At 57.7% G+C, this 57671-nt stretch carries 49 protein-coding genes and 2 pseudogenes (2 of these 51 running past the window's edge); 39 read left to right on the forward strand and 12 right to left on the reverse strand.

The genetic code is table 11. The annotated features are described in order from the left end of the window. The 3 genes from ACA046_RS11080 to ACA046_RS11090 all read right to left on the reverse strand — a co-directional run. On the reverse strand, positions 1-1255 hold the 5' portion of the coding sequence (locus ACA046_RS11080) for an outer membrane beta-barrel protein (RefSeq protein ID WP_497676473.1). 92 nt of this gene lie to the left of the window's left edge; 1255 of the gene's 1347 nt are visible here — the first part of the coding sequence; its start codon is at positions 1253-1255; its stop codon lies off the left edge, out of view. Positions 1256-1313: 58 nt separating this feature from the next. After that, a complete protein-coding gene (locus tag ACA046_RS11085; protein WP_497676474.1) occupies positions 1314-2648 on the reverse strand; it encodes an MFS transporter in 1335 nt (444 codons plus the stop codon). Between the two features lie 116 nt (positions 2649-2764). Next, a complete protein-coding gene (locus ACA046_RS11090) occupies positions 2765-3340 on the reverse strand; it encodes a nuclear transport factor 2 family protein (RefSeq protein ID WP_497676475.1) in 576 nt (191 codons plus the stop codon). A 112-nt stretch (positions 3341-3452) separates the two neighbouring features. On the opposite strand from ACA046_RS11090, the gene ACA046_RS11095 reads away from it, so the two are divergent. Continuing rightward, entirely contained in the window at positions 3453-4367 is a 915-nt protein-coding gene (locus tag ACA046_RS11095) for a LysR substrate-binding domain-containing protein (RefSeq protein WP_497676476.1), read from the forward strand. Between the two features lie 2 nt (positions 4368-4369). Then, complete coding sequence (locus ACA046_RS11100; RefSeq protein WP_497676477.1) at positions 4370-4570, forward strand: hypothetical protein; 201 nt, start codon at positions 4370-4372, stop codon at positions 4568-4570. A gap of 19 nt (positions 4571-4589) precedes the next feature. Here ACA046_RS11100 and ACA046_RS11105 read toward each other — a convergent pair whose 3' ends face one another. Beyond that, positions 4590-5621, reverse strand: a complete 1032-nt coding sequence (locus ACA046_RS11105) for an amidohydrolase family protein (RefSeq protein ID WP_497676478.1) — start codon at positions 5619-5621, stop codon at positions 4590-4592. Positions 5622-5646: 25 nt separating this feature from the next. Next, positions 5647-6462: an alpha/beta fold hydrolase gene (locus ACA046_RS11110; RefSeq protein ID WP_497676479.1), complete on the reverse strand. Its 816-nt coding sequence runs from the start codon at positions 6460-6462 to the stop codon at positions 5647-5649. A gap of 294 nt (positions 6463-6756) precedes the next feature. Here ACA046_RS11110 and ACA046_RS11115 point away from each other — a divergent pair, with 294 nt between their 5' ends. After that, positions 6757-7437 (forward strand): TetR/AcrR family transcriptional regulator, encoded by a 681-nt coding sequence (locus ACA046_RS11115; protein WP_497676480.1) that lies wholly within the window; start codon positions 6757-6759, stop codon positions 7435-7437. 4 nt (positions 7438-7441) lie between these two features. On the opposite strand, the gene ACA046_RS11120 is transcribed toward ACA046_RS11115, so the two are convergent. From ACA046_RS11120 to ACA046_RS11140, 5 genes are all read right to left on the reverse strand, one after another. Beyond that, positions 7442-8215 (reverse strand): ABC transporter ATP-binding protein, encoded by a 774-nt coding sequence (locus ACA046_RS11120; protein ID WP_497676481.1) that lies wholly within the window; start codon positions 8213-8215, stop codon positions 7442-7444. Between the two features lie 140 nt (positions 8216-8355). Beyond that, a complete protein-coding gene (locus ACA046_RS11125) occupies positions 8356-8529 on the reverse strand; it encodes a hypothetical protein (protein WP_497676482.1) in 174 nt (57 codons plus the stop codon). A 66-nt stretch (positions 8530-8595) separates the two neighbouring features. Then, on the reverse strand, positions 8596-10212 hold the full coding sequence (mhpA, locus tag ACA046_RS11130; RefSeq protein ID WP_497676483.1) for a bifunctional 3-(3-hydroxy-phenyl)propionate/3-hydroxycinnamic acid hydroxylase MhpA: 1617 nt from the start codon (positions 10210-10212) through the stop codon (positions 8596-8598). Between the two features lie 118 nt (positions 10213-10330). Next, positions 10331-11251: a VOC family protein gene (locus tag ACA046_RS11135; protein ID WP_497676484.1), complete on the reverse strand. Its 921-nt coding sequence runs from the start codon at positions 11249-11251 to the stop codon at positions 10331-10333. 80 nt (positions 11252-11331) lie between these two features. Next, positions 11332-12165: a fumarylacetoacetate hydrolase family protein gene (locus ACA046_RS11140; RefSeq protein WP_497676485.1), complete on the reverse strand. Its 834-nt coding sequence runs from the start codon at positions 12163-12165 to the stop codon at positions 11332-11334. Positions 12166-12339: 174 nt separating this feature from the next. Between ACA046_RS11140 and ACA046_RS11145 the strand changes: the two genes are divergently transcribed. Continuing rightward, positions 12340-13044, forward strand: coding sequence for a GntR family transcriptional regulator (locus ACA046_RS11145; protein ID WP_497676486.1), 705 nt, complete (start codon positions 12340-12342; stop codon positions 13042-13044). Positions 13045-13341: 297 nt separating this feature from the next. Here the strand turns inward: ACA046_RS11145 and ACA046_RS11150 are convergent, their stop codons facing one another. After that, on the reverse strand, positions 13342-14118 hold the full coding sequence (locus tag ACA046_RS11150; protein WP_497676487.1) for an IclR family transcriptional regulator: 777 nt from the start codon (positions 14116-14118) through the stop codon (positions 13342-13344). Between the two features lie 233 nt (positions 14119-14351). Here ACA046_RS11150 and ACA046_RS11155 point away from each other — a divergent pair, with 233 nt between their 5' ends. After that, on the forward strand, positions 14352-15482 hold the full coding sequence (locus tag ACA046_RS11155; RefSeq protein ID WP_497676488.1) for an efflux RND transporter periplasmic adaptor subunit: 1131 nt from the start codon (positions 14352-14354) through the stop codon (positions 15480-15482). 33 nt (positions 15483-15515) lie between these two features. Continuing rightward, positions 15516-18335: an efflux RND transporter permease subunit gene (locus ACA046_RS11160; protein WP_497676489.1), complete on the forward strand. Its 2820-nt coding sequence runs from the start codon at positions 15516-15518 to the stop codon at positions 18333-18335. A 15-nt stretch (positions 18336-18350) separates the two neighbouring features. Here ACA046_RS11160 and ACA046_RS11165 read toward each other — a convergent pair. After that, positions 18351-19501 (reverse strand): IS3 family transposase gene (locus tag ACA046_RS11165; protein ID WP_497675450.1). Its coding sequence is split into 2 segments (ribosomal slippage): positions 18351-19267 and positions 19267-19501, totalling 1152 coding nucleotides; the frame shifts between segments, so codons are not numbered across the junction. Positions 19502-20278: 777 nt separating this feature from the next. On the opposite strand from ACA046_RS11165, the gene ACA046_RS11170 reads away from it, so the two are divergent. From ACA046_RS11170 to ACA046_RS11330, 33 genes and pseudogenes are all read left to right on the forward strand, one after another. After that, complete coding sequence (locus ACA046_RS11170; protein ID WP_497677066.1) at positions 20279-21457, forward strand: MFS transporter; 1179 nt, start codon at positions 20279-20281, stop codon at positions 21455-21457. A 102-nt stretch (positions 21458-21559) separates the two neighbouring features. After that, positions 21560-22705: a carbohydrate porin gene (locus ACA046_RS11175; protein WP_497676490.1), complete on the forward strand. Its 1146-nt coding sequence runs from the start codon at positions 21560-21562 to the stop codon at positions 22703-22705. Continuing rightward, positions 22706-22927, forward strand: a complete 222-nt coding sequence (locus ACA046_RS11180; RefSeq protein WP_497676491.1) for a hypothetical protein — start codon at positions 22706-22708, stop codon at positions 22925-22927. It begins immediately after the preceding gene. A 67-nt stretch (positions 22928-22994) separates the two neighbouring features. Next, complete coding sequence (locus ACA046_RS11185) at positions 22995-24734, forward strand: CocE/NonD family hydrolase (RefSeq protein WP_497676492.1); 1740 nt, start codon at positions 22995-22997, stop codon at positions 24732-24734. 96 nt (positions 24735-24830) lie between these two features. After that, a complete protein-coding gene (locus ACA046_RS11190; RefSeq protein ID WP_497676493.1) occupies positions 24831-25730 on the forward strand; it encodes an SDR family oxidoreductase in 900 nt (299 codons plus the stop codon). Positions 25731-26854: 1124 nt separating this feature from the next. Then, a pseudogene (locus ACA046_RS11195) lies at positions 26855-27076 on the forward strand (HAMP domain-containing protein); the annotation flags it as partial. Then, positions 27071-27940 (forward strand): methyl-accepting chemotaxis protein, encoded by an 870-nt coding sequence (locus ACA046_RS11200; protein WP_497677067.1) that lies wholly within the window; start codon positions 27071-27073, stop codon positions 27938-27940. The pseudogene ACA046_RS11195 and the gene ACA046_RS11200, both read left to right, overlap by 6 nt. A 90-nt stretch (positions 27941-28030) precedes the next feature. After that, positions 28031-30721: an alpha-ketoglutarate dehydrogenase gene (gene mdeB / locus ACA046_RS11205; RefSeq protein ID WP_497676494.1), complete on the forward strand. Its 2691-nt coding sequence runs from the start codon at positions 28031-28033 to the stop codon at positions 30719-30721. Positions 30722-30807: 86 nt separating this feature from the next. After that, the gene (locus ACA046_RS11210; RefSeq protein WP_497676495.1) at positions 30808-32094 is read left to right on the forward strand and encodes a dihydrolipoyllysine-residue acetyltransferase; all 1287 of its coding nucleotides are present in this window, start codon (positions 30808-30810) and stop codon (positions 32092-32094) included. A 10-nt stretch (positions 32095-32104) separates the two neighbouring features. After that, entirely contained in the window at positions 32105-33883 is a 1779-nt protein-coding gene (lpdA, locus tag ACA046_RS11215; RefSeq protein ID WP_497676496.1) for a dihydrolipoyl dehydrogenase, read from the forward strand. A 14-nt stretch (positions 33884-33897) separates the two neighbouring features. After that, on the forward strand, positions 33898-34755 hold the full coding sequence (locus tag ACA046_RS11220; protein WP_497676497.1) for an HTD2 family dehydratase: 858 nt from the start codon (positions 33898-33900) through the stop codon (positions 34753-34755). Positions 34756-34851: 96 nt separating this feature from the next. Then, positions 34852-36012 (forward strand): acyl-CoA dehydrogenase family protein, encoded by a 1161-nt coding sequence (locus ACA046_RS11225; RefSeq protein ID WP_497677068.1) that lies wholly within the window; start codon positions 34852-34854, stop codon positions 36010-36012. A 10-nt stretch (positions 36013-36022) separates the two neighbouring features. After that, positions 36023-37216, forward strand: coding sequence for a CaiB/BaiF CoA transferase family protein (locus ACA046_RS11230; RefSeq protein ID WP_497676498.1), 1194 nt, complete (start codon positions 36023-36025; stop codon positions 37214-37216). Beyond that, positions 37216-38070 carry an HpcH/HpaI aldolase/citrate lyase family protein gene (locus ACA046_RS11235; protein ID WP_497676499.1) on the forward strand — a complete coding sequence of 285 codons (855 nt, stop codon included), beginning with the start codon at positions 37216-37218 and terminating at the stop codon, positions 38068-38070. Before ACA046_RS11230 ends, ACA046_RS11235 begins: the two co-directional genes overlap by 1 nt. A gap of 162 nt (positions 38071-38232) precedes the next feature. Next, positions 38233-39753 carry a 4-hydroxyphenylacetate 3-hydroxylase family protein gene (locus tag ACA046_RS11240; protein WP_497676500.1) on the forward strand — a complete coding sequence of 507 codons (1521 nt, stop codon included), beginning with the start codon at positions 38233-38235 and terminating at the stop codon, positions 39751-39753. Positions 39754-39824: 71 nt separating this feature from the next. Next, positions 39825-40361, forward strand: a complete 537-nt coding sequence (locus tag ACA046_RS11245; protein ID WP_497676501.1) for a carboxymuconolactone decarboxylase family protein — start codon at positions 39825-39827, stop codon at positions 40359-40361. Positions 40362-40382: 21 nt separating this feature from the next. Then, positions 40383-41402 carry a VOC family protein gene (locus tag ACA046_RS11250; protein ID WP_497676502.1) on the forward strand — a complete coding sequence of 340 codons (1020 nt, stop codon included), beginning with the start codon at positions 40383-40385 and terminating at the stop codon, positions 41400-41402. Positions 41403-41442: 40 nt separating this feature from the next. After that, positions 41443-42405, forward strand: coding sequence for a flavin reductase (locus tag ACA046_RS11255; protein ID WP_497676503.1), 963 nt, complete (start codon positions 41443-41445; stop codon positions 42403-42405). Beyond that, positions 42402-43334, forward strand: a complete 933-nt coding sequence (locus tag ACA046_RS11260) for a fumarylacetoacetate hydrolase family protein (RefSeq protein WP_497676504.1) — start codon at positions 42402-42404, stop codon at positions 43332-43334. Before ACA046_RS11255 ends, ACA046_RS11260 begins: the two co-directional genes overlap by 4 nt. Positions 43335-43364: 30 nt before the next feature. Continuing rightward, positions 43365-43985, forward strand: coding sequence for a glutathione S-transferase family protein (locus tag ACA046_RS11265; RefSeq protein WP_497676505.1), 621 nt, complete (start codon positions 43365-43367; stop codon positions 43983-43985). Between the two features lie 10 nt (positions 43986-43995). Next, on the forward strand, positions 43996-44892 hold the full coding sequence (locus ACA046_RS11270; protein ID WP_497676506.1) for a LysR family transcriptional regulator: 897 nt from the start codon (positions 43996-43998) through the stop codon (positions 44890-44892). A 314-nt stretch (positions 44893-45206) separates the two neighbouring features. Next, entirely contained in the window at positions 45207-46916 is a 1710-nt protein-coding gene (locus ACA046_RS11275) for a DUF1302 domain-containing protein (RefSeq protein ID WP_497676507.1), read from the forward strand. Positions 46917-46926: 10 nt separating this feature from the next. After that, positions 46927-48294, forward strand: coding sequence for a DUF1329 domain-containing protein (locus tag ACA046_RS11280; RefSeq protein ID WP_497676508.1), 1368 nt, complete (start codon positions 46927-46929; stop codon positions 48292-48294). A 43-nt stretch (positions 48295-48337) separates the two neighbouring features. Further along, positions 48338-49447: a WD40/YVTN/BNR-like repeat-containing protein gene (locus tag ACA046_RS11285; RefSeq protein WP_497676509.1), complete on the forward strand. Its 1110-nt coding sequence runs from the start codon at positions 48338-48340 to the stop codon at positions 49445-49447. A 51-nt stretch (positions 49448-49498) separates the two neighbouring features. Next, positions 49499-51982 (forward strand): efflux RND transporter permease subunit, encoded by a 2484-nt coding sequence (locus ACA046_RS11290; RefSeq protein WP_497676510.1) that lies wholly within the window; start codon positions 49499-49501, stop codon positions 51980-51982. A gap of 32 nt (positions 51983-52014) precedes the next feature. After that, positions 52015-52488: a VOC family protein gene (locus ACA046_RS11295; RefSeq protein ID WP_497676511.1), complete on the forward strand. Its 474-nt coding sequence runs from the start codon at positions 52015-52017 to the stop codon at positions 52486-52488. A gap of 58 nt (positions 52489-52546) precedes the next feature. Further along, positions 52547-53071 carry a nuclear transport factor 2 family protein gene (locus tag ACA046_RS11300; RefSeq protein WP_497676512.1) on the forward strand — a complete coding sequence of 175 codons (525 nt, stop codon included), beginning with the start codon at positions 52547-52549 and terminating at the stop codon, positions 53069-53071. A gap of 123 nt (positions 53072-53194) precedes the next feature. Beyond that, positions 53195-53551, forward strand: a complete 357-nt coding sequence (locus tag ACA046_RS11305; protein ID WP_497676513.1) for a DUF4286 family protein — start codon at positions 53195-53197, stop codon at positions 53549-53551. Positions 53552-53570: 19 nt separating this feature from the next. Continuing rightward, positions 53571-54062, forward strand: a complete 492-nt coding sequence (locus ACA046_RS11310; protein WP_497676514.1) for a VOC family protein — start codon at positions 53571-53573, stop codon at positions 54060-54062. Positions 54063-54137: 75 nt separating this feature from the next. Beyond that, positions 54138-55013, forward strand: a complete 876-nt coding sequence (locus ACA046_RS11315) for an SMP-30/gluconolactonase/LRE family protein (RefSeq protein WP_497676515.1) — start codon at positions 54138-54140, stop codon at positions 55011-55013. A gap of 75 nt (positions 55014-55088) precedes the next feature. Continuing rightward, positions 55089-55694 (forward strand): annotated as a pseudogene (locus ACA046_RS11320) (SDR family NAD(P)-dependent oxidoreductase). 177 nt (positions 55695-55871) lie between these two features. After that, the gene (locus ACA046_RS11325) at positions 55872-56852 is read left to right on the forward strand and encodes a LysR family transcriptional regulator (RefSeq protein ID WP_497676516.1); all 981 of its coding nucleotides are present in this window, start codon (positions 55872-55874) and stop codon (positions 56850-56852) included. Next, on the forward strand, positions 56845-57671 hold the 5' portion of the coding sequence (locus ACA046_RS11330; RefSeq protein WP_497676517.1) for a LysR family transcriptional regulator. 148 nt of this gene lie beyond the right edge of the window; only the first 827 of its 975 coding nucleotides appear in the window; it begins with the start codon at positions 56845-56847; the stop codon falls past the right edge of the window. The genes ACA046_RS11325 and ACA046_RS11330 overlap by 8 nt, the downstream gene beginning before the upstream one ends.

Genomic DNA, 57671 nt, shown 5'->3' on the forward strand with positions numbered 1-57671 from the left:
AGTCGTAGCGCAGCTCCGGACGCAATGAAAGGTATTTGTTGAAGTCGTAGCGCAAGCCCGCTGTCAGGGCATTGAACGCGCCTCGGGACGTGGACGAGGGGAACAATACGAAACCGTCTGGGTCATCGAAATGCTCCGCCCGCACAGAGAACGACAAGTCCTTACGTTGCTGATAAGTCAATACAGCGTTGGCTCCCCACCAATGTGCACCCTCAAAACCGGGCCCACTGATAACGTCGACCGTCGATTTTTTTCCGTCACCCGCCTGATGGCCGTAAACCACTTCTGCACCCATCGACCACTTCTCATCAAACTGATGCCAGCCATTGAGCGAGTGCTGCTGCTTGAACTGGCTATTTTCAGAGATCACCCGGCCACGCGGTGTTTGCACATCATTGCTGTCGCTCTGCGAGTCACCGACCAAAAACTCATAGTCGATCCAGGTTTTCATATCTGGCGTACGCCAACGCAACGCTCCCAGTATTGCCTTGGTGTCGTTGTTATCGCGCAAGTTGCCTTGACCCTGGATCACTCCTAGCTCAACACCGAGCAACATGCTTTGGTTGTTGACCAGGCGCTTGCCGAGCAGAAAGCCCGATACGGGGCCAGACTGGGTCATGAAGGCATAGGAACGACTGGCAAACGGGTTGCGCGCGGCACGCACGTTAGGCGGGACTTCATACCCAAGTCCTGAGCCGAAAATGCCGGCGATTGCGGTGAAGCCCCCGGCGTACGGCAGGTAGGCCGTCGCGGCTATGTTGGGTACCGCAAGAAAGTTCTGTTTATCGCGTCGAGCCTTGTCCGCATCGTCATCGCCCGGGGAGTTGATGCCCCAATGCATGTCCCATCCATATGTGCGGGCCTGTTGCGCGTTGCGTCCATAGGCTGCTTCAAGGGTGAAACCGAAAGATGCTTCGGTGGGAGCTGGTCCCGGAAGCGGCGTTACGCGCGGAATAAAGTTTGCCTTCAGGGCCTTGTCTGCAAACAGGTGAAGGGTGGCGAGTTCGAAGCCCTCATCGGACAGACCGCCAATAGGGGTGTTGGTTTGCCCTGACTTGCGATCATCTTGGGATGAGTTGTTGTTGTGCGAGTAACCGGCGTCCAGCAGTCCAGATATCTTGATGCCGTAATCGCGTTCCAGCGAGTCGCCGAAAATGCTACGAAACACGGTGCCTTCGCCGACGTCGGCAAGACAGTGGCTTGTTGAAAATGCGAGCAGAACCGCACCAAACGATTTGATGTTGATGTTCTTCATGAGTTTTCTCTTATTTTTATTGGGGAGGCGGCCATCCACTAGCCGCTAGTTGCGACCGTCAGTTGGTGGCGGGTATTCCCACTACACGGTTCAAGCGCCAGAAGCTGAGGATTCCCAGCGCCGCGATGCCAGCGGGAATGGCGGCTGACACCAGCAGATCACTCGTTGACCACTGTAAGTGCAGCAATGTGGCTCCGATGAAAGGTCCACAGATGCCGCCCAGGCGACCGATACCAAGCGTCCAGCCAGTACCGGTGGCGCGCAACGCGGTCGGATAAAAAGTGGCGGTCATGGCGTTCAACGCCGCCTGACCGCCGAGGATGCCAAAGCCTGCGACAGCGATTGTCAGGTAAGCAAGATTGATCGAAGCGTAGAAATGACTGAACAAAAGGATGGCGATGACAGACACGATAAACGTGGGCACCAGCACGACGCCGAAACCACGACGGTCGACAAACCAGCCCAGCAACCAGCCGCCCGCCAAGCCGCCCACCCACATAGATGTACCGGCAAGCACCGCTTGCGACGGGGTATGGCCTGCGCCGCTCATCAGTACCGGCGTCCATGAGGCTAGAAAGTAAACGCAGAGCATGTTCATAAAGTTGATCAGCCACAACAACAGCGTGCCCGGCAGCCGACCATCGGTGAACAACAGAGAGAACGACAGGCCTTTCTTGCGCGGTTCACCGATCACCAGGACAGTCTGTGGGTCGATCTGCAGGCTAGGCTCGATGCGTTTGAGGATGGTCCTGACACGGTCAAGCTGGCGTGCACGCAGTACGCACCATTGCAGTGATTCGGGTAGGGCGAAAAACATCAGCACACCCAAGCAGAGTGGTGCGATGGCACCCATGTAGAACACCGCTTGCCAGCCATACTGTGGAATCAGCGCGGCCGCTATAGCGCCGCCGACCAGGCCACCGAATACCATGCCCGATGACACCAGCGTCAACAGCATTACACGGTTGTGCCGTGGTGCAAATTCCGTTACCAGAGTGGCGACGTTCGGCACAATGGCACCCATTGCGATACCAGTGAAAAACCGCAGCGTCATAAGGCTATCCACTGTCGTCGCGTGGGCGGTGAAAAACATCAAAACCGCCATGACCAGCGAGGCCGCGACCAGCACTGGCCGTCGACCCACTCGGTCAGCCACCGAGCCCAGCGCAAGCGATCCGATCAACATGCCGAGCATACTGATGCTGAACACCGGACCCAGGCTGGCTTTGGGAATGCCCCAGTCTGCGATGAGGCTGGGCGCGGTATAGGCCATGGCTTGGATATCGAAGCCATCGACGACCATACACAGGAAGCATTGAACGAGCACAAGTAGCTGAAAGACGCCCAAACGGCTTCTATCGACGATCGTGCAGATGTCGAGTTGATTGTTCACAAGCGAATACCTCTGTTGTAATTATTTTCGGTAATAGCAGTGTTCGGTTTGCAATGTCAGAACAAGTAAACGGTGAGGATAAGATCCCGGTTGTAAAGGTTGGCGATGGTGAAATCTCAGTCAGCGAGCCATGCGCAAGCCTCGGCACGCATGCCTTGTTCAAGCTCGCTGCCACGGGTGGCAAATAGACGATTCAATGGAAAGCCGCTCTTATCCAAAAGATAGGCCAGCGGTGCGTATTCACGCGGATAACGCGTAACGATGTCACGATCAATCTCGACCAGGCCCTGTGGAAAAGTGAAGCTACCCATGTCATAGATGCTTTGGCGCTTGACCAGCTTCCACTGACCTTCGCGTTTTTCGGCCAGGTCATAAAAGCGGTTGTGCACGCTGCACCCCAGACCCAGCTTGATGTTGTCGGCAACGATCACCGCATTGGTTTCCACAATGGCTTTATCGCCTTTGAAAGTAACTACCGGTGTGCCGATCAGGTGTTTGGTGCGCAAGTCTGACTTGCTCATGCGCTTGGAGCCTTCGACAAACTCGGCGAAGGGCCCTTCAAACCAAGTGATTTCAATGATCCCATCAGGATGAGCGAGCTTGGCCAATTCATCCCATTGGCCCAAGTCGCGATGAATCCAGCCGGTGATCAGGTCGGTTATTTGAAAACGGTCTTCCAGGTAAGACTGCATGAGGTGTCCTTGGCAGATGACGGAATGTCGAAGTCAGCATCGTCCCCTGGACAGATAACTTCAAATAGATTGATATGAACAATCGATCATTAAATCTGATGAGGTGTACTGCATGGATCTGCGGCATTTACGTTATTTTTTAGCCGTTGCCGAGGAAGGCCATTTTGGACGTGCAGCCCAGCGCTTAAACATTGTCCAGTCCGCTCTGAGCATGCAAATCCGCTCTCTTGAGGACGAGCTCGGCGGGCCACTGTTCTTGCGTACAAGCCGTCGCGTAGAGCTTACAGAGGCTGGTGTCCTATTGCGTGCCGAAGCGCAACGCACCCTCGACCAGGCGGCGCACGCCCAACAAGTAGTGCAGCGCTCTCTGCGCGGGGAAATGGGCACAGTTCGGATTGGCTTTGCAGGCAATGCCGTATTTAGTGGAAGGTTAATGTCGGACGTTCGCGCATTTCGTACCGCGTACCCTGACGCGGAAGTCGTCCTCCGCGAGTTGGCGCCGCACCTGCAGGTCGAAGCCATTCAGAACGGGCAGCTTGATTTGGGTTATGCCCCGAGTCATGGCGGACAGGCCCTGGACAACGCACTGCTGTTTGAGTTGATTGGAACGTGGCCCTTGGTCGTTGCGATGCCCGAGGACCATCCGTTGGCGAATCAGCAGCCTTTGCACGTGCCGATGCTGGGGGCCGAGTCGTTGATCGTCTATGCCGCCCACGGCGCGGATGAACATATGCTTGCTGCGCTTCGTAAGGCGTTGGGGCGTGAGCCCAAGGTTCAGCGCACCACTAGCACCTTGAGTGTGCTGGCGTTGGTGGCTGCGGGAATGGGCGTAGCATTGGTGCCCGCGCCTTTGATACAAGTCATGATTCCAGGCTTGATCTATCGAACATTCGATGACGTCGAACCGCAAGCCGACCTGTTGCTCATCAGCCGCGTGAATGAAACTGCGGGTACGGCGAACGCGTTCCTGAAGGTTGCACGCCTAGGAGGAATGGCCACTGCGACCCATAGAAACGGGAACCGGTGACCATGTCCACGGTCGACGCTTTTCCGTCGCCGACATGGCCGCCGTCGCAGCGACCAGGTCATTCTCGACGCTTGAATTCCTGGCGGACATGGGATGCTGCTGTTTATCTGTACATGATCGGGATGCTGGTTTTTACGCAGGCGCTGGCGTCAGTGAGTATTTTTCAAGGGCAGTTGAACGCAAGCGCGTTCAACGAGCATTGATCCAGTGTTGTCAATCGACTCAAAGTCGGAAGAGTGCTTCTGCGTTTCCATGAGCAATCTTCTCGCGGTCAGCCTGGCTGATCGGAAGACTCTGCAAAAACTCACGTGCCCCGGTATTGGTGAGATAGGGGTAGTCGACGGCATAAATGATGCGATCGGCGCCCATCACTTTGTGGATGAATTCAAAGTGCGGCAAGTTGAGCATGCCGCTTGGCGTCACATACACATGCTCTTTGTAGGTTTGCGAAATGATGCGCGACAACCCCGTAGCCTCCTGAGGTATCGTGTCATCCATGCGCTGTAGATAGAAAGGCACCATCTCGCCCCAATGGCCGCTGATCACCTGCAGCTTGGGGAATCTGTCGAACACGCCTGCCAGGATCATGCGAATAACCTGGATGCCAGCCTCGTGGTGCCAGCCCCAGCCGAAGAGCGACAGACGTGCGCTGACTTCCTTTTTCAACCCACCGTAGTAGGGCTGCTGCACTTGGGGAAGGACAAATCCCGGATGTGCATAGAGGGGCACTTCGAGTTGATTGAGCATCTTCAGGACGGGTTCGTAGCGCGGGTCATCAAGAAAAGTTTGCCCTGGACGGCCGGTCAGCAACGTGCCGACCATGCCCAGTTGAGTGACCGCACGCTCAAGCTCAAGCGCAGCGGCCTCCGGGTCCTGCCAAGGTAAAATGGCGAAGCCGCCGAAACGATTTGGATTTGCCCGAACTGCCTCGGCGAGCCGGTCGTTGGCGGCTCGCGTAAGCTCGATGGCTTGCGGGCCCTCGATGAGCTGCGGCGCATTGCTGTACGACACGACCTGCATGTCGATGCCGTTTTTATCCATCTCCGCCAACCGTGCGGCACCGAGGTCCGCGGCCAGCGTCATCGACGTCTTGGCGGCTTGCAGATGTGGCCTGTTGTCTTCAAAGTCGTTCGGCTTGTCAACCACGCCCGTCATCCAGTCAGCCATGTAGCCTGCTTCAATCGTTTGAGCTGAATGGCTGGCTTTGGCGATTGCGGGGTCGGTGGTGTGTTCCTCGATACAGATGATCTTCATGTGTGCGTTCCTGATAGTGGGCGCCTTAAACAGGCGCGCGAGCGGAAAGTTCTTGAATGATCTGGTGCAACTGATCTGCAAACGCCTGCGGATGGACACGGTATCCCAAATGGTTGCCCACGATTTCCACGCAGCGGCAGGGCAGCTGTCTGGCCAGTTCGCGCGCCGTTTGAGCGTAGAAGGCATCACCACTGTCCAGACCTACCGCGGTTACCATGGGGACGCCATTGTTGCGTAGCGCCTGAAGGTCGGGAACGAAGTTATTGATGTGGCGAAACTCGTGCGCCAAAAACCGATCATGGGTTGTACCCGCCTGGTCGCCGGGCGCGGCCGTGCTGGGACCGAAACCCACAAACGACGAAGCAAACAGTTTCATCGCAGGTCCGCTGCCCTCGGCAATGTAGGTGTCATAAACCTTGTCGAAGAACGTACGCCATTCGCCTGCCCCGGGTTCGGGCAAAAAGTTGGTGATAGGCGGTTCGTGGTCTACCAACCCACGCACAAGTTGGGGATGGTCTTCGGTCAGCTTGAGTGCGATGTTGGCGCCGGCACTGCTACCAAACACATAGGCTGGTCCAAGCCCCACCGCGTTCAGCACCGCTGCCGCGTCGCGCCCGGCCTGGGCCATATCCATTTCACCCAGGTGATCACCTGTGCTTCGCCCATCGGCGCGACGGTCGTATTTCACCACCGTGTAGCGGTCAGCGAGCTGTTTTGATAGCGGCGCAAACAGTTCGCTGTCGCCATTGCCGCCGGCCACCAGCAAAAGAATAGGGCCAGAGCCTTCGACATCGTAGGCAAGATCAGCGTCTTCACTGTGTACGACTTTCGATATGCTCATGCATTACTCCTGGTTAGGGTGATCAAAGAGTCAGGCTGCCAGCCAGCCGAAGCATCCCCCCGGCCGATTTCGTCGCTGAAAAATCGCTACTATTTACGTGTGCGTCGACAGTGGCGTTGGGGAGGATGGAGTTCATGGCTTTTTCTGTTATTGGGATTACTGGATGAGCTTCTGACAGAATAGTGACAAAGTCGTCAGGATGACGAAATCGATACTAATAGAAATATATTTTTTATCAAAGATATAAATTTAGTTCATCGCAGACGCGATTGGATGCGAAAAGGCATAACGCAGATGGAAACTATGGCAAAACAGATCAATGACCTGGGCATATCGCTGGATCACCGGAGCGTGACCGCTCAGCGCAAGCGCGATGCGATGCGCGCGCGGATATTGTCGGCGACCATGGATTTGCTGGAGGACCCTTCCAAGGTTTCCGTCACCATCGAAGACGTCGCGCGGGTGGCGAACATTTCCCGGGGCGCGTTCTACAAGCACTTTGCTTCGCTGGAGGAGGCTGTGGCTGCCATAGGCCAAGAAGCCACCGATGGCATGACGTTGCACATTCTGCCCGTGTACGACGTGCTGACCCACCCTGTGGAACGTATCAGCACGGCGATGCGTCTGTTTTTGCTTCGCGCACACACTGACCGTCGTTGGGCGGCGTTTTTCATCCGGGCGGATCTGGTGCAGGACCAATCGATCCTGCTGAAGTACGTATTGGCCGACCTGCAGGCGGGTCGCGACGCAGGGCTACTTGACCTGCCGTCGATGCAGGCCGGTGTAGACGCTTTGATTGGCGCGACCCTGGAAGGGGTGCGGAGCATGAACCAACATAAGGTCGACGACCCGCAGGCTTACATCGACGCCGTCATCCTGATGGTGCTGCGCGGGTTCGGCGTGGAGAACATGCCGGCGTATGAGGCCGTGGCGTTTTCCCGGGCCTACCTGCAAGCACGAGCTCAGGCAGACTGAATCCTCAATCGTGCCAGCAGCGATACCAGCCGTTTTTCTCGCTGATGTGCAACGGGGTCTGGTAGAGGTTCGAAAGGTGTGCGCTGGTCAATAGTTCGGTTTTGGGACCGTCGGCCACAATCCGCCCCTGCTTGATCAACACCACGCGCTCGATTTCCGGAATGATCTCGTCAACGTGGTGGGTGGTGATGAGCAACGACCGACCCTCACCGCAAAAACTTCGCAGCAGCGTTAACATGGCCAGGCTCGCGCCCATGTCGAGGCCGTTGGCCGGCTCATCGAAGATCAGCGCCTGGGGCTGATGCACCAGTGCTCGGGCCAGCAACAGGCGCCTTTTCTGCCCGGTGGAAAGACGCTGGAACATGCAGGATTCATCTTGCGAAATCCCGAGGCTAGCCATCATTACACGTGCCTGCTCGAGCTGGAGCTCGGTCGGTTGCAGGTGTTCATGACTGCCAATGGCACCGAAAAAGCCTGAAACCACAACGTCCAGTGCGCGGGTGTAGGGCGTATAGTCCTCCTGTAGGTCCTGGGACACGAAGCCGATCCTGTTGCGCAGTTGCCATAGGTTCAGAGTCTCGCTGCCGAACAGCTTCAGGTAGCTGCCGTCCTGAGCGACGGGATAGAGTTCCCTGTTGATCAGTTTCAGCAGAGTGCTTTTACCCGCGCCGTTGGGGCCCAGGATTGCCACGCGCTCGTGCTGCTCAATCTTCAACGACAATCGATTGAGCACTCGTGTCTGTTGCTGGTACGCGGTGACTTGGTGGAATTCGATCATGTATAAACCTCGCGCAAAGAATGCTGAGCACCTGAGCTAGCGGCGAAACCTGTTGATGTGTTTGCGCAGTCCCGTGGCCAGGAACGACAGTTCTTCGCTGGTCATCTGCTGTTCGTTTTCAGCGGCCTGGTAATAATGCTTCAGATACAAATCCAGCGGTTGACCTGAATCCCGTAATCCTTTTCCTGTGTGTCTCCAAACAGGTTTCGAAATAGTGTGCCTTCACTCGTTTCAGGGGGCTCGGCTGCGTGCGTGTTGAGCCTTGAGAACGCGGCCAGAACCGCACCAAGCGTTTTCACCTTGATGTTGATCAATATCTATCTCTTGTTTTTTTGTCAGAGTTTTAGAGAGAGGGGCGTCCATGCCACCGGAAAATCCTGTCAGGCGTGGCGGGCCTTTCCACCCGTAACGGCGTGGGGTTGGCTGCTTTGTTGCAATTGCTCTCGCAGGGAGTTGAGCAATTTGGGTAACGCTGACAGCTCTGCAACGCCGCCATAGCAGTAGTAGTCGGGGCGCACGATAAGAGCTATGAGTCCGGCCTCGGCCATGAAACGCAAGTATTTGCCAGAGACGTCGCGATAGATGCCTTTGCTGCTGTCAGCCGTTTCCGCGAGTCGAACGACTTTCAGATCGTAGTCATGGATGAAGCTCTGCTGTTCAGGCGTGAGCGATGCCAGAGGATCCTGGTCACCTCGGACGAGCAGGTGGAAACCACGGCCAATGACATCATCGTAACGTCCGACCTTACCGCCGATTTCAATCGAGCCGTGTACCCCGAGAATGCCGCGCAATTGTCCACCTTCCTGTAAAAGCCCATCGGTCAAACCGGGGAAAGGCGGCAATGGTGCGACATTGCCGCTCAAATACGCAGCGTCACGCTCGGCGGCTTTCACCGGGTCTGACACGCACACCACTTTGCCCATGGCCATCGAGGCTTCGATCACCGCACGGATCTGCGGTTTGCGTTCCAGTGTGTAGCTGTCCAGCAGGACGTTGTCGGCCAGGCCGCGCAGCAGCAGGTCCAAGCGCCAGGACAGATTCCATGCGTCGCGAATGCCCGAGCACATGCCTTGGCCCATGAACGGCGGCATCACGTGGGCCGCGTCGCCGGCCAGCAGCACCCGGCCGCTGTGCCAGTTCGAGGCAATGCGTGAACGGAACTGATAGACCGCGTGGCGCACCAGGTCAGCGGTGTCCGGCGTCACCCAGCGCGCCAGCAACGACCAGACCTTGTCGGTGTCTTGCAAGTCTTCGATGGTTTCATGGGCCAGGCGCATGAACTCCCAGCGGCGATAACCGGGGCCGCCAGGGACCATGGTGGTTGGTCGTTCAGGGTTGCACCATTGGCCGATGTCCGGCACATCCAGTTGCACACCGGGCTTGGGTTGCAAGTCGACCACCAGCCAGTCTTCCTGGAAGCCCAAATCCTGCCATTCAATGCCCAGCGACTGGCGCACGAAGCTGTTAGCGCCGTCGGCACCGATCGCGTAACGAGCGCGGACGCTTTGCTGCTCTTCGCCCAGTGAGAATTTGCCGTCTTGGCGAATCACTCGATTGAGCACCATGTCGCAGCCATCGGCGTCCTGCTTGAGCGCAGTTGCTTCCCAGCCCTGATGGACCTGCACCTTGCCGATGCTCTTGGCCTTGCGGTCCAGCGCGGCTTCCAGCGATGGCTGGTTGAACAGGTAGCCGAACGGTCCGTCGCTGATGGATTCGGCCGACCAGTCGATTTCGACCAACACTTTCCAGTCGGCATTGAACCACTGGTAGCGTGCCGACGGCTGGGAGATTTTTTCCAGCTCTTCTCCCAACCCCATGGAAAGGAAAATGCGGCGGATTTCATGATCGTAAAACACGGCGCGCGGCAGTGGATAAAGCGCGGGCCAGCGTTCGAATACGGCGACTGAATAACCCATTTGGCCCAATAGAATGGCAAGGGTCTGGCCCACGGGGCCGTAACCGGCAATCGCGACATCGACTGTAGTGTGCTGGTTCATGATCTGTGCCTCGGGTACTTCACAATGATTTCCGGACATGGCCGGGCCTGTTGTGCGAATCAGGGAGGCTCGCGCAATTCAGGAATTCCAGTTTTTTTGCCAATAAGCGGCAGACGACTCAGGCAGGCGCCGGGGTATCCGCTTCAGTGTTGAAAATGAAGTTGTCCGGCACTTCCGGGCCCCAGAGGTACAGTGAGTTTTCCGGGGCATAATCGCCGGCAGGCCATTCGCTGCCTTCGCAGATGTAGTCCATGTCTGCCGAGTACTCGCAGAACGAACCCCACGGATCCTGCACGTAATGAAAGTAGTTGGAACCCAGGCAATGACGGCCCGTGCCCCAGCCTTTCACGTGTCCCGCCGCCGCCATCTGCGAAGCGCCCGCGCCGACTTCATCAATGCTGTCGACTTCCCACGCAGCGTGGTGCCAGCCCTTGGCGCTGCTCTTGGCGAACGCCACCAGATGATGGTCGCAACCGTGGGCGGCATGACTGAAGGCGATAATGTCCATCGACTTGTCGGAGAGCTTCAAACCCAGGGCTTGTTGGTAAAAGTGCAGCGCGCGAAGTACATCGGGGGTAAACAACAGGACATGGGACAAGCGACGAGGGCGGACCTGCGCCATGGCGTCTCGTGTCGTCGCTCCGCGGCTGTTGGACGGGGTGATGCTGCTGTGGTGGTCGGACTTTTGGTCTGGCATGGTCTTTTCGCCGACCTTCACCTGCAACAGGTTGCCATCCGGGTCGCGAAACCAGATTCCGGCTTCGGGACGATCTTCGAAAAGCCCTCCCGCGGTTTTAATCTGCTGGCGCAAGGCAGCGTAATCCTGCTCGTAGCAGTTGAAGCTCAGATAGGCGAGGGCCTTTGAGGCTGCAGGGAAAATTTTCGCCCAGACATGGCCGTCAGCTGCTCGCAGGAAAAGCTGGTTCTGTTCACGGAGAACGTCGAGGCCAAAGCTTTCGAAGAACTGGCAGGCTTCGTCCAGTGAAGGGACGTTCAACGCGTAATGATCGATTGAATGCACACCATGGGACACGCTCATGATTGCCTCCATTTAATTATTTTTGTAGTGGGGCGCAGGGCATGGTCGGCCCCGCGCCAAGTGTGCAGCTGTGTCTATGATCAGACTTCGTCGACGACAGGGTTGACCAGTTTGCCAATGCCCTCGATCGATACTTCGACCACATCGCCTGCTTTCAGATAAACCTTGGGATTCATGCCAAAACCAACGCCAGCCGGGGTGCCACTGACAATCACGTCGCCAGCTTCGAGAGTAACCGCTTCACTCAGCGTAGAAATGATGGTGGCTACATCGAACAGCATGTCGTTGGTATTGGCAGACTGTACGACTTTGCCGTTGACACGCGTTTCCAGCAACAAGCCTTTGCCACCCGCAGGCAACTCATCTGCGGTCACTAAAACCGGCCCGAATGCACCCGTGTCATCGAAGTTTTTACCGACGGTCCACTGCGGTGAGATGAACTGGTAATCGCGTACCGAACCTTCGTTGAACAGCGCATAACCGGCGACGTGATCGAGTGCGTCTTCCTTGCGGATATGGCGGCCGCCGCTTTTGAGAACTACAGCCATTTCACCTTCGTAGTCGAGGGTGTCGGAGATGCGCGGACGGATCAGCGGTTTGTTATGGGCTGTCAGGCTGGAGTTCCAGCGAGGGAACAGGGTGGGGTAGGTCGGTTGAGCGTAAGGTGACTCTTTGGTGTGGTCGGCGTAGTTCAGGCCGACGCAAACGATTTTGGTTGGACGCTCCATCAATGGCAGGTAAGCGTCTTCGGCGATTTCGACGATAGCGCCATCGGCACCTTGGGCATGAGTGGTCAGATCGACACCTCGCGCCAACAACGACTCAAGCGTTTCGGTTCCTAATACGCGTACGCCATCGGCAGTGACGACACCTAGAACAGGTTGACCTTGATTGAGGAATCGAACGTAGCGCATGACGGTTTCTCTTGTTGGAGTGGAAAGGGCCGGTGGATTGGGCAGCCGACCGCGTAGCCATCAAGCTAGGGCTTATAAAATATACCGTCAATAAAAAAATATATATTTTATAAAATATGAGAAATTTTTAAGCCCGTGTATGATCCATGCAGACAGCCTAAAAAGGAGTCGAGCGTGAATTCCCCACAGATTAACTGGCAATCCGCGGAGCCCGAAAAGCGCACGATGGCCTCGCAACTCGAAGCCAGGATTCGCCAGGACATCATCAATGGCCAATTGGTCCCGGGCAGTCGCCTGCGCCTTAAGGATCTGGCCGAGGCTTACGACGTTGGCGTAATTCCGCTGCGCGAAGCCTTGTCGCGCCTAGCCAGTAGCGGTTTCGTCTCGGCAGCGGATCAGAAGGGTTTCAGTGTCGGTCGGATCTCGGCAGCAGAAATCGCTGACATCACTGCCGCGCGTTTGCATATTGAATGCAAAGTGCTGGCCGATTCCATTCGTCAGGGCGATGTCGAATGGGAGAGCCGTGTGCTGGCCGCCCACCACCGGCTGGGTCGTCTGACCATTGTCGAAGGCCCGGAGCGACTCCTCAAGCCCGAATGGGAAAACGCACACGAAGTGTTCCATCAGGCACTGATTTCAAGCTGTAATTCCCCGACGCTGCTACGCCTTTGCACATCCCTGCGCGACCAGACTGCGCGTTATCGTTTTCTCTCGATGCACTATCCCGAGAGTCATGGGCGGGATGTGTCTGACGAACACCGGCAGTTAATGGAGGCAGCGCTGGCCAAGGACATCGACAGAGCCTGTCAATTGCTCGCTAGCCACTATCAAACCACCACCGATTCGGTGCTCAGGCACGCTTCGCTGGCTCAGGTCTGATAGTGCTCGACCAAGGGTTGAATCAACTTCTCTACAGCACTGGGTACATATTTGAGGTCGGTGTCCGTCAGGTTGAGCAGCCACCCGTAGATTGACCCCCGTCAGCAACGCGTTGACCGACGTTGCAATCAGGGGAATGCTGCGGCAAGCCCTGCCATCCACAGTTCCCTGAACTACAAACTAAGTGCTGCGTTTGGGCATAACCGCGGCGACTGAGACCATCCCAGCAGCGTCAAGCAGCAGGCCGTGGGTGATCGCAACGTCCTCTTTACGTTTTCTGGCCATCTTGGTTTCTCATCAATATTCGCCCGCCAGCCTGGAAATTGAGGCTTTGCAGGCTTGTAGTGCATGGCGAAATTCCTCCGCGCGCATCTGAAAGCGTGAAGTGGGCGCAACCACTGCGACGGCATGGGGCCCCATGAAGGTCGGAATCAGAATGCTGCAAGCACTGATACCGATGGTGTGTTCCTCCTGGTCGATAGCGAAGCCACTGGCACGTATCTGCACCATCTCGTTGAGCAGGGATTTGACGCTTTGGGTTGCCTTAGTGAGTTTTTCCGGTGATTCACCCAGCACGTCCAGAATCTGTTCGTCACTCAGTGTTGACAGCAAGACCTTGCCATCAGCGGTCGCATGCATCGGCATTGAGCGGCCCATGGGGAACACCACGCGCAATTCGTGCTCAGCAATGACCCGTGCAATTACGTTGGTTTGCTGTCCGCTGATGCATGAAAGCGTGACGCTCTCATTGAGCTCCTGTGACAGCTCCTCAAGCGACTTGCGAGCGATCGAGATGATGTCGGTGTGGGTTTGATGTATCAGTTGAGCCAACGCCGGCCCCAGGCGAAAACCGGTACCGGGTCGAATCGGCTCAACCATAGCCTCAGTCTCGAGGGCGGCAACAATCCGCTGCACTGTAGAGCGAGCCAGCCCTACTTCCTGGGCAATCGCCCCAAGGCTTAAACCGCCCGGATGGCTGCCCAGCACGCGCATCACTGAGCAGGCACGGGCGATGACCTGAATTCCGCCACTGCGACTTTCGTCGTTCTCTATTTTTTCTTTTGAATTACTCATGTCCTTCCTCGCCACCGGGATTTCTAGGGTATGGGCTGAAATAAGGCAGCAGTTTACAGGTCAGGGCACGCTGTACCGCAATATGGTTACTTGCACCACCGACATGGATCGCATTACGATACATCGAATCGTTATACGGGTCACTGCTGAATGGCCAGTTAACTCTCGATGGCCAATCCGCTGTCTGCCTGTTGCAAGGCAACGGCTTGGAAGCGTTTTCACAGGAGCAGCAAATGAACTTCACACCCACTTCGCGCCTTGGCTGCGCGCTGCCGCTGGCCGCGTTGATACTGGCGGGTTGCCAAGAGCCGCAGAACCTCAAGGTCCACAAGGCACCAGACGTCGGGGTCGTGACCCTCCAGAACGAAAATATTGTGCTGAGCAATGATCTCCCAGGGCGCACCAGTGCCTATCGCGTTGCCGAAGTCCGACCGCAGGTCAGCGGGATTATTCAGAAGCGTTTTTTCAACGAAGGTGCACAGGTCAGCAAAGGGCAGCCGCTCTATCAAATCGATCCAGCGAGCTATCAAGCAGCAGTCGAAAAGGCCCAGGCGAGCCTCGACACCACGCGCAGTCTGGCGCAGCGCTACAAGCGTCTGGTCGAGAGCAAGGCTATCAGTCGTCAGCAGTACGATGACGCCGACGCCAATTTCAAACAGGCCCAGGCGGAGCTGAAAATGGCGCGGATCAACCTTGAGTACACCCGGGTGCTGGCGCCGATCAGTGGACGGATCAGCCGTTCGAACATCACTGAAGGTGCGTTGGTAACCAACGGCCAGGCCGGCGCGCTGGCGTCAATCAATCAACTCGATCCGATTTACGTCGACGTTACGCAAGCGTCCGCCGACATGCTCAAGCTGCGGCGCGAAATGGCGTCGGGTCAACTGACCATGGCCGAGCCGAATCAGGTCCAGGTCAGGCTGACACTTGAAGATGGTTCGCCTTATGAACTGCCGGGAGCCTTGAAGTTCTCTGAAGTGACGGTTGACCCAAGCACCGGCGCGGTGACGTTGCGCGCAGCATTTCCCAACCCGGATGACGTATTGCTGCCGGGCATGTTCGTTCACGCTCGTCTCACCGAGGGCGTTCGCCAACAGGCGATCCTGGTGCCGCAACAAGGCATTACCCGCGATCTGAAAGGTCAGGCCACCGCGTTGGTGGTCGGCCCTGACAACAAGGCGCAACTGCGTGAGGTCAAGACCCTGCGCACCATGGGCAACAAATGGTTGATTGAGTCTGGCCTGAAGGCTGGTGACAGGGTCATTACCGAAGGCGTGCAACTGGCCAAGCCGGGCCTGCTCCTGAATCCGGTGCCGGCGAAAAACCTCGATGCTAACCCCGCTGTGGTCAGCGCTTCCGAATAGCGCTTGCGCTGCACATGTTCAAGGTAAACCTTCATGGCTAACTTCTTTATCAACCGGCCAATTTTCGCCTGGGTGATCGCTATCGTGATCATGCTCGCCGGTGCACTGGCGATTCTTAAATTGCCGGTCAACCAGTACCCGAACATTGCGGCCCCGGCCGTGATCATCACCGTGACCTACCCGGGGGCTTCGGCGCAGACTGTGCAAGACACGGTGGTGCAGGTCATCGAGCAGCAACTCAACAACCTCGACGGCCTGCGTTACATCTCTTCGGAGAGTAACAGCGATGGCAGCACCAACATCATCGTGACGTTCGACCAGGGGACCAACGCCGACATTGCCCAGGTCCAAGTGCAGAACAAGTTGCAACTGGCCACGCCACTGCTGCCGCAGGAAGTGCAGAAGCAAGGGCTGCGGGTAGCCAAATATCAGATCAACTTCATGCTGATCGTCGGTTTGTATTCCGAAGACGGCTCCATGGATGACTTCGACATTGGCAACTACATCGTGTCGAACATGAAAGATCCGATTACTCGCTCTAAAGGGGTCGGCGACTTCCTGATGCTGGGGGCCCAGTACGCCATGCGTATCTGGGTCGACCCGCAGAAACTCAACAGCTTCCAGTTGACGTCCCAGGACGTGATCGACGCCGTGCAAGCGGAAAACGTACAAATTTCCTCGGGCTCCCTGGGTGGTCTGCCGACCCACAAAGGCGTGCAGTTGAACGCGACGATCCTCGGCACATCCCGAATGAAAACCGCTGAAGAATTCAGTGAGATCTTGCTCAAGGTCAATCCGGATGGTTCACAGGTACGGGTCAAGGATGTCGCCGAAGTCGGTCTTGGTTCCGAGAACTTCTCGATTTCCGGCACTTACAACGGCAAGCCGGCAGCGGCCCTGGCGTTGCGCCTGGCCACCGGCGCCAACCTGTTGGACACGGTGAAAGGCGTGCGCGAAACCGTGGCGGAACTGGAGCCGTATTTCCCCAAAGGCCTGAAAGTGGTGTTCCCTTACGACACTTCACCTGTGGTGGGCGCCTCGATTCATGAGGTGGTGAAAACCCTGTTCGAAGGCATCCTGCTGGTGTTCCTGGTGATGTACCTGTTCATGCAGAACATCCGCGCCACGCTGATCCCGACGCTGGCGGTGCCGGTGGTGCTGCTGGGAACATTCGGCATCCTCTCGGCCTTCGGCTTCACCATCAATACGCTGACCATGTTCGGAATGGTGCTGGCGATCGGTCTGCTGGTGGATGACGCCATCGTTGTGGTGGAAAACGTCGAGCGGGTAATGTCCGAGGACGGCTCGTCGCCCAAGGAGGCCACGCGCAAATCCATAGCGCAAATCCAGGGCGCATTGGTGGGTATTGCCCTGGTGCTCAGTGCGGTGTTCGTGCCTATGGCGTTTTTCGGCGGGGCGACGGGCATTATCTATCGGCAGTTTTCGGTGACCATCGTTTCGGCCATGGCCCTGTCGGTGTTAGTGGCGCTGATTTTCACCCCGGCGCTGTGCGCGACCATTCTCAAACCCATCGATCCTGATCATCACCACAAAAAGGGCTTTTTCGGCTGGTTCAACCGGACCTTTGATCGGGGTGCAGATAAGTACAAAAACAGTGTGGCGACGATTGCCAGGCGCAAAGGCCTGTTCCTGGCGATTTACGTGTTAATCGTCGGCGCCATGGTCTGGTTATTTCCACAGATTCCGACCGCGTTCTTGCCAGATGAGGACCAAGGCACCATGGTCGTTCAGGTGCAGATGCCGCCCAACAGCAGTGCTGGCAGGACTCAAGTGGTGCTCGATGAGATCCGCAGCTACCTGATGGAGCAGGAAAAGGACGTGCTGGAGTCGGCCTACACGGTCAACGGCTTTAATTTCGCGGGGCGCGGCCAGAACTCCGGCATGTTGTTCATCGGTCTTAAACCATGGGAGGAGCGTGAAGGCAGTGACACCTCCATTTTTGCCTTCACCAAGCGCTTGCAAGCGCGGATTTCGCAGATCAAGGACGGTACGGCAATCGCTATCGTGCCACCGGCCATTCTGGAGATGGGTAACGCCAAAGGCTTCGACATGTTCTTGCAGGATCGTACGGGTATGGGCCATGAAAAGCTGATGGCGGCGCGCAACCAGTTCCTGCAACTGGCGGCTCAGGATCCAGCCCTGATGAACGTGCGTCCCAACGGTTTGAACGATGAGCCGCAGTATCAGGTGGTGGTCGACAACGAGAAGGCCCGAGCCCTGCAGGTCAGTATCAGCGACATCAACAACACCATGAGTACGGCGTGGGGGGCTTCTTATGTGAACGACTTCATTGATCGCGGTCGAGTCAAAAAGGTCTATGTGCAAGGTGAAATCGATTCGAGGATCTCTCCGGAAGATTTCGATAAGTGGTACGTGCGCAATGCCCGTGGCGAGATGGTGAAGTTCTCGACGTTTGCCAGTGGCTACTGGACCCATGGTTCACCCAAGCTTGAGCGTTACAACGGCATTCCAGCCGTGGAAATCATGGGTGAACCGGCCAGCGGTTATAGCTCCGGTGACGCCATGCAAGCCGTGGAGCGGATCGTCGAGCAGTTGCCTGAGGGCATCGGTATGCAGTTTACCGGTATCTCTTATGAAGAGCGGCTATCTGGCTCTCAGGCACCGGCGTTGTACGCCATTTCCGTGCTGATCGTGTTTCTCTGCCTGGCCGCGCTCTATGAGAGTTGGTCAGTGCCGGTGTCTGTGATCATGGTAGTGCCGCTCGGTGTGATCGGCGCAGTCGTGGCAACGTTGATGCGAGGGCTATCTAACGACGTGTTTTTCCAGGTCGGGCTGTTGACGACGGTGGGACTGTCGGCGAAAAACGCGTGAATCGCCCCGGATTCTCTAGACACCTTGCAAGCTCATTGCGTAACGTTTTTCAAACTCTACCGGTGACAGCTGATTGTTGAAACCATGGCGGCGTTTTGCGTTGTAGAACATTTCGATGTAATCAAACACATCACTGCGAGCATCTTCCCGCGTGGTGTAGATTTTTCGCTTGATCCGTTCCCGTTTCAGAAGCTGGAAAAAGCTCTCGGCCACGGCGTTGTCATGACAATTGCCTCGGCGGCTCATGCTGGCAACCAAATTGTTTGCCTTCAAAAAACTGCGCCAATCGGAGCTGCTGTACTGGCTGCCCTGGTCGGAATGAACCATCACCTCTTGTTTCGGTTTTCGCCTCCAAACCGCCATCAATAACGCATCAATGGCCAAATCACTGGTCATCTGCGCCTTCATTGACCAGCCAATGACCTGACGAGAAAACAGATCCAGCACCACCGCCAAATACAACCAACCTTCATACGTACGAATGTAGGTGATGTCGGTGACCCAAATTTTGTTAGGTTCTACGACATCGAACTGGCGCTCCAGTAAATTGGGTGAGGCGACCGCTGGCTTACCGCCGTATTTGCCAGGACGGCGTCGATACCCTGTCTGAGAGCGCAGACCTTCAAGACGCATCAGCCTCGCCACACGATGCCGACCACAAGCTTCACCGACCTCGCGCAGGTCGTCATGGATTTTGCGATAGCCATAAACTCCGCCGCTCTCCAGCCACGAGTGCTTGATCAAACCCAGCAATCGCTGGTCGTCTTTAGCGCGTGCAGATTGCGGCTCAGACAACCAAGCGTAATAACCACTGGGATGGACTTTCAGCGTCAGGCAAAGCCGTCGAATGGAATAGTCGCCCGCGCGCTGCTTGATAAAGGCGTACTTCAGCCGCACTCCTTGGCAAAGTACGCGGCGGCCTTTTTTAAGATGTCTCGCTCTTCAGTGACCCGCTTGAGTTCCGCTCGCAGACGACGCAGTTCAGCGTGCTGATCGTCGTCTTGCTGCCGTTCTGCCTGAGGTTTGCTGTAGCGCTTTATCCAGGCATAGAGGCTATGCGTCGACACGCCAAGACGCGCCGCCACATCAGCGACAGGCAGCTTCTTTTCGGTCACTTGATTGACCGCTTGGATTTTGAATTCTTCGGGATAACGTGGGTTGCTCATGGCACCTCCTGATTGGCCTCAGTTTAAGGCATGGAGGTGTCTACGAAACCCGGGGCGATTCACCTCGACGTTGGACACGGTGAGGATATAACCGTCTGCATCAATGCCGCGAAGATGGAATCGTTCCATGAAGCCGTCCTTGAATTGCGTTCAGAGAGCTACTTTAATAGAGCCAATGTTGACTGCTTCTGGGCGTTGCTGCCCATCACAGGTGCGGCCTTTTTATAAGTGTCTGCGCTCAAGATTTTCTGGGCTGGTCGCCATTTTCGAGGTACATCCCACCGATTTCAGTCACAGACCCATCGACGAGTCTAGGCCTGCCGAGGTGAATCAAATGTTCGCGTCAGTTTCGGTTGCAACCAGCGATTGCCATTCACATCAAAGAACACCTCAATCATCGTCCTGCAGATATCAAGATGAGCGCCTGCACGTTCTATGGAGCTCGCTTTTAAGCAATGCTATCCAGACATCTGTGCGTCCAACATCGCTGCAGCGGATACTTGCCCCCCCGAACCGTCCCCCTCCCCCGACTTTTTGCCCGAACGCCGGCGATTAACTTATCTCGGGCGCCGCTGTTTTTCCTGCACCGCACTCCATCCATCCTTTCACTTGCCATTTATCTCAACTGCTGTTGATATAAATCGCGACTGGACGTAGGCTCCTGAAAAAGCCGGATCCGTTACGTCGTCGACCTAAAGCTCCAGCGCGTGTGCCATTACAATAATAAGGACACAAGAGATGAAACGTTGGTCAGTACTTGTTGGGTGTTTTCTCGGAATGAGCATCGCGTCGCCGGCCATTCTGCTGATTCCGCTGGGCCTGTTCATGAAAGCGGTGACCGCCGAGTTCACTTGGTCGCGTACCGATTTTGCGATCATCATTTCTGTCGCGTCGATCTGCAACGCGCTGGTGATGCCACTGGCTGGCTTACTCATTGACCGCTTTGGCGCGCGCCGTGTCGCGCTGGTCGGTACGGTGTTGGGATGCGGTAGCTACATGTGCCTGTCGCTCATTCACTCGTTTCCCGCGTTCGTTGCAATCACGGCGCTGAGTGTGGCGTTCGGCAATCTGGCGAGTTATCCGGCCTTCCTGTTTTTGACCCAACGTTGGTTCGATAAACACCTGGGGTTGGCCTTTGCGATCACGTCCTCGGGCCTTGCGGTCGGCACCGGCGCATTCTCCTATCTGATTTCGCAGAACATTGCATTGAATGGCTGGCGCGAGGCGTTTCTGGTGGCTGGGGCGACTGCGCTGGCGATTGGTCTGGTCAATCTCGCGGTGTTTGTCCGTGACAACAATGGGCCGATCCCGGAGGCCGAGCGTCGCGCTGAAAAAAGCCAGCTTGAGGTGATTGGCATGACATTGCGAGAGGCCATGGCCACCCGTGATTTTTGGCTGTATTCGCTGGCCTTTGCACTCGTGCTGTTTGGCGTCGTGGGGGCCAGCGTTCACTTGCCGGCGATGCTCTCTGATTGGGGCGCGTCCGCCAATCAGATCGCCGGCATTGTTGCGGCGGGTTCTGCCGGATCATTGTTTGGGCGACTGTTTGGCGGTGCCTTGCTCGACCATCTGCACACCCGAACCGTGGCGGGGCTTTTCCTCACCTGCCAGTTGATTGGCTTTCTGATGTTGCTGGACGGGCTGCACTGGGCACTGGCTGCCAGTTTCCTGATTGGCGCGACCCAGGGTGCCGAGATCGACATCCTCGGTTATCTGATTTCCCGCCGCTTTGGCAAATTGGCGTATGCACGGATCTTTGGCAGCGCCTTTTCGGTGACGTTGCTGGGCGCCATTATCGGCCCGTTCGTGTTGGGCATGGTGTTCGATAAAAGCGGCTCGTACCGTACAGGGTTGATGCTGTTTCCGATACTCCCGGTCGCGGCGTTTGGCTTGTTGTGTCTGTCTGCCAAGTCGCCGAATCAGCCACAGCGTGTGATCGCGCCTGAAGCCACCTAGCAAAAACAAGCAATACGGCCACCGTGCGTGCCTGCGCCGTGCCTGCGCCGTGGCCGGCTGTAACGCTAATGACTACCGAAAATAAAAATAAAAGGAAATTGTATGCGGCCCCATCTCAACGGGACGAGCCGAATCCGTAAGCATACGCCTGAATTTGTACGCATGACGCTGGCGGCACTTTTGGCGATCTGGGCGGCTCACTCGCTGAATGCTCGCGCTGAAACAAACCCATCGCCGCAGAACGTCGGGGGTCAGGTCGCCCTGGAATTGAAGCAGCCGGCTAAAAGCCTTGACCAGGCAGCTACGAAAAAAAACCTGCCCGACAGCCAACTACTAGGTCATATCATCGAACGTAAAAAGCAGTTCGCGAAGATCGATGCACTGGTTGAACACGGCCAACTGACCGAGCTGCCGCCACCGTCGGAAAGTAGCCTCGGTGACGTGGGCGGCTTTCGCAGTGATCTGGCTGATCACAGCATCGGTTTCAACATGTTGAACATGACCACCTTTGCCAACAACTACCTCGATCATGACCGCCGCAAACCGCAAGCCTACAGCGGTGAACGCCCGACGTACTCGTCAAACCTGCTGGTCGGATTTACCTACGATCTGGAGCGGGTCGGTCTCGACAATGGGCAGTTCATTTTCGGCGTTGGCAGCTATTACTCCAGCTGGGATGAAGTGAATCCTTCATCGAAATTCAGCTACACGCGCATCGCGTACTACCAGAGCCTGTGGGACAAAACCGTCGAATTCAAAATTGGCGTGCTGCCCAACGATCTGGAGTTTAACGGCCCGCTTACCGGCGGCACGTTAGTAGGTGGCACTCAGGGTTTGCAAGCAGTCATCCCGTTTCAAGTGGGTTTGACCCACACGCCGGTGTCCAGCCCAGCAGCCAATGTCACGTTGAATTACGGAGATTTACATAACAAGTTCGGCGTTCAACGCAGTATCAGCCCAGACGGTATGAGGCCGGAAATCGACCTCCATTTGGGCGAGCTCGACCTGCATGTCGATCACGCCGATGCGCTGTACATCGATGAGCTTGGTTACAAGCGCGCCTCTGCGCCTGGGACCCCGTATGCGTGGTTGCGTGTCGGTTACATCCACAACACCTCGGAGTACACGCAGTTCCTCAGTAACGAGCGCAGTGATGACAATTACGCCGGCTACGTGTTGGGCGACTTTCAGTTTTATCAATTCGACAGCGCCATTGCCTCTCGTGGCCTGTATGCCTGGTTTACCTAAATGACCGCGCCCGAAGATCGCAACCTGGACGCCAACAAAAAATTCGACTCGTTCCATGTGTCCAATGCCGACGACTCGAAATCGACAACACTCGCTTGCAACATGCACGTTGGCGCCGGCACCTATGTTCGCGCAGGGCTGAGTTATGCCGAGCATCCGGCGTTCAGTCCGGATGTCAAAGACGCCCTCAATTTGCAAGCCAGCTTCACGCTGTTTTTCTAACCATCGATTGACCAAAGAATTAATCACCCCCCCGGTGGATACCGGCGATAGACAAGGGAGTTTCCCCATGAGTGATACGCAAAAAATTTACACACCCTCCACGCCATTGCCACCGGCCCGAACCGGCCTGTTAACCGCTTTTGAACCGGGCACACGCACCCTCGAAAAAGGCTTTCAGATCGCCCCGCAATTTCGCCCGATTCCGGTCGATATCGTGTTCGAGAAGGACGTCGCGGTACAGTTGCGCGATGGCGTGACTATTTACGTCGACGTGTTCCGCCCGGCGGGAAGCGCAAAGGTGCCGGTCATTGTGGCCTGGAGTCCTTACGGAAAAGGGCAGGGCACCTCCGCCAGCGTGATGGGCGTGTTCGGCCTGGTCGGCCTAAACAACAATGTCGTATCCGGCCTGGCCAAGTTCGAAGCGCCGGATCCTGCGTATTGGTGCGCCAACGGTTACGCGATCTGCAACCCGGACATTCGAGGCTGCGTCGATTCTGAAGGCGACAGTGTGCTTTGGGATCGCCAAGACGGTCGTGATTGCCACGACCTGATCAACTGGCTCGCGGAGCAGTCATGGTGCAGCGGCAATGTCGGCATGAGCGGCACCTCATACCTGGCCGTTTCGCAATGGTTTACCGCCGCCGAACAGCCTGCTGCGCTGAAAGCCATCAACCCGTGGGAAGGCGTGAGCGACGTCTACCGCGACCTGGCGCTGCGCGGCGGCATGCCTGATCTCGCCTTCGCCGGTATGTTGCAGAAAGGCAGTTTCTTCGGCAAGCACCAGAAAGAAGACATCCTCGCCGAAGCCGCGCGATACCCGCTGATGAACGAGCTGTGGGAGAACAAAATCCCCGACTTCTCGTGCATCAATGTGCCGTCATATATCGTCGCCAGCTATTCCAATACACTGCACACCGCCGGTACGTTCCGTGCTTGGCGGCGGATTGCTTCTCAGGACAAATGGCTGCGCATCCACAACAGCCAAGAATGGCCGGATTACTACGACGAAGCGAACGTCGACGACTTGCGCTGCTTCTTCGACCGTTACCTCAAAGGCCAAGCCAACGACTGGGAGTCCACCCCTCGCGTGCGTTATGCCGTGCACGACTTCAAGGGCGGTGATCAGGTGAATGTCGCGGCGCAAGAGTTCCCGCCGCAAGGGGCGGTATCGACCAGGTTCTACCTTGACGGTCGCTCGCGCACCTTGGCCACCGAAGCACCGGCGGCCGATGTGGCGGTCTCCTATAGCGTCGCTAACAACCCGAATGCGGTCTCGTTCATCACCCGCTTCGACCAGGTGACCGAGCTGGTCGGCTATCCGAAGGCGCACCTTTGGGTGGAAGCCAAGGGCGCCGACGACATGGACTTGTTTGTGCTGTTGCAGAAACTCGATGCCTACGGCACGCCACTGCAGCAGTTCACCACGCCTAACCACAGCGCAATGATCCACGATCTCACTGATCACGGCGCGACCATTCTTCGCTACAAAGGCTCTGATGGCCGCTTGCGTGTCTCGGCGCGGCATCTGGATAAAGAGCTTTCAAGCGCGGACGTGCCGGCTCACAGCTTTGATCGTGTGGAAAAGCTCGCTCCGGGCGAGATCGTCGACGTCGAGATCGACCTGTTGCCGCTTGGCATCAAGTTCTATCCCGGCGAACAGCTGCGCTTCGTCATCAGCTCGCGCAATCTGATGGGTACGATGATGCCCGGCATCGCCGAGTACGCCGGCGCCAACAGCGGCGAACACGTGATCCACACCGGCGGTGAACACGCCTCCTACCTGCAACTCCCCGTCAAACTTAGCTGATCCCTGGTGTGCGCCGTGCTCTTCAAAGGGCAGGGCGCACTTCACCTGTGGCGCTGAAGAGCCTGTGTTGATAGCGCTATGGTTTCCTTTCAGGAGATGAATGCATTGATCCTTATCACCTCGGCCAACGGTAACCAGGGAAAGCGACTGGTTCCCAAACTGCTCGTGACAGGCCATCAAGTGCGGGCTTGCGTCAGAACTGAATCCTCAGCCGAGGAACTGCGCAAGGTCGGCGTACAGCAAGTGCTAGTGGGCGATCTTGCCGATCCGGCGTTCATTTTTCAGGTCATGAAGGGCATAAAAAGCGTGTACCACATCGGCCCAACGTTGCATCACGACGAACGCGCAATGGGTTTCGCCATGATTGATGCAGCCAGGGAAGAGGGCGTAGAGTATTTCGTGTTCAGCTCTGTACTGCACGCCATCGCCAGCGAGTTGATCCAGCACGAGATCAAGCGCGACATTGAAGAACACCTGCTGTCCTCCGGGCTCGAATACACCATTGTGCAACCCGCCAATTACATGCTGCCTACACGCATGAAAGCGGTATTCGAGGAAGGCGTGTTCCGTTTGGCTTGGTCGCTGGACCGGCGCCAGTCGATGGTCGATCTGGAAGACTTTACCGACGTGGTCGCATTGGTGCTGTCTGACCGCGAGCGACACGGCGGGGCTACCTACGAGCTGGTCGGCCCCGGACGGTTCACCGCGCACGAGATCGGCGCGGTTGCTTCGCGAGTGCTGGGTCGCGAGATAAAGGTTGAGCGCTTCGATGTGGAAGTGTTCGTCCGCGAACGTTTCGGCAATATCGAGCCCGAAGCGCTTCAGCATATGTTGCGTATGAATCTCGCCATCGCCAGGCATTACTGCCGCCACGACTTCGTGGGTAACTCCAACGTGCTGTCATTTCTGTTGGGCCGTGCGCCGACCACGTTCGAGGCGTTTGTTCGTAGGGAATACGAGAATTTTAAGGATGGTTTGAAAACGCTTTCCGATTGAAGCTGCTGACTTATACCTCTTCCCTGGGCCGCCTGTGCAATGCGGCGGCTCCCGCGCAAATCCAAGGCTATTACCGTTTCAACTGACTCCCATCTTTATTAGCCATTGGCCGAGCTATACGCCCACGCGATAGGCTTTGGCCGTTAGGAATGCAGTGCCTCTTTAACCAAAAAAACAACAACAAGAAGCTCTCATATGCTCAGTTTTCATTGGTGTTTTCTGCCGTCTTCGCTTGGGCTCTGGTCTGCTTCATCACCGTGCCAGGGTGCATTTCTGTGATAGCCCATGCGCTCGGAAACCTATCGGTTGGTAGCAAATTATGGCTGGGTTTCGGCCTGGTGCTGTTGTCGACGTTAGCTGTTGCAGCAACAGCGTTTTACGCCTTCAACGTGCTCGAAACACGCGCCAGGAAGATGAACGATGTCGCCGCTGTTGAATCGCTGATCCTGCAGGCGCAGGTAGCGGTCAAGGCATTCGGCCTGAACCTGGCTGAGGACGAGGCCAATAAGGTCGCAGCGCTCACCGCTGAGCTGGTTTCGTTGCTGGAAAAGTCCGCAGTGGGGACTGGGCAAAGCGCCTCGAAAGAAGCTGCGAACCAATATCTCGCTCAGTTCAAACGCTACGCTCAAGCTCAACGCAATGCCCGTGAGGCTCGCCTGCGCATGCAGCAACTGGCCCAGGTGGTGGGTGAACGCTTCACTGTGGTGATGCTTGATCAACTCGACGCGGTCAACCTGCTGGCTTCGCGTGCCCTGCCGGCGGATGCGGTACGCATGCTGCAACTGGAGCAAGCCTCCACGCTGCGCGACAAGCTGGCGAACCTGCGTGATAGCGAACTCTATTTCACTCTGCAAGGCAGCACGCAAGTGCGCAACGACTGGGAAGTACGGGTAATTGAACTGCGCTCCTACATGGAAAACCTTGAGTTGCGTCTCGAAGGTTCCGAGCGCGAATCGCTGAACCAGGCCCGTACAGCGTTGGATGAATACCGTGCCGCGTTCAACCGTTACGCCGCGAGCCACGAGCAAACCGGCGACAGCCAAGCGGCGATGAATGGCGCCGCGGAAAAAGTCAGTCAATTGCTTAGCGAAGTTCGCGCTGCACAGGTTGAAGCGTCGCAGGCGATGAGTCAGCGGGTATCACGATTGCTGGAGGTGATCGTGTTCTTGGCGCTCGCTTTGGGCATCGGCGCCAGCCTGTTGATTCGTCACTTGATTCTGCAGCCGCTGCGTCAGGCGGTTGAACTAACCCGGCGTGTGGCATCAGGTGATCTGAGTGCGCAAATTGACTCTGCAGGACGCCGTGATGAACTGGGTCAGTTGCTCGGCAGCGTCGGCGTCATGCTGGAAAGTTTACGTGGGCTGATCGGCCGGATTGGCCAGGGCGTCGGGCAGTTGAACCACGCCGCCGACAGTCTGGTGCAGGTCACCGAACGCACGCGTCAGGGCGTCGACTTGCAGCGTGAAGAAACAGAACTGGCGGCCACCGCGATGCAACAGATGGCCGCCACCGCCCTGGACGTCGCGCGCAATGCCAGTCAGACCCGCCACGCCGTCGAACAGGCCAATAATCAGGCGCGCAAAGGCGAAGCATTGGTGCATCAGGCGACCACCAAGATCGGTCACCTGGCCGAAGAAATGAGCGGCTGTTCCGAAGCCATGGGTTCGTTACTCAACGAGAGTGCAGCGATCGGCAAGGTACTCGATGTGATCAGTGCCTTGGCCGGGCAGACCAATCTATTGGCCCTCAATGCGGCGATCGAAGCTGCACGGGCCGGAGAAAACGGTCGTGGCTTTGCTGTGGTTGCGGACGAGGTACGCAACCTCGCGCGGCGCACGCAAACCTCCACTGACGACATCGCCGCAATCATTCAACAGTTGCGAGTCGTCGCTGAACATGCCGCCAGCCGCTTGCAGGGCAGTCAAGTGCTGACTGGCGAAAGCGTCGTGCTCGCCGCGCAAGCGTCAAAAGCCCTACAGGAAATTGCGGCGGCCGTGTCGACGGTTGAGCAGATGAGTCAGCAGATCGCGGCGGCGGCCGAACAGCAGAGCGCGGTAACTGGACAGGTTGGCGAAAGCATGCAGCGGATACGTGCGGTGTCTGAGCAAAGTACCGCTGCCAGCGGCTTGCTTGACGCCTCGGTGCGCGGCCTGAAGCAGGTGGGCGGCGCGCTTAACGCGGCCGTTGGCGGTTTTCGCACGGCATCTTGATATGAGTTCATTTGAAGTCTTTTGGCTTAGTACGGCGGCGTATTCTGTCGGTTCATCCCTAAGCAAACAACAACAAGAGTGGAGGCAGATATGAGTTCGCTAAATGAAAGTTCGATCCCTGGGTCATTGGCTTCACTGGATAGCGACCGGGATGAAACGCAGGAGTGGCTTGAGTCGCTGGAGGCTGTCGTGCGCGATGGTGGATTCGAGCGCGGCCAGTTTCTGCTGAAACAGTTAGAGCAACACGCAAGAGCACTTGGCATCACCTCGCATGTGCACCCGTACTCGGCGTATCGGAACACAATTCCGATTGAACGGCAGGGTCCCTACCCAGGGGACCTTGCTGTCGAGGAACGGATCACGTCGATCATTCGCTGGAATGCATTGGCCATGGTGGTGCGCGCAAACCAGGCCTACGGGGATCTGGGTGGGCATATCGCGAGTTATGCTTCCGCCGCGGAAATCTTCGAGGTCGGTTTCAACCATTTCTTCCGTGCGCGTGACGAAAGTCACGGTGGTGATCTGGTGTTTTATCAGCCGCACTCGGCGCCGGGTGTCTACGCCCGTGCGTTCCTTGAGGGCAGGCTATCCGAGGAACAACTGGCCAACTATCGCCAGGAAGTCGGCGGCAACGGGCTGAGCTCCTACCCACACCCTTGGTTGATGCCGGACTTCTGGCAGTTTCCGACCGGCTCGATGGGCATTGGTCCGATCAGTGCGGTTTATCAAGCGCGCTACATGCGCTACCTCGAACACCGCAACCTGGCCGAAACTGCCGACCGGCATGTGTGGGGCGTATTTGGTGACGGTGAAATGGACGAGCCCGAATCGATCGCCGGGCTCACGCTCGCGGCGCGGGAAAAACTCGACAACCTGACCTTTATCGTCAACTGCAACTTGCAGCGTCTGGACGGCCCGGTGCGTGGCAACGGTCAAGTCATTCAAGAACTCGAAGCGTTGTTCACGGGCGCCGGCTGGAATGTCGTCAAAGTCATTTGGGGCTCGGACTGGGATCCGTTGTTTTCGCGGGACACCAACAACGCCTTGCTGCAACGCTTTGCCCAAACCGTCGATGGACAATACCAGACGCTGGGTTCAAAGGACGGCGCCTACAACCTGCTGCACTTTTTCCAGCAGGATCCAGAGATTAAAGAACTGGTCTCGCATATGTCAGATGCCGAAATCGACGCGCTGAAACGCGGCGGTCATGATTTCCGCAAGCTGCATGCAGCGTTCGCTGCGGCCAAGGCGCACAAGGGCCGACCAACCGTCATCCTGGCCAAAACCAAAAAAGGTTACGGCATGGGCGGCGCCGGCGAATCGCGGATGACCTCGCACCAGGCCAAAAAGCTCGATATCGATGCGCTGAAGGCGTTCCGCGATCGTTTCGCGCTGCCGCTCTCGGACGATGACGTCGCGCAACTACGCTTCTATCGCCCGGCCGAAGACAGCCAGGAGATGCGTTACCTGCGCGAGCGACGAACTGCGCTGGGCGGCTACATGCCGGCGCGGCAGAAGGGCAGTGAGCACGTCGCCATCCCGGCGTTGGCTGACTACGCACGTTTCGCCTTCGAGTCTGACGGCAAGGAGATGTCTACCACCATGGCTGTGGTGCGCATGCTTGGTGGCCTGCTCAAAGACAAAGAACTTGGGCCGCGTGTGGTTCCAATCGTTGCCGATGAAGCGCGTACCTTCGGCATGGCCAACCTGTTCCGTCAGATCGGTATCTACTCACCGCTCGGCCAACTGTACGAGCCAGAAGATGCCGGTTCGATGCTGTATTACCGTGAAGCCCGTGACGGCCAATTACTGGAGGAGGGCATCACCGAAGCCGGTGCATTGTCTTCGTGGGTCGCTGCCGCGACGTCTTACAGCGCGCACGGCAAACCGATGCTGCCGTTCTACATCTACTACTCGATGTTCGGTTTCCAGCGTGTTGGCGACCTGATTTGGGCAGCGGCCGACCAACGCGCACGTGGCTTCCTGCTTGGCGCCACCGCTGGGCGTACCACGCTGGGCGGAGAAGGGCTGCAGCACCAGGATGGTAGCAGCCATGTGGTGGCGGCCACCGTTCCTAACTGCCGCGCCTATGACCCGGCCTTCGCCGGTGAGCTTGCGGTGATTGTCGACCATGGCATGCGCCAGATGATGGAACGCGATGTCGATGAGTTCTATTACATCACCGTGATGAACGAGAACTATGCCCAGCCTTCCTTACCGTCCGGTGTGGAAGATCAAATTATTCGCGGCATGTATCGCTACGCCGAGACGCATGCCCGCGCATCGCGCGGAACCGTGCGCCTGCTTGGCTCAGGCACCATTCTGCGTGAAGTCATCGCGGCATCTGAACTGCTGGCAACTGACTGGCAGGTGTCGAGCGAAGTCTTCAGCGTCACCAGTTTCAGCGAATTGGCGCGTGAAGCGCGAGAAGTGGAGCGACGTAATCGTCTGAATCCCACTGAGCCTGAGCAAGTCAGCCATCTCTGCGCCACGCTGGCAGGCAACGCGCCGGTGATTGTCGCCTCCGACTATGTGCGCGCCTGGCCGCAACTGATCGCCAGTTACGTCGACGCACGCTTTATTGCCCTGGGTACCGACGGCTTTGGTCGCAGCGATACCCGCGCCGCGTTGCGCAGCTTCTTTGAAGTCGATCGGCATCAAGTGGTTCTGGCTGCACTGGACGGTCTGGTGCGTGACGGCAGCTTGCAGCGTCAGGTGCTGGCCGATGCCATTGAGCGCTATGGCCTGAAAGGTGATAGCCCGGCGCCGTGGACACGCTAAGCGGTTTTTCTCTTCGCACGCGCTCGATGAGCGCGCCCTCCGTAGCGTGAACGCGCAACGGATCTATTTCTGGGCAACGGTACGTCATGAGTGAAATCAGAGAAATTCATGTCCCTGACATCGGGGACTTCAAAGACCTGCCGGTGATCGAAGTATTGGTCAAACCGGGCGATAAAGTAGCGTTCGATGACCCACTGCTGACGCTGGAGTCGGACAAGGCATCGATGGACGTGCCGAGTCCTGGTGCCGGCACTGTTGTGGCGGTGACAATTAAGGAAGGTGACCGTGTTTCCAAGGGCAGTTCGATCCTCACGTTGCAGATGGCAATTGATGAAGCTCCTGTTGCTCAACCGTCCGTCATTAGCCCGGTCGTGGCCGAACCCATCGTAAACATTCCTCCGCAGCCACTCGTCGTCAAAGCGCCTGCCCCAGCGGTGAGTATTTCTGGCCCAAAACCCCACGCCAGCCCTTCGGTACGCAGCTATGCCCGCAAACTGGGCGTGGATGTCAGCCGCGCGATTGCCACCGGTAAGGGTGGGCGACTGCTTCGTGAAGATATCGAGCGCTTCGTCAAAGACGCTCTGGTGCATCTAGACAGTTCCGCGCCGCGTGCCGATCAAACCGGTGGACTCAATTTGCTGCCGTGGCCGGACATCGACTTTGCCAAATTCGGCACGGTCGAAAAGGTCGCGATGTCGCGGATCAAAAAGATCTCAGGAGCCAATCTCGCGCGCAACTGGGTGATGATCCCCCACGTCACCAACAACGAAGAAGTCGATATTACCGAGCTGGAAGCGTTTCGCGTTCAGCTCAATCAGGAGGGCGGCAAAGACGCGGTCAAGTACACCATGCTCGCGTTTTTGATCAAGGCCGCGGTCGCCACCTTGGGAGCCTTCCCATCGTTCAACAGTTCGCTGGGCAACGAAGATGGCGAGCCGATCCTGATTCTAAAGCAGTACTTCCACATCGGTTTTGCCGCCGACACACCGAACGGTCTGGTGGTGCCGGTCATTCGCGATGCCGACAAGAAGGGCATCGGCCAGATCGCCACGGAATGTGGCGAATTGGCGCGCAGAGCCCGTGACGGCAAGTTGGGCCCCGCCGACATGAGCGGCGGAACCTTCACCGTTTCCAGCCTGGGCGGCATTGGCGGCACCGGTTTTACGCCAATTATCAATGCGCCGGAAGTGGCGATCCTCGGCGTGACCCGTGCGCAAATCAGACCGGTTTGGGATGGCAAAGCTTTCGCGCCGCGTCTGATTTTGCCCATGGCATTGTCATGGGATCACCGCGTCGTCGATGGCGCGGCGGCAGCACGTTTCCTTCAGCATCTGGCGGTTCTGTTGGCAGATTTCCGTCGAATTTCGCTGTGAGGGAATACCCATGAGTCAGGTTATTGAAGTGAAGATGCCCGGCATTGGCGATGCCGCTGCCATGCCGGTGATTGAGGTGCTGGTCAAGGTTGGCGATGTCGTGGCAGTCGACGACGCGATCTGCACGCTGGAATCCGACAAGGCGACGATAGATGTGCCGTCCTCTGCCGCCGGTGTGGTCAAGGAAATAGGGGTCAAGGTTGGCGAGAAGGTTGGTGAAGGCGCGGTGTTGTTGACGCTGGAATCGAATGAGGCAGCCGTGGAACCTTCGCCATCCGCTAAAGCCGCGCCAATGCCTGCAACGGCTTCAACCGGCAGCGACGCTGATCTGGAGTGCGATGTGCTTGTCCTCGGCGGCGGTCCCGGCGGTTACTCCGCTGCATTCCGCTCGGCCGATCTTGGCCGGAAGACCATCATGGTCGAGCGCTACTCCGCATTGGGCGGCGTGTGCCTTAACGTCGGTTGCATCCCTTCCAAAGCGCTGCTGCATATCGCCTCGGTAATGGAGGAAGTCCCGCATCTGGCGTCACTGGGCATCGACTTCGGTGCCCGAAAGGTCGATATCGACAAGCTGCGCGCCCACAAGAAATCGGTAGTCAACAAGCTCACGGGCGGCCTCGCCGGCATGGCCAAGGGGCGCAAGGTCGAGGTCGTGCGCGGCGTCGGCCGTTTCCTTGATTCGCACCGTATCGAGGTCGCCCTGTGTTCCGGTTCCGGCCAGGAGCAGACGGGCGAGAAGCAGGTTATTCGCTTCAAGCAGTGCGTGATTGCCGCCGGCAGTCAGGCCGTCAAGTTGCCGTTTATGCCGCAGGATCCGCGCATCGTTGACTCCACCGGTGCGCTGGAGCTCAGGGCTGTGCCGAAACGCATGCTGGTGGTCGGCGGCGGGATTATCGGACTGGAAATGGCCACGGTTTATTCGGCGCTGGGTGCGCGTATCGATGTGGTCGAGATGCTGGACGGCTTGATGCAAGGCCCGGATCGCGATCTGGTGAAAGTCTGGGAAAAACACAACAGCCATCGTTTCGATCACCTGATGTTGAACACTCGCACGGTAAAAGCCGCGGTGAGCGAGCAGGGCATCTGGGTGACCTTTGAGGGTGAAAAAGCGCCGGCAGAACCGCAGTGCTACGACCTGGTGTTGGTCGCGGTCGGGCGTAAACCCAATGGCAATCAGCTTGATGCCGACAAGGCCGGCGTCAATATCAATGAGCGCGGTTTCATCCCCGTCGATAAGCAACTGCGCACCAACATGCCGCACATCTTTGCGATTGGCGACATCGTCGGCCAGCCGATGCTGGCCCACAAAGCCGTTCATGAAGGCCATGTCGCTGCTGAAGTCGCGGCAGGTGAAGCCTTGAACAACGCAGAACTGGCGCGCAGCCGATTTGATGCGTTACAGATTCCCGGCGTGGCCTACACCAACCCCGAAGTGGCTTGGGCTGGTCTGACTCAGCAAGAAGCCAAAGATCAAGGCATCAAGGTCGAGGCGGCGGTTTTCCCATGGGCGGCATCTGGACGTGCGATTGCCAATGGGCGCGATGAAGGCTTCACCAAGCTGCTGTTCGACGCTCAAACCCATCGAGTGGTTGGCGGCGGCATCGTTGGCACCGGCGCGGGAGATTTGATCAGTGAGGTGTGTCTGGCCATCGAAATGGGCGCCAACGCCGAGGACATCGGCAAGACCATCCACCCGCATCCGACATTGGGTGAAACCGTGGGGATGGCGGCGGAAGTTGCCCATGGCAGTTGCACCGACTTGCCGGCGGCACGTCGTAAAGATGCGTGAAGGAGGAAATGATCATGAATGCCTGCAATGAGGCGAATCTGGCGGACTTGAGCCACTGGGTGGGCCGCGAAGAACTACATAGCGACCGTATCGACCAACGTACCGCGCAAGGGCTGGCAGCGACGCTCGACCTCAATTCCGACACCCTGCACGAAGGTGCTGAGTTACCGCCCTTGTGGCACTGGGTGTACTTCTCGCCGAATGCCCGACACAGCGAAATTGGCGTCGACGGGCATCCGCAACGCGGTGGTTTCCTGCCGCCGGTGAATCTGCCCAATCGTATGTGGGCAGGCGGGCGGCTGAGCTTTGAGCAGCCGCTGCGCGTCGGTGAAGCGGTCACCCGGGTATCGCGCATCCTGTGCTGCGAGCGCAAATCCGGACGCAATGGCGAGTTGCTGTTTGTGACCGTCGAACACAAGCTTTCTGGTGAGCGTGGTGTGTGCGTGTTGGAGGAGCAGGACATTGTCTACCGCCAGCCCGCTCCGAAAGGGGCGCCCCTTGCCGGCGAAGCGACAGAGCGCCGTGGCGAATTCTGCCGGCTGATTCATCCCGACCCGGTGTTGCTGTTTCGTTATTCAGCACTGACGTTCAACGGCCATCGCATTCACTACGACAAGCCCTATGCCACTCGGGAAGAAGGCTATCCGGGCCTCGTCGTGCAGGGCCCGCTGGTCGCCACATTGCTGCTCGAAGCCTTTCGAACGTCGCATCCGCACAAGCGCATACGACACTTCGCTTTCCGCGCGATCGGCCCGCTGTTCGATACGGCGGACTTTGAAGTCTGCGGTCAGCTCACCGGCCCGGGAAGCGCCGATCTTTGGACCGACTGCAACAAGCGCTCGACGATGAAAGCTGAAGTCACGTTCGACTAAAACCCAAGCGTTTTAAAAAAGGTGCCGCTGTGCAGGAGCGCCAAGGGCACTGCTGCGCCGCGATCACTACAGACAAGACAGGAAACCGACATGACCATGCTCTACGCCCCCGATGAACATCAGGAAATCCGCGACGCCGTGCGTGCCTTGTGCAGTGAGTTCCCAGACGAATACCACCGCAAGATCGACGAACAGCGGGCCTACCCTGAGGCCTTTGTCGATGCATTGATCAGCGCGGGCTGGCTCTCGGCGATGATCCCAGAGGAATACGGTGGCTCGGGCCTGGGGCTGACTGAGGCGTCAGTGATCATGGAAGAGATCAACCGTTCCGGCGGTAACTCCGGCGCAGTGCATGGCCAGATGTACAACATGAGCACGCTGCTGCGTAACGGCAGCGCCGCGCAGAAAGAAAAGTACCTGCCAAAGATTGCGGCCGGCGAGTTGCGCATCCAGTCAATGGCGGTCACCGAGCCTACCACGGGCACCGACACCACCAAGATCAAGACCAACGCGGTGAAGAAGGACGGCCGCTATGTGGTCAACGGGCAAAAGGTGTGGATCTCACGGGTGCAGCACTCCGACCTGATGATCCTGCTCGCACGTACCACGCCACTGACCGAGGTGAAGCGAAAGTCTGAAGGCATGTCGATTTTCATCGTCGACCTCAAAGACGCAATCGGCAAGGGCCTCACCGTGCAGCCGATCCCCAATATGGTCAACCACGAGACCAACGAGCTGTTCTTCGACAGCCTGGAGATCCCAGAGGAAAACCTGATTGGCGAGGAGGGCAAGGGCTTCAAATACATTCTCGACGGGCTTAACGCCGAGCGTACGTTGATCGCCGCCGAATGCATCGGCGACGGTTACTGGTTCATGGAGCGCGCGGTTAAGTACGCCAACGAACGCGTGGTGTTCGACCGTCCCATCGGGCAGAACCAAGGCGTGCAGTTCCCGATTGCCGACGCCTTCATCGAGATCGAAGCCGCCAACCTGATGCGCTTCAAGGCCTGCGAGCTATTCGACGCGCACCAACCCTGTGGCGCCCAGGCCAACATGGCCAAGTATCTTGCCGCCAAAGCGTCGTGGGAAGCCGCCAACGTTTGCCTGCAAACCCACGGTGGGTTCGGCTTCGCCAATGAATACGACATCGAGCGCAAGTTCCGAGAGACCCGGTTGTACCAGGTCGCGCCGATCTCCACCAACCTGATCTATTCCTACGTCGCCGAGCACTTGCTCGGGCTGCCGCGGTCTTTCTGAGGGCTCCATTATGGCTTCTACCCAACCGGTACTTGCGCTAGAAGGGATCACGGTGGTATCGCTCGAACACGCCATCGCAGCACCTTTGGCCACACGTCATCTGGCTGACCAGGGCGCTCGCGTGATCAAGGTCGAGCGTCCAGGCAGCGGCGATTTTGCCCGTGCTTATGACGCTCGTGTTGATGGTTTGGCCTCGCACTTTGTGTGGGTCAATCGCTCGAAAGAAAGCCTGACCCTGGATCTGAAACAACCGGAGGCGCAGGAGATTTTGCTGCAGCTCCTGTCTGAGGCCGATGTATTGGTGCAGAACCTTGCGCCCGGCGCGGCGGCCCGGTTGGGGCTTTCATACGAGGCACTTTCAGCAAAAAACCCGAAGCTGATCGTCTGTGATATTTCGGGATATGGCGAGGGTGGGCCGTACACCGAGAAAAAGGCTTACGACTTGCTGATTCAGAGCGAGGCGGGGTTTCTGTCGATCACCGGTACACCTGAAGAACAGGTCAAGGCAGGTATCTCCATCGCTGACATCGCGGCCGGCATGTATGCCTACACCAATATTCTCGCGGCGCTGATCCAACGTGGCAAAACCGGACGTGGCCGGCGCATCGAAATCGCGATGATTGATGCGATGGTCGAGTGGATGGGTTTCCCGATGTATTACGCCTACGAAGGTCAGGAGCCGCCGCGCCGTACCGGTGCTTCCCACGCGACGATTTACCCGTACGGGCCGTTCCTCGCCGGCGATGGCCGTACCGTCATGCTTGGCCTGCAGAACGAACGCGAGTGGGCGGTGTTCTGCGACAAGTTGCTGGACAACGCTGCACTCGCCACGGATGCGCGGTTTGCCAGCAATGCGCTGCGCACCGCCAACCGTGAGGTTTTGAGCAAACTGATTGAGCAGAACTTCGCCAGCCTCAGCGCTGATGACGTGATGGCCCGCCTCGATTCCGCTGACATCGCCAATGCCAACGTCAGCACCATGAACGACATCTGGAACCATCCGCAACTCGCCGCACGTCAACGTTGGACAAGCGTGGACACACCCGCAGGGCCAGTACCCGCGCTGCAGCCACCGGGCATGGGCGGTGAGCATCCCGCGCGCATGGGACCGGTACCGGCACTTGGGGAACATACCGCTGCGATTCTGCGTGAACTCGGCTATGCCGACCGCGCTAATGAACTGCGCGACAGGAAGGTGGTGTGATGGCGATTCGAAAACTGAACCTGGCACGTGCGCGCACCTTTCTGTTCGTACCCGCGAACCGTCCGGAACGCATTGGCAAAGCACTGAATAGCGGCACTGATGTTGTGGTGGTCGATCTCGAAGACGCGGTTGCACCGGTCGACAAACCGGCTGCACGCCTGGCCTTGCTGGCCTGGCTGGATGAGCATCCCGATGAGCGCGTGTCGGTGCGCATCAATGCCGCCGACACGCAGTGGCATGAGCATGATTTGGCCGCCTGCCGCCACACCGGAATCGCTGCCGTGATGCTGCCAAAAGCCGACAACGCTACGCAGGTGCAGCACGCCCATAGCGTTACAGGAAAGCCGTTGTTATGCATCATCGAGACCGTGCAAGGCATTGATGCCTTGACGCCTATCGCCGGTGCGCCGGGTTGCGCGCGCCTGATGTTCGGCAAGCTGGATCTGGCCGTTGAACTCGATCTGATCCCCGACGAATCAGACCCTGAAGAACTAGTGTTCCTGCCGTGGCGCGCAATGCTCGTACTCGCGAGCAAACGGGCAAGACTGCCGGCACCGGTCGATGGAGTGTTTACCTCCATCGGTGATCAACCGGGCCTAGCTCGGTACGCCGCGCGCGCACGTCGGCACGGGTTCAGCGGCCAGTTGTTGATTCATCCGAGTCAGGTCACGGAAGCCGCGGCGGCCTTCACGCCCTCGGCGATGGACATCGAATGGGCGAACGCCGTTTGCCGGTTGGGTGACGCTGCCGGCGGCGGGGTGGTGGTACTCGATGGCCGGATGATAGACGCGCCGGTGATGGCGCGGGCGCGGAACATTCTTGCGTTGGCGGCGGAGTTTGGTTTCGGGATCTGAAACGTTGTTCTTTTCTATTTCGGAACAACTCTTCGGCCCATTCACAAATTCTTAAAATCGGCCCATCTCACTACTATCGAGGTGTGGCAACAGCAGTCGAATTCGCCTTGCGCTGGTCAGTCCCGGCGCAGGCCAAACGTTTCAAATGCAGGAGCATGCCCCATGGAAAATAATGCAAACAAAAAACCGATGGCCATGAGTGGAGTACGCAACGGAGTACGCAGCGGGGCTGATTACATCGCCTCGCTGCAAGACGGTCGCTCCGTGTGGATTGATGGCGAGCGCATCAAGGACGTGACGGTGGACCGCCGTTTTCGTGGCGCGATTCAATCCATCGCAGATCTGTATGACATTCAGTGCGATCCCGCCTTGCAGGACAAGATGACGTTCGAATCGCCGACTTCCGGCGCGCGCGTCGGTCGCTCGTTCATGTTACCGCGCTCGGCTGACGATCTGCGCCTGCGCCGGGAAATGATGAAGACCTGGATGGACGCTGTCGGCGGCATGATGGGCCGCACACCGGACTTCCTCAACGTCATGGTCAGCGCGCATGCCTCCGCGCATGAACTGTTCGCCGCCGGCGGTGAGCAATTCGGCCAGAACATCCTCAAATACCATGAATTAATCCGCGAAAACGACCTCGCGCTGACTCATTCGCTGGTGTCGCCAGACATCGACAAGCGCCTGCAAATGTTCGAGCAGCCGGGCGACATGGTCATGCGTGTGGTGCGCGAATCCGATGCCGGAATCTACGTATCCGGTGCGCGTTCGGTGGCCACCCTCGGCCCGTTGGCCAACGAAGTGCTGATCATGCCGGCGGCGGCGAAATTTCCGCTGGTGGCCGATGCCGAAGCCTACGCGGTTGGCTTTGCAGCGCCGATCGACACCCCCGGGATGAAGATGATTTGCCGTCCCTCGCTGCCTTCCAAAGGCCGGTTCGCCAACGACCCACTGACCGGCCGCATGGACGAAATGGACGCCGTGCTGTGGTTTGAAGAGGCTTTCATTCCTTGGGAACGGGTGTTCATGTACCGCAGCATCAAAGCGGTCGAATTGGCGATGAAGTCGCCTTCCGGCCCGCATGGTTCGCACCAGTCCGCCACGCGTTCACTGGCGAAGATGGAGTTTCTGTTGGGCATCGCCTACAACCTGACCGAAGTGAACCACAGCCGTTTCCCCAACGTCATGGTGCAACTGTCGGAATTGGTCGCTTATGTCGAAACCTTGCGCGCGATGATTCGTGTGGCTGAAATCGACTGCGTACCGGGCCCCGGCGGCACCGTTGTGCCATACGAGCAGCCGCTGAATGTGGTGCGCGCTCAATATCCGGCGATGCATGCTCGAGCTCTGGAAATCCTGCAATTGCTCGGCGCCGGCAACGTCGTTGTGGCGCCAACGGTCGAAGATCTTTACAGCGAAAACGGCCCGGCCATCGAACGTTACTGCGCCGGGGCCGATATCCCTGCCGAACGCAAGATGCAGCTGCTGCGGCTAGCCTGGGATGCTTCCTGCTCGTCGTTCGCCGGACGGCAAAATCTGTATGAAAAGTTCTTCTCGGGCGACCCATGGCGTAACGCGCAAATGCGTGGGGAGCGCTATCCCGGCGCTCGCGAGGCGCAAGACCGTGTGTGGGCGTTCCTTGATCGCAATAGTGAATGGGATCAACGCATCAACGGCCAGTAATAGAAGGCTGTCGCAGCCGTTGATAGCCACGTTGCGGTAGCTGACCAAAATAATAATGTGCGGAGTTATGTATGCCTCGTATCCAACTGCCGACCCCCGACGATGAACCCGAAGCCTTTGCGCTGCTGAGGGCCAAGCGGGGGCATGCGCCGAATGCACAAATCTTTCGAACCCTGGCCATCTGCCCAGAAATCCTTGAGGTCTTCATCCCTATGGCCGATGCGGTACGCGAAGGCTGTGGCCTTGACCCCAAATTGCGCGAAATGGCTATCGTGATGTCGTGCCAGACCATGGGCACCCATTACGAGCACGATCCTCATTGGAATCGCGCCATCAAGGAAGGCGTCTCCAAGGAGCAGATGTTAGCGCTGTGGGACTTTGAAAAGAGCGAACTGTTCTCTGATCTTGAAAAGGCCGTGTTGCGTCTGGCCCGTGACGCTACCCGGGCACCGGCTCAGGTCAGCAAACAGGTTTGGGAGGACGTGTACCACGACCTTGGGCAAAAGCAGAGCGTTGCGCTGCTGTTCAATATTGGTTGGTACAACATGACCGGTCGTTTGACTGGTCCCCTCGAGTTGAGCAACGAGGCCGATTTCACTCGGCTCTGAACAGACACCAGGAGACTTTCCATGCCATTGCCAACACCAGTCTATTACCCACCGTTCAACATCACCCGGTCGAGCCACGCCGTCATCACCTCGCGCGATCTGGAAGCCAGTCGCGATTTTTACGAGCAGGTCATTGGCCTGGTACTGACCGAGCGCGATGCCGATACCTTGTACTTCCGTGGACTGGAGGAGGTGTGCCACCACAGCCTGGTGATCAAGCGTCACAACGGCGAGCATCAAGCCGAAGCAATCGGCTTTCGGGTGTACACCGAAGAAGAGTTAGACAAGGCGGAGCACTTTTACAGGTCCAAGGGCCTGCCGGCACGTTGGATCGAGGTGCCTCACCAGGGGCGTACCCTGTTGGTCAATGACCCCGCCGGAACACCTGTGCAGCTGTGCGCCACCATGAGCACGACGCCAAGGGTGTACACGCAGTTTCAGGACTTCAAGGGCGGCGCGGCCATGCGCTTCGACCACTACCAGATCCAGGTGCCAAATGTGCAGGAGCAGACCGACTTCTATGCAGAAATGGGCTTTCGCATTTCCGAATACATGGCGCTGGATGAAAAGTTAATTGCAACGTTCATGTTCCGCAAGCCCGGCACGCAGGACATCGTGTTCCTGGAGAACCCGGGTCCACGCCTGCATCACTTTGCCTACACCGTTTCGGATTCGAGCAGCATCCTGCGCGCCTGTGATATCGCCGGCAATCTGGGAATGGGCGATGTCGTCGAGCGCGGGCCGGGGCGGCATGGCCCGGCGGGTGTGCTGTTCGTGTACTTGCGCGACCCCGATGGCCATCGGGTCGAGTTGTTCTGTGATCACTACCTGCTGATCGATATCGAGGTAGAGCCTGTTGCGTGGGATGTGCGCAAGCCTGGTCTGGCACTGCGCTGGGGCTTGCCACCGCAGGAGTGCTGGTTTAACGAGACCACGCCGTTCGGTGGTATTGCGACAAAACCGCTGGATCACGAGCGCGGCCCTTTGGTGACGCTTGAGACTTACTTGGCAGACAAGGCACGCACGCGGGCTACCAAGTAATGGCACGGTTTCGATAATAAGAACACGCGAGGCATTCAACATGACGATACAGGCAGCAACCCAAGCAGACACATGCAAAGCTTTCGATGGCCGTGCGCTGCGTGACGCTTTCGGCTCGTTCGCCACGGGCGTGACGATTGTCACCACATCAGGACCCGACGGTGTGGATATCGGTTTGACCGCAAACAGCTTTTCCTCGGTGTCGCTGGACCCGCCGATGGTGCTCTGGAGCCTGGCGCGTACCTCCTTGAATATGGATGCCTTTCGCAACAGCGGGCATTTCGCCGTGCATATCCTGTCCGATGATCAGGAGGCGCTATCATCGCGTTTTGCGAGCAAGGGCATTGATCGATTCGAGGGGCTGACATTGGATCGCGGCCCGGACGGCGTGCCTTTGTTGGCCGATTGCATGGCTCGTTTTATCTGCAAGCTAGCTTATCAGTACGAGGGTGGGGATCACGTCATTTTCGTTGGCGAAATCGTCGACTTTGGCCATTCGGCGCGCAAGCCTTTGGTCTTCCACGGCGGCCGATACGGCTTGTTGCTGCCCAAGGCGACTGTTGCGCCCGTTGCCAGCGGGGACGAGTTCAATAACCTGTCCTCCGATGACTTGTTGTATCAGGTCTCGAATGCTTACTTGCGCACTCGCCAATGCATGATTGAAAAGCTTGAATCCCGGCGGTGGACGGCCGAGGAGTACGCCGTGCTCAGCATCATTGGCCGTGAGGATGGCTTGTGCATGCCTGAAATCGTCGCGCGCAGCGAGAAAGTCCGTGGCCAGGGTGTTTCCGCAAGCATTGTGCAGAAACTAATCCGGCGACGGTTGCTGCAGGAGGTTGATTCCAATGACGGGCAAGTCGCTGTCACCCTGACCAGCGAAGGCCGGCTTGCAGTCTTGGAACTTATTGCCATACGCAAATCGAGCGAGGCCGATGTTCAAGGCAAGCTGGACCCCAGCGAAGTGCAATTACTCAAGCACCTCCTGGCGCGGCTCTACACATGAAAATCGCGCGCTACCGCTCTGCAGCGGGGGGGGAGCGGCTCGGTATAGCCACCGATGCGTCCGGTCTCGAGTGTCTGGTGGATGTTGGCCTGGCGGCGGCCGCCCGGGGTGGCCCCGCCACGCCGACATCGGTGATGGCGTTGATCGAAGACGGAGCACCGGCGATGGACGCCACGCTCGAACTGCTCGCCTGGGCGGCGGCTCGTCAGGATCCCGCCTGGTTGGAAGACCCAGGCACCGTGCAATGGCTGACACCGCTGCCACAGAAGTCGATGTTCTGCGCCGGGCGCAATTTTGGTCGCCACAAGCTGGAGTCGATCAGGGGTAATACCGCCAACGCCAGTGCAGTGCACAGTGATTTTCCAACGGGTTTTATCAAGCTCGGACGTACGCTGGTCCCGCACAAAAGTCAGGTTAAGCGCCCCGACGATGTGCTCGATTTCGACTATGAAGTCGAGATCGCACTGGTAATCGGAAAAACCCTTGACGCGCAGAGCGATATCGATCCCGCGAGCGCCATATTCGGCTACACCATTTTCAACGACCTGTCGGCGCGGGAGTGGCAGCTGCGCGAGATGCAGAATGGGATGATCATGCTCGGAAAGAATTTTCCTGGTTTTGGCCCGATAGGCCCCTACATTCTCACGGCAGACGCCGTGCCGGACCCCAGTGGCCTGGTGCTGTGGCTGAAGGTTAACGGCCAGTTACGCCAGCATTCCGACTGCCGCGATTTGATCTTTGGCTTTCCCGAGATGGTTGCGTTCTGGTCGCGTTTCGGCCTGGTCCCCGGCGACCTGATCAGCACCGGTACGCCCGAAGGCGTCGCCTTGCACCACAAGCCCGACCCGCGTGAGTGGTATCTGAAACCGGGTGACCGGGTGGAGGCGGGCGTGGATGGTATTGGCGTCCTGGAAACGTTCATCGTCTAGAAACCCCATTTACTGTTTATGGAGTGTTTTATGAAACTGTATTACTTGCCCGGCGCCTGCCAGATCGGCATCCATGCATTGCTCGCTAAAATCGGCAAGCCATTCGAGATTGAAATGGCCGCCCGTCCGGGAACGCCTGAATTCGAGTCCTATACGCGGATCAACCCCAAGGGCAAAGTCCCGGCGCTGATTCGCAATGACGGATCGCTGCTCACGGAATTTCCGGTGATCGCCTTGTACCTGGCCCGCACGAATCCGGAGCAGGCGCTGATCCCGACGGATATTGAAGGTGAGATTCGCGTACTGGAAATGACAGAGTACCTGGTATCTACCGTGCACATGCAGGGCTACACTCGTGCTCGCCGGCCGGAAAAATTCGCGCCGAGCGCGGGAGACCATGGCGCGGTACAAGCCCAGGGTCTGAAAGTATTCCAGGCCGGGCTAGACCGTGCAGAACGACAGATCAACGGCAAAGAGTGGCTGTTCGAAAACTTGACCATCGCGGATTTTGCGCTGTTCTATCTTGAACACTGGTGTGTGCTCAATAGTATCGGTTCATTGGGTCCGGGGTGTCAGGCACACCATGACCGCCTGTGGTCAAACGTTGCAATCCGTCGCGCCGTCGAGTCTGAACTCACTCCCTCATTCTGAGCGCTCCACCATGGACATGCTGTTGAAGTTGAAGGCTTTCGTCGTGACCGCCGACACCGGTAACTTCTCAGCCGCCGCACGCACGCTTTACACCTCTCCATCGGTCATCATGAAGCGGGTTGACGAGCTTGAATGGGATTTCAAAACGACCCTGTTCGATCGCTCAACCCGACGCTTGACGCTGACGGACACCGGCCATAGCTACGTTACCCATGCCCGTCAGTTGTTGCGGTCTTACAACGATATGGCTAGCGGCGCAATTCTAAGTCCCGGCACCATTGAAGGCCCGATTAGGATCAAGGTCCCGGCGGTGCTGATTAGGCAAGGCCTTGGCGGTCTGTTCACGCGCTACCGCGCTGAGCATACGCGTGTCCAGTTGGAGATCGTGGCATCTGACCGAGGTGGCAACCCGGTGGAGGAAGGCTTTGATATATCGGTCGGTATGGATCAACTGGCCTACTCAGATGTGATCGAGCAGGTCATTCGGCCCTTTCCCCGTGTCATGTGTGCGGCCCCTGCCTATCTTTCGCGGTGTGACGTATTGCTGCATCCACGGGACCTAATCCAGCATCCATGCCTTTCGTTTTCCCTTGCGGGATCGATTTGGGCATTCAATTCGCCAGAGGGCCGCATCGAAATCGACGTGCGCCCGGTCCTCATCACCAATGACGAAGGCTATTTGTGCGCCGCCGCCCGCGACGGCCAGGGGATTGTTCAACTGGCATTGCCCATCGTTGCCGACGCTCTTGAGGCCGGGGAGCTTGTCCCTGTGCTGGAGCAGTTTTCCCTGGTCGAACGCTGGGTGAAAATAATGGTGCCCACTGCGCGGATGGAACTGACGCGGGTCAAGCTGTTGTTTGATCAAATGGCGATGCACTTGACCTCCGGTATCGACTACGCCCAATAAGCCAAGCTCAATCGGGTGATGCTGCAACAGCACCCTGAGTAGGCACGCGAAACACAACTTTCACCGATGACTTTTTGCTTGCGCAAGCCAATTTTGCGAGCGCGGAGGCGGGCGTTTGCTTTGCCGCGCGCACAACCAGCGTCCTGACTGAACCATCAATTTTCTGACTGCGGTGCAGCGGGTTTTATCATTGTTCATGCCGAAAAGGGCCTGCATATACTCGCGTCAACACATAAGCAACGTTCAACTAACGGGGCTTTTTCAACCACCGGAGTTCACGCATCACACCCTTTCTCTAGCTCTAGGTAGCAATCATGCAAATAATAAAAATAAGATTTGCAGTGCCGCAACATGCTCTATACCGCCAAAGCCTTCGTACCGTGCTGGTTGCAACCAGCCTGTTGACTGCCTGTCACTCACTGGCCGCGCAGATCGATATCGGCGATCCCGACATTAAGTTGCGCTGGGACAACACGGTCAAGTACTCCACCGGTATGCGTGTCAAGAATCAGAGTGACACCCTTACCCAAAACGTTCCTGCCACTCCAGGTAGCGGAGCTGGTCCGGCAGCGCTTAACGGCGACGACGGTGACCGCAACTTCAAGCGCGGCCGATTGATCTCCAATCGGTTCGATCTATTGTCCGAAATGGACCTGGTCTTTCGCGACGATTTCGGCTTCCGCTTGAGTGGGGCTGCCTGGTACGACGACGTCTACAACCATAAGAACGACAATGACTCGCCGGCGACCAACAACTCGCTGTCGGTGTCGCACAATGAATTTACCGACGACACCCGCGATCTGCACGGCCGCAAGGCTGAGCTCTTGGATGCGTTCGTATTCGGGGGGGCTGATGTGGGCTCGGCGCGCGTGAGCGGTCGCCTGGGCCGGCACACGGTGCTGTGGGGTGAGAGCCTGTTCTTCGGTGCCAACGCCATTGCCGGCGCCCAGTCTCCGGTGGACGCGGTGAAGGCATCCTCAGTGCCAGGATCGACCACCAAGGAAATTATCCGGCCAGTGGGGCAGTTCTCCGGCCAGATCCAGTTTTCCCCCGCGCTGACCCTGATGGGCTACTACCAGTACGATTGGGAGGCTACGCGCCTGCCTGCAGCGGGCAGTTACTTTTCGGTTAACGACTTCATTGGCGATGGTGGCGAGCGCATTCGCTTCGCTCCCGGTGTACCCGGTGTCGGCCTGTCGCGCCAACAAGACCTCAAAGCCAGCGATAAAGGCCAGTACGGCCTCGGCTTGCGCACTCAATTGGGCGAGTGGGAGTTCGGCGTGTACGCGATTCGTTATCACGCCAAGACCCCAGTGCTGTATTCCAGGAACCAGTTCACGGGTATCACCGGCGCAGGGTTTGGCACGTATCAATGGGTCTACCCGGAGGACATCAAAGCCTACGGAGTCAGTGCAACCACGACCGTGGACTCGGTGAACTTTGCCGGTGAACTCTCTGTGCGTCGCGACACGCCGCTGACCAGCCTGCCGGTGAGCGTTGGCACAGCGGACGCCGACAACAACAATCATGCGTTTTACGCCATCGGCAATTCGGCCCACGCCAACGTGTCGATGATCTGGACGATGCCGCGCAACTTTCTATCCGACGAACCCAGCCTCTCCATGGAAGTGGCCTACAACCAGCTGACCAGTTGCACCAGCAACTGCAATGTCATGGACCCAGGCCTAGACCGTCGTGCTGCAGCGGTGCGCGCACTCTTTGCGGCGCCACAGCGCAATGTGATGGACGGCCTGGACCTTACACCGTCATTTACCGTCGGCTACAACCATGGCAAGTCACCCGTGGTGCTGATGGGTCCTAACAACGGCGGGGACATGACGTTCACGCTGGCGGGCAACTACTTGACGGTGTGGGACTTCTCGCTGGCTTATACCCATTACTACGGCGCGGAAAATACCGCCACGTACGCGTCCACCGATCCCAGCGTTAACGGCACGTACACCTTCGACCAGTCCTTGAAAGATCGGGATTTTGTCTCAGCGTCGCTGCGTCGCACCTTCTAAGGGAAATCACATGACCATTTTCACTCGCATGACCTTGCTTGCGTTGGCCTGCGCCAGCTTGATGACACCGACGGTCCAGGCTGCCGTTTCTGCGGAAGAAGCAGCCAAGCTCAAAACCACACTGACGCCGCTGGGTGCAGAGCGTGCGGGCAACAAAGAGGGAACTATTCCGCCCTGGGAGGGCGGGTATCCGGTGGATGCTTCGAACAGCTCTGCCGCGATTGCGGACCTGTTTGCCAAGGACAAGCCGTTGCTGACCATCACGGCCCAGAACGCAGAGCAGTACAAAGAAAAGCTGACCGAAGGCACCTTGGGCCTGTTGAAGCGGTATCCGACCTTCAACGTTCAGGTGTTCCCGAGCCGGCGCACGGCTGCGGCGCCGCAATGGGTCTATGACAACACGTTTGCGAACGCTACTCGGGCGACGATGGACCCGAGCGGCGCGCTCGGCCCTTTTCCTAAGGGCACCTACGGTGGTATTCCTTTCCCCATCCCGAAAAACGGCGAAGAGGCCATCTGGAATCACCTGTTGCGGTGGACTAGCCCTGGCTACCAGACTACGCCCAGCCTGGCGCGCGTGACGCCTGAGGGCAAAGTGATCCCGGTCTCACAGAATGTGGCCAAGAGTTCGTTCCCGTACTACGACCCAAACAGCAACCTGGAAAAATGGCAAGCCGCAGGTTCCAACATTGTGGTGCGTCGCGTAGACACGTCGGGGCCGCCCATCCGTGCGGGCGAAATTTTGCTGCAGCGCGTCAACATCAACGACATTGAGTCCAAAACCTGGGTGTACCTGACTGGCCAGCGGCGTGTTCGTCGCCTGCCGCTGACCTGCTGTGATGTTCCCAGCCCGGTGGCGGGTGGGATTCTCAATTTCGATGAGGTTGAGGTCTATTCCTCTTCCATCGGACGTTACGACTGGAAGCTGGTGGGCAAGCGCGAAATGTACGTGCCGTACAACACCAATAGCTATCACCAGGCCGCTTCGCTCGACCAATTAATGAAGGCGCAGACCGTCAACCCGGATCTCGTGCGTTTCGAACAGCACCGTGTATGGGTCGTCGAGGGCACGCTAAAGCAAGGCCAGCGCCATGTGATTCCTCGCCTTCGTGTGTACCTCGATGAGGACACCTGGATTGCTGTCGCAGGCGAGCGTTGGGATGCGCAGGGGCAACTCTGGAAAGTGACTTACAACTTGCCAACCGTATTCCCCGCAGCGCCCGGCATCATCGTGGCGGGCTATATGTCCTACGACCTGATTGGTGGTGGCTACTTCGCGTCGGCTTATTTCCCCCGTGATCAGCAGGTCGATCTCAACGCCAAGTTGCCTGACCGCATCTTCACCCCTGAATCCCTCGCTGGAGAAGGCGTTCGTTAGAGCTGTATCTCGCTGAACAACGATCCCTGATGAGATGACCGGTATGAATAACAATAACAATGAAGGCGTCGACGGCTCGCGTCGCACGCTGCTACTGCTGGGGTTGGGCGTGGGGCTGCAAGTGTTGTTGGCCCCCTCACTCGCGTCCACCATTGTTGCGTCCGCTTCGGCGGTCATGGGAGGGCCGCTGCACGAACCTGCGGCGATGACCGCGCGCGCCGCACACGCTGTGCTGACCCGAGTGGTACTGGCCGGTGATCGGCTGGTGGCTATCGGCGAGCGCGGCCTGGTCGTGCTGTCAGATGACGGTGGTCGACAGTGGCGCCAAGCCCGTGTGCCGGTGAGTGTGACGCTGACATCCGCGAGCTTCGCCGGTGCTCGTCAGGGTTGGATTGTTGGGCACAGTGGCGTTGTGTTGCACACCGCCGATGGCGGCGAGAACTGGTCCCTGCAAACCGATGGGGTGGCGCTCGCCAGCGCCGCCCTGACGCAGGCGCAGGCGTTGCCTGCGAGTGCCGAACGCGAACAGCATATTCAGCAAGCTCAGCGTCTTGTGGACGAGGGCGCAGACAAGCCCTTGCTGTCGGTTTGCTTCGCGAACGCCCAGCACGGGATGGTGGTTGGCTCGTTTGGCTTGGCAGCGACCACTGACGACGGCGGTAGGACATGGACCCCTTGCCAGAATCGTCTGCCCAACCCGGGGAGCATGCATCTATATGCAGTCGCGCAGCATGACCAGACCTGGGTGGTTGCCGGAGAGCAGGGCGTGCTGATGCACAGCCGCGACGATGGCGTGAGCTTCCAGGCATTGACTGCACCTTTCGAGCGAACGTTGTTTGCTGCGACAGCCACGCGTGAGGGTGGTTTCGTGTTCGCCGGCCTATTGGGTGCAGCCTGCCGCATCGATCCTGGCAGCACCGCCGTGACATCAATCGAGTTGCCAACGCTGTTGACGATTTTATCCTGTGTTGAGTTGCGCGATGGCCGCGTGATGTTGCTGGCGCAGGGCGGACGAGTCCTTGCAAGCCGGGATGGAAGTGCTCACTTCAGTGAGCAGCAGTTGCCGCGACGTGCGCCTCTGACCTCGCTGATTGAAGCATCTGACGGAGGACTTGTTGCCACCAGCCTGGGCGGAGTAGCCCGACTTGGCTGATGTCATCCCTACCTGCGCTTGCGCGACACGCCACACAATGAGTTCAACGCCATGACCACTGTGACACCCACCGAGCCCACTGCTTGTCGGCTCGAAGATTTCGACCCATGCTCGGGTTCCCGGCTCGAACGTGCCGTTTTCAACCACCGCATTCTGGTGCTGCTGTTGTGCGTGCTGGTCACTGTCCTGCTGGGCATCAGCGCCTTGAGCCTGAAGCTCAATGCCAGTTTCGAGAAAACCATTCCAACCAACCACCCCTACATCACGAACTACCTGGACAACAAAAAAGAGCTCACTGGCTTGGGTAACTCCGTGCGCATTGCGGTGGAATCGCGCAAGGGCGACATCTACAACGCCAGCTATCTGGAGACACTGCGCCAGATCAACGACGCGGTGTTCATGCTGCCGGGGGTCGACCGCGCGTTCATGAAGTCGCTGTGGACGCCCAACGTACGCTGGACGGCGGTGACCGAAGAGGGGCTGGATGGCGGTCAGGTTATCCCAGATCACTATGACGGCTCCGCTGCCAAGCTCGAAGAGTTGCGCATGAATGTGCAGCGTTCCGGAGAAATCGGTCAATTGGTGGCGAGCAACGGTGGCTCCACCGTCCTCCAGGTGCCCCTGCTGGAGCATGATGCTTCCGGCAAGCCGCTGGACTACGCAGCGCTGTCCGAACAGCTGGAACAATTGCGGGCCAAGTACAGCAATGGTGAGGTGGCCATTCATATCACCGGTTTTGCCAAGCTGTCCGGCGACCTTATGGATGGCATGCAAGAGGTGATCGGGTTCTTCTTCATCGCGCTGGCCATCTGTGCGGCGATGGTGTTCTTGTACAACCGTGACCTCATCAGCACCGCGCTGGTAGTGATGACCTCCGTGACCGGCGTGCTGTGGCAGCTAGGCCTATTGCCTCTGCTGGGCTATTCGCTGAACCCATACTCCATGCTGGTGCCGTTTCTTATCTTCGCGATCGGTATCAGCCATGGCGCCCAGAAAATGAACGGCATCCTGCAGGACATCGGGCGCGGCACGCACCGCTACGTGGCAGCCCGTTTCACCTTCAGGCGTCTGTTCCTTGCCGGTCTGACAGCGCTGCTGGCGGACGCCGTAGGCTTTGCGGTGCTGTTGATGATCGATATTCCGGTGATCCGCGAGCTGGCTATCGCCGCCAGCCTAGGCGTGCTGGTACTGGTGATTTCCAATCTGATTTTGCTGCCCGTGCTCTTGAGCTACGTAGGTGTGAGCCGCAAAGCAGCGGAGCGGGCAGTGCGCCGGGAATCGGCCACCGCGGCCGGCGAGAGCAATGCCTTATTCACCTGGCTGGTACGCTTCACCGAGGGGCGCCGTGCCGCCGTAGCCATCGTTACGGCAGTGGTTTTGGCAGTGGTGGGCATCGCCGTCGGTACTCAGTTGAAAGTCGGCGACCTTGACCCAGGCGCTCCGGAATTGCAGGCCGACTCGCGCTACAACCGCGACGTCACCTATCTCACCAACAATTACGGCGCCAGCAATGACCTGTTCGCCATCATGGTCAAGACCTCCGATGGTAACTGCAGCCAATACGACGTATTGCGTCGGGTCGACCGGCTCGAGTGGGAGCTGATGGAGCTTCCCGGCGTCGAATCGACTCAGTCGATTGCACGGCTGCAACGGCGCTTGATGGTAGGCATGAACGAAGGCAGCCCGCTGTGGTACGACTTGTCGAGCAACCAGAGCATGCTCAACACCATCACCGCCCGCGCGCCTCGTGAGTTGTACAACGAAGAGTGCAACCTGCTGACGGTATACGCCTACTTGCGTGATCACCGCGCCGAGACGCTTCAGCAGGTGGTCGACTTGGTTGAGCGCTTCGCCCTGAAAAACAACGACCAGGATGCCACTTTTCTGTTGGCCGCCGGTTCAGCGGGCATCGACGCTACCACTAACATCGTGGTGCACAAGGCCTGGTACCAGATGTTGTTCATGGTTTACGGGGCTGTGGCGCTGCTGTGCTTTGTGACTTTCCGCTCATGGAGGGCGGTACTTGTGGCCATGCTACCGCTGATGCTCACGTCCATCTTGGCCGAGGCTTTGATGGTGGGGCTTGGGATGGGCGTCAAGGTTGCAACGCTGCCGGTGATTGCGCTCGGCGTCGGTATCGGCGTGGATTACGCGCTGTATGTATTGAGCGTAACCCTGGCGCAACTACGTGCCGGCGCGTCTTTGAAACAAGCCTATGCCACCGCTCTGCAGTTCACTGGCCGAGTGGTGCTGCTGACCGGTGTAACGCTGGCGGCGGCGGTCGCGACTTGGCACTTCTCCAGCATCAAGTTCCAGGCGGACATGGGCCTTCTGCTCGCATTCATGTTCTTGTGGAACATGCTCGGCGCCCTGATCCTGATACCGGCACTGGCGCGCTTTCTGCTGCCCAGCGCACCTAAAGGTGCCACCGTCGAGGCGGTCGACGCAGCGCCCCAGCCTGCAACAACAGCACCCATTCCCACGGCTCAAACGGGAAAGCGTGCCTTCGAAAGTGCCTGCCATGAATCATTTTGATTTTTCACACAACCTAAAATAAAGGAAAAACCATGGATCGCTATATCAATCGTTTGTTTCACGTCTGCATCACCGTTGCGGATATCGATGCTGCACTTGAGTTTTATTGTGATGTGCTCGGGCTTGAGTCCATCGGCAAACTTCGCCACGAAAGGGCGCCCGGTGAAATCCTCGGTTTCCCTAATCAAATCATTGAAATTCATGCCGACCACCTCGTGGGCAAACACAAGGAAAACGCCACGGTTATCGATTTGATCGAATTCTTGGAGCCCAAGACTGTTGTGAGCACTGCACCTTCGGCGCCGTTGAATCATGCCGGTATTAACCGTATGGCGTTTGGTGTGGACAGCACCGATGCCATCCATGAGAAGCTCAAGGCACGCGGCGACATCGTGTTTCTCTGCGAACCACAAGTGGTGATCGCTCCAACCGGCGGTAAATTCAAAATCCTGACGTTCAAAGACCCCTTCGACAATGTCCTGGAAGTCATCGAATACTGCAAATAAGCGGTTCTTTATAAAAAGCGGATACAGCTTCTTACTCGGAAAAATCGGAGAATTTTAGATGAGTGTCACACAAGATAAATCCGAAATTATTGACGTCATCAACCTCTACGGCGTTGCGCTGGACGCTCACGCCTGGGACTTGCTGGACGAGGTGTTCACCGAAGATGCGCACGCAGACTTCGGGCCTGCCGGCGCAGTCTGGAAGTCGGTGGGTGCGCTGAAGTTCGCCTTCAAGGACTTCCACGAAACGCTCACTAACCACATGCACACCATGACTGGTTCTTGCGTACATGTGGAGGGCGATACGGCATATGCATTGACCTATGGTGACTGGCTGCTTTCTCGCGATTCGGCAGTGGGTGGGCCTGATTGGGTTGGTCGTGGCTGGTACGACGATGTGTTGGTGCGTACTGACAAGGGCTGGCGCATCAGCAATCGTATCTGTCGTTTGATTTCCTGGACCGGCAATCCGAATGTCCCTGAACCGGCGTATGAACAGCATCCAGTGATGACCACTCACACGCTGCGCAGTCATCGCGAAGAAGGCAGAATTCGGTTCTTCGAAGCCATCGCCAAAAAGTAATCAGTTAATAGCAGCGAAGGATCCACTTCTGATTGTTTGACGGAAGTGGTCTGGGTTTCTATTGCCCGAAATTCCATTGTGGCGCTCTGGCGAAGAGCAATTTTTTATTATGGAAACCTAACCATGAGTGACCAGACCGTTATCTGGACAGTGGGCATCAATTGCTCAGCGGAAGACGAAGACAAGTTCAATGTTTGGTATGACGACGTGCATGTACCGATGTTGATGCAGGGTGACTGCGTGAGAAAAGTCAGCCGGTTCAAGTTGGCCGATGAGACCTATCACGTTGGCGTAACCACCCAGCCGTGCCCGACGTACCTGACGATTTATGAATTCGACAGTCAGGAAAAATTCGAAGACTGGATGAAGAGCCCGTCGCGTATTGAAGCCGGTGAAGACAAGACCAAGACCTGGGGCGACAAGGTGTATGACGTCCAATGGGCAACTCGTTACAACCTCACTAACGCCTGGAATGGCTAATCAACGGACGGTAAAAGTTATGAATGCTCTGGTTAAGAAACTTCTTCACGTTTGCATCACCGTCCCGGACGTTGATCAGGCCCTCAAGTTCTACCGTGATGTACTGGGTTTTGTTTCGACCTTTGAAACCAGAACCGATGAAGCGGATGGCCCGCTGCTGGGTTTCGCCGAAGATGAGATCAGCATTTACGCGCACCACATTCTGACCGCAGGCGCCGATGCCAAGCATGCCACCGAAATCAATCTTATCGAGTACACCAAGCCGGCAACGATCATCGGTGATGGCCCGTACGAGCTGATGAATCAGGTCGGGATTACCCGTCTTGCACTACTGGTTGAAAACACTCGAGAAGCCTTTGAAAAGATCAGCGCCTACGAAGGTGTCGAAGTGGTTTGCGAGCCCAAAGACATCATCATCCGCAAGCCTGGGCAAAACCTGACCATGACCTGGTTCAGCTTCAAAGACCCTTACGGTGTGTTCATCACCATTGCCGAACCGCCAAAAGCCTAAGCAACTCCGTTCAATATCGCGGTTCAGCTTGGGTCGGATCGCCTCATTCCAGTTCAGGAAAATCCAGGAGATAACATGCAGATCGATGTTCTGGTGGACGTAAAAACCACCATCGGTGAGGGCCCTGTATGGGATGTGCAGGAGCAACGCCTGTACTGGATCGACGTGGTCGGCGGTCGCGTCTATCGCTGCACCGCTGACGGCCGCGAAGTGCGTACGTGGGAAGTGCCCGACACCATCGGCTCGATGGCACTGCGTCGTAATGGCGGTGCCATTGTGGCGCTGGGTTCGGGGTTTCACTTTCTCGACTTCGACACAGGCGAAACGCAACTGATCGTACATCCCGAGTCTGACAAACCGCACAACCGCTTAAACGATGGCAAGGTCGACGCCCGTGGGCGTTTCATCGTCGGCAGCATGGACACCCGCGAAGGCTTTGCCGACGGCACGCTGTTTCGCATCGATCCGGATTTGTCGGTGCACACCCTCGACACCGGTTTCGCGATTTCTAACGGGCCGTGCTGGAGCCCCGACGGTTCGACGTTCTATTTCTCCGATACCTTTTCCGGTGAAATCTGGGCATACGACTACGACCTCGAAACCGGCTCCATCGCCAACCGTCGCACCTTTACCAAAGCAGGCTTCACCGAGACGACGACCACTGACGGCTCGACGGTCGATGCCGAAGGCTACCTCTGGAATGCTCAGGTCTACGCTGGTAAATTGTGCCGCTTTGCGCCGGACGGCAGCCTCGATCGGGTTATCGAAATGCCGGTGAAGAAGGTCACCAGTGTCAACTTTGGCGGGCCTGACATGGACACGTTATTTGTCACGTCGATGGCCAAGCCACCGTTGCCACGCTATCCGGGTGACAACGTGATGCGCGGGAGTCTATTCGCCGTTCGTGGTTTGGGTGTGCAAGGGCTGCCAGAGCCGCGCTTTGGTGGCTAACCCCGATCTCGCCGCGCTACTCGATAGTGTCGCGCGGTGGGGCAATGACAACCTTTAACCTTTGGGGTAGACGCCGTGCAAACCCATAAAAATCGCGTCGCGGTTGTTTCCGGTGCCGCCAAGGGTATTGGCCAGGAACTGGCGATTCAACTGGCACAACGTGGCGCCGCTCTGGCACTGCTGGACATCGCCGACCTTTCGCAAACCTGCGAGCTGATTGAAGAGGCGGGCGGCCAAGCCATTGCAATTCATTGTGATGTCAGCCAGGAAGCCGACTGGATCGCTGCCGGCGAGGTCGTCGAAAACCATTACGGTCGCTGCGATATTTTGGTCAACAACGCCGGAATCTACCCGAATGTGCACTTCGATGCGCTGGACTTCAAAACCTGGCGGCGCACCTTTGAGATCAATCTCGACAGTATGTTTTAGAGCGCAAAAGTCTTCGTACCGATGATGCGCACTAATGGCGGGGGGCGCATTGTCGACGTTTCTTCGACATCGATCGTCACCAACGCCGTTGGCGGCAGCCATTACATGGCAAGCAAGATGGGCATCATTGGCTTCACCCGAGGACTGGCGAATGAACTGGGCAAGGACTTCATTACTGTCAATACGCTCGCGCCCGCACTGACCGTGACACCGGGCACCATCTTCCGGTTCATGGACGATCAGCAAGCGTAGTCTTGCCGTTGTCTCCCTCTTTAATCCCGTCTTTCGCCTGTCCGGAACCGGTGATTTTGCACCTGTTCATCGAGGTTGGATCAGGGCTGGCAAGCGATTCCCGATATGGATAGAGTAGGAGCCACCTATAAATTGCTGACTGTGTTCAGCAAGCAATAATAAGAGACGATTCCGCGCATGATGCTCCCCAAGTTGATGCACATCCGCATGTTTGTTGCCGTGTACGAGGAAGGCTCCTTCACTGTCGCTGCCAGCCGCGAAGGGCTGGGACAGTCCGGCGTGTCTGCGCATGTTCGGCAGTTGGAAAATCAATTGGGCGTGTTGCTGTTCGCCCGCGACCGCACGATTATTCCCACGCCCGCCGGGCATGCCTATTACCAGCAATGTGTGCAGTTGCTGCGTCAGCACGAAAGCGCCTGCAACGCAGTCGGTCATCGCGCAGAGCCGTCGGACGGTTCGCTGCGTATAGGCATGATCCCGACCATGACGCGTTCGGTATTCAGCCGCGCACTGCTGGCTTTTGAAGCCGCTTATCCCAACGTTTCCGTGCACCTTACCGAAGGCGCAGGCAGCGTGATTGCGACCGCAGTACGTCGTGGTATGCTGGATTTTGCCATCACGCAACGCATGTCTTACGACGGCGGTGGCGGGGCGGTCGGGCTGAGTACATCGTTGTTCACGAGAACACCGGCGTTTCTGGTGTCCTCACCTGACTCAGGCTTGCCGCACTGCGAACCGGTCCGCCTGAGCGACATCAAGGACTTGCACCTGGTGCTGCCGATCGGGCGACGTCCGTTGCTGGAGCAGTACCTGATCGATCACAAGGTGCAAGTCGTGCAGCGCCTCAACTGGTTCGAGTCCATGCTGGGCGCCATGGATCTGGTGCGTTCCAGCCACTGGGCGGCGATTATTTCCGGCCTGTTTATCGCCGACGATCTGCGGCGCAAGCGCTTCACTCTTAACCCGCTGGCCGATCCAATTCTCTGGGACGAAATGCTGCTGGTAGAGCCGGCGCGCAAACCCTTGTCGACGATTGCCCAGAACTTCATCGAGTTTTTGAAGAAGGTCACCGAAGACATTAACGCGATACCGATCCGTATCGCCCATGGCGAGCGGTCGTCAAACGCAGACGTCAATGAGGTATCGCGCGATGAATGACTCGCTGCCCGGTTTGCGGGAGATGCAAATGTTCGTGGCGGTGTACGAGACTCGATCGTTCACGGCGGCGGCAGCACGTGAGTTCGCCACTCAGTCGGGCATTTCCCAGCACATCAAACAGATCGAGGAAATGCTCGGCGTGCAGCTGTTTGACCGACAGAAAGGCGTAGAGCCTACCGCAGCAGGCACCTCGTTTTACCAGCATTGTCTGGAGGTAGTGGCGGCCAATTCAAAGGCACTGCGGGCGCTGGACACTTTCGAGCAGGGCCTGTCCGGTGAAGTTCGTTTCGGGGTAACACCGACACTGGCGACCTATCAGCTCGCGCCGGCCTATTTGCGCCTAATGTCGCAGAATCCCAATGCCTCAATCGCGGTGATCGACGCTCCCAGCAACATGCTGATCGACATGGTGCGGGCCGGCGAACTCGACTTTGCGATCATTCCTTCGATTTCGCAGCCACCGGCGGATTTGTCCACGACGGTATTTGCCGCCACTCCTGCGTTTCTGGTCTCGTCAATCACCCATGACAGTGGCTTCGAGCATGGCGAACTGATTGAGCTCGACGAACTGACGGGTTTCAAGCTGCTGGCCCCTGACAGTCGCGAGTATGCGCAGTGGATCGGTTCACAGCTGGACGCGCTTTCGGGACCGGGCCCCTGTTACCAGCTTGACGCTGTGCTGGCCACGCTCGACCTGATCAGGCAGAGCGAGTGGATGGCGATTCTGCCCGGTCTGCTATTCGTTCACGATTTCAGTGTTGAACCCGCTGAGCGGGACTTCAGGATCAATCCTTTTGCCGGTGCCGGCCTGACGCTGGA

It is taken from the genome of Pseudomonas sp. LBUM1641 (assembly GCF_059716235.1).

Bases quoted from the DNA above. Each gene is read 5' to 3' on its own strand.
- ACA046_RS11200 (WP_497677067.1), top strand. From the start codon at position 27,071: ATGCTGGAAAGTTTACGTGGGCTGATCGGCCGGATTGGCCAGGGCGTC.
- ACA046_RS11180 (WP_497676491.1), top strand. From the start codon at position 22,706: ATGACCGCGCCCGAAGATCGCAACCTGGACGCCAACAAAAAATTCGAC.
- ACA046_RS11235 (WP_497676499.1), top strand. From the start codon at position 37,216: ATGGCGATTCGAAAACTGAACCTGGCACGTGCGCGCACCTTTCTGTTC.
- ACA046_RS11110 (WP_497676479.1), bottom strand. From the start codon at position 6,462: ATGAGCATATCGAAAGTCGTACACAGTGAAGACGCTGATCTTGCCTAC.
- ACA046_RS11230 (WP_497676498.1), top strand. From the start codon at position 36,023: ATGGCTTCTACCCAACCGGTACTTGCGCTAGAAGGGATCACGGTGGTA.
- ACA046_RS11295 (WP_497676511.1), top strand. From the start codon at position 52,015: ATGGATCGCTATATCAATCGTTTGTTTCACGTCTGCATCACCGTTGCG.
- mhpA (WP_497676483.1), bottom strand. From the start codon at position 10,212: ATGAACCAGCACACTACAGTCGATGTCGCGATTGCCGGTTACGGCCCC.
- ACA046_RS11150 (WP_497676487.1), bottom strand. From the start codon at position 14,118: ATGAGTAATTCAAAAGAAAAAATAGAGAACGACGAAAGTCGCAGTGGC.
- ACA046_RS11225 (WP_497677068.1), top strand. From the start codon at position 34,852: ATGCTCTACGCCCCCGATGAACATCAGGAAATCCGCGACGCCGTGCGT.
- ACA046_RS11310 (WP_497676514.1), top strand. From the start codon at position 53,571: ATGAATGCTCTGGTTAAGAAACTTCTTCACGTTTGCATCACCGTCCCG.
- ACA046_RS11280 (WP_497676508.1), top strand. From the start codon at position 46,927: ATGACCATTTTCACTCGCATGACCTTGCTTGCGTTGGCCTGCGCCAGC.
- ACA046_RS11300 (WP_497676512.1), top strand. From the start codon at position 52,547: ATGAGTGTCACACAAGATAAATCCGAAATTATTGACGTCATCAACCTC.
- ACA046_RS11140 (WP_497676485.1), bottom strand. From the start codon at position 12,165: ATGCGCTACGTTCGATTCCTCAATCAAGGTCAACCTGTTCTAGGTGTC.
- ACA046_RS11190 (WP_497676493.1), top strand. From the start codon at position 24,831: ATGAATGCATTGATCCTTATCACCTCGGCCAACGGTAACCAGGGAAAG.
- ACA046_RS11155 (WP_497676488.1), top strand. From the start codon at position 14,352: ATGAACTTCACACCCACTTCGCGCCTTGGCTGCGCGCTGCCGCTGGCC.
- ACA046_RS11265 (WP_497676505.1), top strand. From the start codon at position 43,365: ATGAAACTGTATTACTTGCCCGGCGCCTGCCAGATCGGCATCCATGCA.
- ACA046_RS11120 (WP_497676481.1), bottom strand. From the start codon at position 8,215: ATGATCGAATTCCACCAAGTCACCGCGTACCAGCAACAGACACGAGTG.
- ACA046_RS11275 (WP_497676507.1), top strand. From the start codon at position 45,207: ATGCAAATAATAAAAATAAGATTTGCAGTGCCGCAACATGCTCTATAC.
- ACA046_RS11135 (WP_497676484.1), bottom strand. From the start codon at position 11,251: ATGAGCGTGTCCCATGGTGTGCATTCAATCGATCATTACGCGTTGAAC.
- ACA046_RS11105 (WP_497676478.1), bottom strand. From the start codon at position 5,621: ATGAAGATCATCTGTATCGAGGAACACACCACCGACCCCGCAATCGCC.
- ACA046_RS11100 (WP_497676477.1), top strand. From the start codon at position 4,370: ATGTCCACGGTCGACGCTTTTCCGTCGCCGACATGGCCGCCGTCGCAG.
- lpdA (WP_497676496.1), top strand. From the start codon at position 32,105: ATGAGTCAGGTTATTGAAGTGAAGATGCCCGGCATTGGCGATGCCGCT.
- ACA046_RS11115 (WP_497676480.1), top strand. From the start codon at position 6,757: ATGGAAACTATGGCAAAACAGATCAATGACCTGGGCATATCGCTGGAT.
- ACA046_RS11315 (WP_497676515.1), top strand. From the start codon at position 54,138: ATGCAGATCGATGTTCTGGTGGACGTAAAAACCACCATCGGTGAGGGC.
- ACA046_RS11245 (WP_497676501.1), top strand. From the start codon at position 39,825: ATGCCTCGTATCCAACTGCCGACCCCCGACGATGAACCCGAAGCCTTT.
- ACA046_RS11240 (WP_497676500.1), top strand. From the start codon at position 38,233: ATGGAAAATAATGCAAACAAAAAACCGATGGCCATGAGTGGAGTACGC.
- ACA046_RS11220 (WP_497676497.1), top strand. From the start codon at position 33,898: ATGAATGCCTGCAATGAGGCGAATCTGGCGGACTTGAGCCACTGGGTG.
- ACA046_RS11185 (WP_497676492.1), top strand. From the start codon at position 22,995: ATGAGTGATACGCAAAAAATTTACACACCCTCCACGCCATTGCCACCG.
- ACA046_RS11175 (WP_497676490.1), top strand. From the start codon at position 21,560: ATGCGGCCCCATCTCAACGGGACGAGCCGAATCCGTAAGCATACGCCT.
- ACA046_RS11250 (WP_497676502.1), top strand. From the start codon at position 40,383: ATGCCATTGCCAACACCAGTCTATTACCCACCGTTCAACATCACCCGG.
- ACA046_RS11270 (WP_497676506.1), top strand. From the start codon at position 43,996: ATGGACATGCTGTTGAAGTTGAAGGCTTTCGTCGTGACCGCCGACACC.
- ACA046_RS11325 (WP_497676516.1), top strand. From the start codon at position 55,872: ATGATGCTCCCCAAGTTGATGCACATCCGCATGTTTGTTGCCGTGTAC.
- ACA046_RS11095 (WP_497676476.1), top strand. From the start codon at position 3,453: ATGGATCTGCGGCATTTACGTTATTTTTTAGCCGTTGCCGAGGAAGGC.
- ACA046_RS11290 (WP_497676510.1), top strand. From the start codon at position 49,499: ATGACCACTGTGACACCCACCGAGCCCACTGCTTGTCGGCTCGAAGAT.
- ACA046_RS11090 (WP_497676475.1), bottom strand. From the start codon at position 3,340: ATGCAGTCTTACCTGGAAGACCGTTTTCAAATAACCGACCTGATCACC.
- ACA046_RS11170 (WP_497677066.1), top strand. From the start codon at position 20,279: ATGAGCATCGCGTCGCCGGCCATTCTGCTGATTCCGCTGGGCCTGTTC.
- ACA046_RS11160 (WP_497676489.1), top strand. From the start codon at position 15,516: ATGGCTAACTTCTTTATCAACCGGCCAATTTTCGCCTGGGTGATCGCT.
- ACA046_RS11260 (WP_497676504.1), top strand. From the start codon at position 42,402: ATGAAAATCGCGCGCTACCGCTCTGCAGCGGGGGGGGAGCGGCTCGGT.
- ACA046_RS11285 (WP_497676509.1), top strand. From the start codon at position 48,338: ATGAATAACAATAACAATGAAGGCGTCGACGGCTCGCGTCGCACGCTG.
- ACA046_RS11255 (WP_497676503.1), top strand. From the start codon at position 41,443: ATGACGATACAGGCAGCAACCCAAGCAGACACATGCAAAGCTTTCGAT.
- ACA046_RS11210 (WP_497676495.1), top strand. From the start codon at position 30,808: ATGAGTGAAATCAGAGAAATTCATGTCCCTGACATCGGGGACTTCAAA.
- ACA046_RS11305 (WP_497676513.1), top strand. From the start codon at position 53,195: ATGAGTGACCAGACCGTTATCTGGACAGTGGGCATCAATTGCTCAGCG.
- mdeB (WP_497676494.1), top strand. From the start codon at position 28,031: ATGAGTTCGCTAAATGAAAGTTCGATCCCTGGGTCATTGGCTTCACTG.